Genomic DNA, 55,845 nt, shown 5'->3' with positions numbered 1-55,845 from the left:
ACCTCTACCGCTACTCCGCCGACCTCACCGTCGACGGCGTCGCGCACGCCATCCATCCCGGGTACGTGAGCCTGATCCCTCCGGGCGCGCTGGTGCGATTTCTCTACCGCGGCCGGTCGGAGCATCTGTACGCCCACCTCCGGCTGCCCGAGGTCGGCTCGACAAGCGGGGCCGGCCCGGCAAGCAGGGCTGGCTCGGCCGGCGGGGCCGGGCCGGTGGGCTCGTCTGGGCTGTCAACCGTGCGGATGATTCCCGTCGTCCAGGACGGCGGTGCGGACGTGCCGATCCTTTCCGACCTGCTGCTGCAGGCGCTCGCCGGCTGGCCGAGCACACCTGCCCAGGCGGCCGCCGAGGTGTGGGTCGTTCTCTGGCGCCTGGCGCAGCTGGCCGCGCCCACCGAGACGGAGCGTCCGCACGCGGCCGTGTCCGCGGCGATCTCCTACATCGAGTCCAACCTCGCCAGCCCGCTCACCGTGCCGGAAGTGGCTCGGGCCGTCGACATCTCCCACAACCACCTCACCCGGTTGTTCCGCGCCGAGACCGGCGGAACCGTGGTGGCCCACATCCGCCGCCGCCGGATGGACCGCGCCCGGCACCTCCTGCGGGATTCGACGCTGTCCATCGCGACGATCGCGACCTCGGTGGGGATCCCGGATCTGCAGGCGTTCAACAAAGCCTGCCGGCGCGAACTCGGCGCCTCACCTCGCGCCGTACGCGGCGGCCAGGGATCCGCACCGACCTAGACCGTGTTCCTGGCCTGGACACCCTGCGGTGAGCCGTCAGGAACTCTCGAGATGGGCCTGCGACAGGCTTGGCGGTGCGACCGCGAGCCAGCCGTCGAGGAGGGCTTCTCGCAGCGCCTTCTTCGACACTTTCGACATCTGGACGAGGACGGCGGCGTACCCGTCGAAGTGCGGGATGGTGAAGAACGCGTCAGGCTGCGCGGCGAGCACTGCTTCCTTCTCGCCGAGATCTTCGACCCGAACTGCCAGGATCGGACCGTCAGGCGGGGTCTTGTCACCGAAGCGTTTCAGATCCGCCTTACTGAACGGACGCTCCCACGCGAACGCCTTACCGCGGACCAGCCAGGTTCGCTGACCGTAACGAACTCCCTCTGTGGTCTCGGGCAGCGCCGTGGCGAGCCGAGCCACGTCGTCGTAGGTCGCCATCGCGCCATCGTAGTGCCCTATCAGCCGGGGGCCCGCTCTACTACCAACCGGGTTACCCGACTGGGTCGGAGCGGTCCAGGGCGTACAACGCGAACGGCGCGTCGTCGTGGACGCCCGCACGGCCTTCGACGAGACCGTGCCGGATGATCTCGCGGACGAACCTCATGCCCAGGCGTTCCATCACCGCTCGCGACCGGGCGTTGTGGCGTTCGGTGAACGCCACCACCGTCTTCGCCCCCAGGTCGCCGAACGCGAATGCCAGGCCGGCTTGGCCGATCTCGGTCGCGTAGCCCTGACCCCACCGCTCGCCCAGCAACGCCCACCCCAACTCGAGGTGGTCGGCTCCGTCGACCTGCGTACTCGACAGCCCGCCGCGACCGACCAACTCCCCGCTCACCCGGTCGTACGCGATCCACTTGTGTACGCCGTCGGCATCCCACGCTCGCGCCCACTCACGGGCAGTCCGGTGCGCTGCCTCGGCACTCCAGGTGCCGGCGTACCACTCCGCCACCGCGTTGTCCTGGTGAAGGCGCCAGAGGTCATCCGCGTGCTCGGGGTTGGTCGGCTCCAGCCGCAGGCGTTCGGTGAGCCGGATGCGGGCGGCCTTCGCGACGAGGTCCCGGAGCCGGCGGTCGCCGTCGGTCCGGTCTTTCATCATCAACTCGAGGTTGTCGGGGCCGACCCACGCGAACGCGTCGTGCTTGCCCTCCTCCAGCGTCGGCGCTGCCAGGTCGCCGTCGACCTCGACGAGGTAATCAAGCTCGCGGCGTACGACGCCGGCGTGCTCCCACTCCCAGTCGGCGATCATCGCCTCGACGTGCCGGAGGGGCCAGCCGGTCTCCTCGAGGATCTCGCGGGCCAGCGCCTCCTCGGGCGTCTCACCCGCCTCGATGTGGCCACCGACAACGTCCCAGATGCCCGGCAGGAGCCGCCGCGACTGGGTGCGGCGTTGGGCGTAGACGTGGTTGCGTTCGTTACGGATGAAGGCACCGACAACCGTGGGCTCGCGCACACAGCGAAGGGTAGCGGCCGATTCCAGAGGTTCGGTGCGACATGCACGAAATGGTCCGCGCCCTCAGGACGCGGACCATTTCACTGTGCGTAAACACCGGCTGCCTACATGTAGGCAGGACGGCGAATCTCAGACGGGACGGATGTTTTCCGCCTGGGGGCCCTTCTGGCCCTGTGCGACGTCGAACTCCACCTTCTGCCCCTCGACCAGCTCACGGAAGCCCTGAGCCTGGATGTTGGAGTAGTGGGCGAAGACGTCAGCGCCGCCACCGTCCTGCTCGATGAAGCCGAAGCCCTTTTCGGCGTTGAACCATTTGACCGTGCCAGTAGCCATATCCGAACTCCTTCTGGGGCACTCCCAGGGCCCGCACTGCACGAGCCCCGCGTCGCCGTGATGATTACCCCGCCCGGAGAAAACCCGGATAAACAGAGCGCGCCCGTCAGGTGACAACCCAACAGACGCACGCAAACGTTCATGGGAACCACAACTGCAACTTTCCCATGAGACTAGCACGACACGATCCGTTCGCGCCCCGCGCGTCGAACAGACCTGAGCTCACGGCGCGACCTGTGCCGCGAAGGTCCACCGGTGCTTCTCGAGTCCCCGCAGGACGTCGATCACGACGTCCTGGCTCGCCCGGTCGAGGTCCTCGAGTGGATCAAGAGCGTGCCGGGCCCGGGCGATGACCGCATCGATCTGGTCGACGATCGAGTTCACCACCTTGTCATCCTCGGCGAAGCCCTGCGCGACCTCGGGCAGGCTCGTCGTCGTCGCGACCGTGGACGGTCGCCCGTCCGCGGGAACCTCCAGCGCGACGAGTCGGGCGGCCACGACGTCCGAACAATGGCGTACGTCGTCCACGAGCAGGTCAAGCTGTTCGTGAACCTGTAGGAGATGGCGGCCCCGCACGTGCCAGTGCGCCTGTTTACCGTTCATGCCGAGGGCTACCAGGTCCACGAGCACAGGCTGGAGAAATCTGGCCACCTCCGCACCCGTAACGGCCGGCAGCGTTTCATGGACACTCACGAGTTACCTCCGGTCGCAACAATGAGATCCGGCGTGACTGTGTGATTTTCTGTACGCCGGCCTGCGCGGCTCCCGTGCTCCTGTGGCCGGCGGAATTTGTGTCGTACAGAGGGACGACGAGGGAACCCTACGAGCCGTCGTACCCCCCTCTGCGACGGCCGACACACCTCTTGTCAGTGGGTGATGCACGGCTCGACGCAGGGCGAGGTTGACAGGTGAGTCGTCGATGGAATCGCTTCAAATCAAGGGGTTCTGCGGTCGGCATGGAATTCATTCTACTGGCAAACTCGCACGTATGTTCGACGGCTGGGATGTTGATGTGTCTGCGTTGGTTGAGGCCGCGCCCGGTCCTGACCTTGCCGCCACACAGGCGGCGATTGATCTGAACGCGGTGAATGTCTACGCGCGGGTCGTCGTGATGCTGTTCTGAGTTCGCCTCGGTTGAGGTCGCCGCACGCCTCCCAGGGACCCGCGCGGCGTTCGAGGCGGGCCTGATCGATGTGGCCAAGGCGCGGGAGATCGCCTCTGAGACCAGTTGGCTGTCATGAGCTTGCCCGTGAGGCTGAGGAATGGATCCTGCCCAAAGCACCAGAGCTGACCAGGCAGCAGATCGAGCGCTGGTTGAAGGCGAAGGTGGTCAAGCTGGATCCGGTGGGTGCCGAAGAACGGCGGAAGGAAGCCAAACGAGAACGCAAGATCCAGTTCAGCGCCGGCGTCAACGGGACCGCCAACATCTTCGGCTCCGACCTACCGCTGGAGAAAGTCGCCGAAGCGAAAGGGTTCATCCAGAGGCTGTCCGAACACCTCAAAGCCCACTCGGACACACCTACGACGTGGACCCTGAAACCCCTATTCTGATCCGGACACCGCCCTCCCCGCCGGGTCATCGGAGAGCTAAGGCGTCACAGCATCCTCAGTCTCCGACGAGCGGCGTGGACGGATTTACCCGTGCTGATCGGCGAACTGGGTGTACCTGTTCAGGATTTTCGGCCACTCGGCGAACTTGTTCCGCGAGGCGGCGTTACCTGGCACCCAGCCGGCATGCTCGAAGTCGACGACCGTCCCGCCGTCATCGGCGGTGAACGTGACGGTCAGGCGGCTGGGGTAGTCCGGATCCTGCGCCAGCCAGAAGTCCTGGCCGTAGACCCGCGGCGGATCCCACACCGCGACCCGCCCCCAGGACTGATCGGGATACCCGTTGAAAGTGAACACCACGGCACCGCCGACCCGCGGCTCCAGCCGCACTCCCGTGTACGCCTCCGGATGGGCGTTGTAGCCCGGACCCCACCAGTCACCCATCCGAGCGGTGAAGATCTCGAAGGCAACCTCCGGCGAGCACGAGACATGCAGCCGATGGCGCCAGGGTGCGGCTGCGGTCTCGGCCCGGGCCGGTTGGTCGGCCGGCTGGTGGAAGACGAGCCGATTGTGAAACGGGTCGATGACGGCCAGCGTCAGGCCCCACTCTTCGGACGTGATTCCTGGGTTCAGCGGGTGGTCCCTGCTCTGCAGTTCGGCGTGCAGGGCACGGACGTCCGGGGTTGTGAGCAGCACGCCGATGCCGGGGCTGCCGTCGCCGTGATGCTCGCTCAGATGCAGTCGGACGTCACCGCGGGAGACCTGGGCGTACAGCGGCAGGTGATCCTCGAGGCGGTGCTCCCAGTCCTTTCCGAAGCCGAGGTAGTCGCAGTAAAAGGCGTAGGCCTGATCGGCGTCGAAGATGCGGATGATCGGCACCGCATCGACGGGATCGCCCGGCCGGCCGGCCGACCTCGCCACGCTGGACAGCGATGCGGCGAGTGTGTTCCAGTCCCGGGCTCCGAGCTGCCGGGCGGTGAGTTCCAGTGCTGCGCCGTGACTGATCGTCATGCCGTCGGCGGCCAGCGCAGTACGCAGCCGCCTGGCCATCGCCTTGACATCGTCGGCAGCAGGGAGATTGATCATCTCGAGTCCTCTCGCGGCACGAGATCAGGAGCCTGCACTGCTGATGGTCCGCAGAAGAGTTCGAGTGATCAGCGGTCCGATGCGAGATGACGGGCATTCACCAAACCTCAGGATCGAGGCGCAGGCGGCGGGCTGCCCTGGCCGCTGGCCAGCTTACCCCCGCGATCAGCGAAGTTGAAGCCCTTGTACGTGGCGCTGCCGCGCGGCGTCATTCCAACGTTGCTTGACGAGGCGCTAGAGCTCGCCCAAGGTGACTTTGACTGTCTTGCTCGTTCCCTGCCGCGTAAAGGTGACCTTGACAGTCTCGCCGGGGCGGTGTTTCACCACTACCTCACTCAACGCGGAGCTCGTCGGAGTCTTCGTACCATTGATGGCGGTGATGATGTCCCCCGGACGGATACCAGCCTTCGCGGCCCCGCTCCCCGCCCGTACCGCCACGACGCCGACCCCGACTGGTGCGCCCGCCGCATCAGTGACGGTCGACCCGGTGACCCCGAGAGCCGCACGGCCGGATTCCACGACCCGGCCGCTCTTGATGATCTGGCCAGCGATTCGGGTGACCGTGTTACTCGGAATGGCGAAACCAATTCCGGGTGCGGCCCCGCCACCCAGCTGCGGATCGGTCGCGGCAAGGGTCGGAATTCCGACCACCTTCCCAGTGAGGTCAACCAACGCACCGCCGCTGTTTCCCGGATTAATGGCCGCCGAGGTCTGGATCATCCGGGTGATCGTCGTACCCGGCGAGGTCTCTGATGCGGGCTCCGCGACGGTGCGGTCCACAGCCGACACGATGCCCTCGGTCACGCTGCCCGAAAGCCCGAGCGGGTTGCCCATGGCCAAGACGATCTGGCCGACCGCGAGCTGACTGGAGTCCGCGAATTTCGCCGGCGCCACCGCGAGTGGTTTCTCCACTCTGATCACGGCGAGATCATCCGGCGGATAGCTCGCCACCAGGCTCGCCCGCAGCGGAGCGCCGCCCGTTGCCAGGGTCACCTCGAACGTCTTGAAGCTCCCGACCACGTGCGCGTTGGTGACGATGTGGCCCTGCTTGTCGTAGACGATGCCCGAGCCCAGTCCGGCCCTGGTGTTGATCTGTACGACAGAGGTCCGGACCTGGCGTACGACCAGTTCATAGTCTTGCTGCAGGCTCGTCGCCGGGCCACCGAGCGGCGGCACAATCGACGCGCCCGGACTGGCGGCGTTCCGAGGAGCCTGACCGCCGCCAGTGCACCCCGCGAGTACGACACACACCACCGCACCCGACGCGGCCACGCGAACCAGGGTCCGCCGCAACCACCGCCGCCGACGTCTGATCACGATCGCGACTTACCCCGGGCCCGCTGGTCTTACTCGGTCCGGCGAACGCGAGCGCCCAGCCGCTCACCTATCCGGGCCAGCCCTCCCTCGAACTCGCCGCCGCGAATGGCGGCCAGACTGCCGTTGAGCCGGTACTGCAGGAGTACCAAGGGCACCATCCAGCGGTTGGTCCGCGCGATGTTGTAAACGCGGTAGGTGACCCGGGCGCCGTCCGGATGCGATTCGATCGATGTGACGCCCCGATACCACCAGCCACCCTGGACGATCACGATCCGGCGTTCCTCGTCACGGTGAAGGTGGCCGCCGGTCGGCGCCTCCTCGAAGTCCTCGAAGACGAGTCGGGCCACCTCGTCGACCGGAGCTTCGACGATGCCGACGGTGGTCCACAGGAGCCGGCCGGGCGTGGTGAACGCCGCGGGCAGCGGGCTGGCGTACGACATCAGCAACCCCCTAAGATATCCTCCGGATCGGACTTTCCGATCTATCGGATAATTCGATGTATCGAAATATGTGGGTTGGGAGATGGGGATGTCAAGCCGTACCGGACGGCGTGAGGAGCTCAAGACCGCGATCGCGGAGTTGGGCCGCGACAGCAGCGCGCTCGGCATCGTCATCCACCACGCCATTTCCCAGCGGTTCGGCCTCAACCCCACCGACCTGAAATGCCTCGACGTCGCCCGTCACGAGACCAACCTCACCGCGGGACGGCTGGCCGAGCTCACCGGGTTGAGCACGTCGGCCATCACCGCGGTCCTCGACCGGCTCGAGCGCGCGGAGTTCATCGAACGCCGCCGCGACCCATCCGACCGCCGTAAGGTCTTCGTGTCTTCCACCGGCCGACGCTCAGTCGAGCTCGCTTCGGCATACGCCCCACTCAGCAACGGGTTCGGTGACCTGCTCGACGAGTACGACGATGACCAGCTCGAGCTGATCGCCGACTATGCCCGCAAGCTCAACGTGCGCGCCCGCGAGATCGCCCGCCAGGTCACCGCGACGACACGCCCCACGTAAGCGCCGCCAGCAGTTCCACTTGACCAGCGACGACGAATCAAACTTGAATACTCCTCCTTCGGAGGAGTCACAACGTGATCACTGCACAAGGCTTGAAAAAGACGTTCCGCTCGCGGCGCGGCAGCGTCGAGGCCGTCCGCGGAGTCGACCTGTCGGTCGAGGCGGGCGGGATCGTCGGATTTCTCGGTCCCAACGGCGCCGGCAAGACCACGACGCTGCGGATGCTGACCACCTTGCTGGAGCCCACGGAGGGCACCGCGACGGTCGCCGGATTCGACCTGCGGGCCAACCCCGTGGGCGTACGCCGCAGCATCGGGTACGTCAGCCAGGCGGGCGGCTCGGCGCCCGAGGCCCTCGTCGGCGAGGAACTCGAATACCACGCGCGGTTCTACGGCCTGTCCCGCGGCGACGCCCGCCGCCGGTCCCAGGACCTGCTGCCCCAGCTGGATCTCGCCGGCCTGGACACACGCCAGGTCAAGACGCTCTCGGGCGGGCAGCGCCGGCGGCTCGACATCGCGATGGGCCTGGTCCACTCCCCCGGCCTGGTCTTCCTCGACGAACCCACCACCGGGCTCGACCCGCAGAGCCGCGCCAACATGTGGGAGCACATCCGACGGCTGCGCAACAACAACGGCACCACGGTCTTCCTCACCACCCACTACCTCGAAGAGGCGGACGCCCTGTGCGACCGGATCTTCGTCATCGACGCCGGACTCATCGTGGCCAGCGGCACCGCCGACGAACTCAAGCAGCAGGTCTCGGGCGATCTCGTCCAGGTGGAGGTCGCCAGCGGCACCGAGGGCGACATCGACAAGGCCCGCGGCATCGCGGCAGGTCGGCCCGGCGCGGAGCAGCTCACGGTGGACGGTGCCGTCGTGAGCTTCCGGGTCTCGCGCGGCGACGAGGCGGTCGTCGGCCTGCTCCGCGACCTCGACGCGGCCGGCATCGCCCTGTCGTCGCTGCAGGTCCAGCGGCCCACCCTCGACGACGTCTTCCTCGCCCTCACCGGCCACGCGCTGCGCGACGGCAGCGAATGATCCCGCCCGGCACCCCTCCCCTTGACGCCCGATCAACCGAAGGTTTCCTGTCATGAACGCTTTCCGTGACGCCGGGCTGGTGTTCAGCCGGGCGATGAAGATCAGCCTGCGCAACCCCGCCTGGGTGGTCATCGGCCTGCTCCAGCCGATCCTCTACCTCGCGTTGTTCGGGCCACTGCTGCAACGGGTGGCCAGCACCCCGGGCTTCCCACCAGGCGACGCCTGGCAGGTGTTCGTCCCCGGCCTGCTCGTGCAGCTTGGGCTGTTCGGCGCGGCGTTCGTCGGTTTCGGCCTGATCGCGGAGTACCGCTCGGGCGTCATCGAACGCATGCGGGTCACCCCGATGAGCCGGTTCGCGCTCCTGCTCGGCCGGGTGCTGCGCGACGTCGTGGTCCTGGTGGTCCAGGCACTCGTCCTCGTCATCACCGCCGTCGCCTTCGGGCTGCGGGCGCCGCTCGACGGGATCCTGATCGGACTCCTGCTCGTCGGTGTCCTCGGCATCACGATGGCTTCGGTGTCCTACGCCACCGCGCTGGTGCTCAAGAGCGAGGACGCGTTCGCGCCGCTGCTCAACACGTTCATGCTGCCGGTGATGCTGCTCTCGGGCATCATGCTGCCCATGTCGCTGGCCCCGGGCTGGCTCTATAACCTGTCTCGGGTCAACCCGTTCTCGTACGTCGTCGACGGCGCGCGGGCGGCGTTCCGCGGTGATTTCGCCGCGGGTGCGTTCCTGGCCGGCTCCGTCGTCGCGGCCGTGCTGGCAGTAGTCGGTGTCACGTTGGGGACCCGGGTCTTCCGGCGCGAGACGTCCTGATCGGCGGGCGCGCGAGCGGGTCGTACGAGAATCAGCGCAATGAACGCGCCATCACGAAGCTGAGAGTTATCGGTCCTAGACGAGACAGCACATTGAGGAGATTAGGCTGATGGTTCCGGCCGGGGGGACCACGCGCCACGCCACCTGCCAGGGATCGCCGATCGCTGGGAGCGGGACTTGTCTGGGCAGATGAGACCGCGCCCGTCAGCGCTCGCCGACGTGACCGGCCTGCTGATCAGGGCCCAGTCCGGAGAGGCACGCCTGGTTCTCGAGGAAGTCGACGTCCTCCTGGCCGAAGCGCAGGACCAGCACGCCCACGACCGGGCTCAGTGGTTGCGATTCGTGCGCTTCGCGTCGTTCCACGACCTGCGGCTCCTCGACGACGCCAGCGACGTCGCGGGCGAGATGATCCGCCTCGCGGAGCCGTTCGACGACCGGATCTGGGAGGCGTTCGGCCACGCGCTGCGCGGGATGGCGCTGCTGCTGCGCGGCAAGTTCGAGCCGGCGTACGACGAACTCGCCCGCTCCGTCGTCCTGCTCGAGGAGCTGGACACGCCGGGGTACGCCATCGGCCACGCCATCAACGCCGCCGTCCTGGCCCTGGTGCGACTCGACCTGTACGAGCTCGCCACCGCCTGGCTCGAACGGCTCTACCAGGTAGCCCACGCGCTGTCCGACGCCATGCTCCAGACGTTGTACGCCTACAACAGCGGCTGGGCCCACCTCAACTGGGCGTCCGAGCTCGACCTCATCGGCGAGATCGACCAGGCCAAGGAGCACTACCGCCTGACGCTCGAGGCGTTCCGGACCGCGCCGTCCGGCCACAACGCGATCGACGGGTCCTACTGGCCGCGCGAGGTGATCGTGCAGGCGTGCCTGGCCCGGGCCATGCTCGGCGAGGGCACCACCCTGATCCCTGAGCTGCGCGCTCACATCGGTGCGGTCGCCTCGACCGAACGCCACGAGGCGACCCTGGTCGGCTACCTCGCGATGGCGCGGGCGTACGCCAACGACGGCCAGACCGACCAGGCCCTCGAACACGCCGAGATGGCCTGCGCGATCGGCGACTCCCTTCCCCGGCTGCAGGTGATGGCGGGCCGGGCCTACTGGGAGTACGCCAGCCTGCTCCGGCAGCGGGACGGCTCAACCCCCACCGGCGAGGCGTTCGCCCAGCTGACCTGGCGCCTGGTGCGCGACCGGTGGGACGAGCGGCGGGCTCGGGTTCAGTCGTTCGAGGACCGCCTCGGCGCCGAACGCGTCCGCGACGAGCAGCGGCGGCGCGCGGCGGCCTACCTCACCGACCCACTCACCGGACTCGGCAACCGCCGACTGATCGAGATCCGGCTGCCCGAACTCCTCGTCGAGTCGGCGGCGACCGGACGGCCGCTCGCCGTGATGTTCGTCGACCTCGACGGGCTCAAGAAGGTCAACGACGAGTTGTCCCACCTCGTCGGCGACGATCTGATCAAGGAACTCGCCCAGGAGATCCGGTCCGTGCTCTCCGGCGACGACGTGATCGCGCGGTTCGGCGGCGACGAGTTCGTGATCGTGTTGCCTGACCGGACCTCTGGCCAGGCCTACCACGTGGCCGAGAAGCTGCGCCGGAAGGTCGAGAACCGCACCTGGCGATGCCTACCTGAGGGGCGGGTCGTCCGCATGTCCGCCGGCCTCGCCCAGTCGTGGTCGGGCGCGACCCGCACCCAGATGCTGGCCGCCGCCGACGAGGCGCTGCTGCGGGCCAAGCGGCTCGGCAAGAACCGCGTCGAGATCCGCGCCCATCCCCTCCCCGACGATCCCTAGGGCGTACGCCGCGGTGTCGTCAGTGCGAGCGTGGCAAGAGCTGCGGTGAGGATCGCCCCAACGAGCGCCACCGTGGTGACGCCGTCGGTGTAGGCGGCGTACGCCGCGTCGAGCAGGGTCGCCGCACTCTGAGGTGAGGACTGGTGCGCGGCGACGACAGCGTCGGCGACGGTTTCGAGGGCGGCCGGATCGGTGTCGACCGGTGCGGCGCTGGCCATGGTGGTGCGGTAGATGGCGCCCGCGAGGGTGCCGAGGACCGCGATGCCGAGCGCCGATCCGAGCTGCGTACTCGTTTCAGCGATTCCTGATGCCGTACCCACGCGTTCAGGTGGCGCGCTGTCGAGCACGAAGGAGTTGGCGATCGTCGCGGTGACCCCGACGCCGAAGGTGAGGATCGTGTAGCCACCAAGGAATCTCCACAGTCCGCCCGCCGGCTCGACCGTCGTGATGACGGCAAGGCCGATCGCCGCGGCCAGCAGCCCGCCGCCCAACAGCGGTGTGGCCGGGTGTCTGCGGGCAAGGGCAGCGGCGGCCGCGGCGCCGACAAACGAGCCGGCGAAGGTGGGCACCGCCCACAGGGCGGACTGGAGCGGGGTGAGCCCGTGCACGAGTTGCAGGAACGGGAACGCCAGAACGCCGAGACCCGCGGTCACCACCGCGACGACGGTGTTGGCCACCACACCAGTGGAGAAGGTGCGGACGCGGAACAACTCGAGGTCGATCAGTGGGTACGCCGCGCGGCGCTGCCGGGCGAGGAACACCACGGTGGCCGCGACACCGACCAGGACCGCGGCCGCACCCGTGACGCTGATGCCGTATCTCGCGACATCCTTCAGCGCGAACACGAAGCTCAGCACCGCCACCAGTGACGTGGCCGCACCGGCGACGTCGAACCCGCCTCGGGTCGCGCTCCGCGACTCGACGACGACGAACGGCGCCGCGATCAGCAGCAGGATCATGACGGGGACGTTGATCAGGAACACCGCTCCCCACCAGAAGTACTCCAGCAGCAGGCCTCCTGCGACCGGACCCGCCACCGCTCCACCCGCGAACGCGATTCCCCAGGCAGCCACCGCGGTCCGCCGCTCGCCTTCGTCCGCGAACATGCCGCGGATCAGGGAGAGCGTTGCGGGCGCGAGGGTCGCTCCACCGACGGCCAGCAGGGCACGGGCGAGGATGAGGAGTTCTGGGTTCGGCGCGTAGGCGACGACCGCCGACGCGGCACCGAACACCCCGGCCCCGATGAGGAGCACCCGCCGGCGCCCGAATCGATCTCCGAGGCAGCCCATCGTGATCAGCAGCCCCGCGGAGACGAAGGTGTAGATGTCCATCGCCCACAGCCATTCGGTGGCGGTGGGACGGAGCGTCGCGGCGATCGCCGGCCCGGCGACGAACAACACGGAGATGTCCATCGCGGCCAGCAGGGCCGGGAGGAGCAGGACGAGCAGGCCGCACCAGGTGCGGAAGGAGGCCCGAGGTGCCGGTTCGGCGCGCATGGGCGAGATCGTACGTACGTACAAATCAAGGCGTCAATACGTACGTGCGTACAAACCGTCGACTAACCTGTCCGCATGAGTCAACGCGACGATCTGCTGGCCGGAGCCAAGAAGCTTCTCGTCGAGAAGGGCTACCACCGCACCACCGCACGGGACCTCGCCGCGGCGTCGGGGGCACACCTGGCGTCGATCGGCTACCACTTCGGTTCGAAGGACGCCCTGATGACTACCGCGACCCTGCAGGCTCAGGGGGAATGGGGCGACACGATCGACACGACGATGGCGGCCAGCGGCGCGGAGATTCCCGCCGAACGCCTACGGATCTGTGTCGACGCACTCGTCGCGGCGATGGCGGGCCAACGCGAGGTTCTCGTGGCGAGCGTGCAGGCCTACGCACAGGCCGCTTTCGACAACGACATCCGTGAGGTGCTCACCACAGCCACAGCGGAAACCCGCGCGACCATGGCCGCGGCGAGCCTCGACATCGACCCACAGGAGCTCGACGCCGAGACCGTCCGCGGCCTGGGCTCCGTGCTGCACGCTCTGGTCGCCGGCCTGTCGCTTCAGGCGTTCCTCGACCCCGAATCGCTGCCAACCGGCGACCAAGTGGTGCGGGCCGTACGCATCCTCGCCGGCGATCAGCCGGACTGACGATTCGGTAGGTCAAAAGGCTTTACACCGCAACCCTCGCCGGAACGCCCGGCTCCGACGTACGGTCTACGTCGTGACTCGACCCGCGACTCTCGGCGCGCTCCGCGCCACCCGGCACCATCACCGCAGCGTCAAGGACGAGATCCGCGACAACCTCATCGCCGCTCTCAGCAGTGGTACGACCGCGTTCCCCGGCATTGTGGGGTTCGAAGACACGGTGCTGCCGCAGCTCGAGCGGGCCCTTCTCGCCGGGCACGACTTCGTGCTGCTCGGCGAGCGCGGCCAGGGCAAGACCCGCCTCATGCGTACCCTCGTCAGCCTGCTCGACGAGTGGACTCCCGTTGTCGACGGCTGCGAGATCAACGACCATCCCTTCGCACCTGCCTGCACCCGCTGCCGCCGCCTCCTCGCCGAGGCCGGCGACGACCTTCCCGTCACCTGGAAGCACCGCGACGAGAGGTACGGCGAGAAGCTCGCGACGCCCGACACGAGCGTCGGTGACCTCGTGGGAGACGTCGACCCCGTACGCGTCGCCGAGGGACGCACGCTCGGCGACCCGGAGACGATCCACTACGGCCTGGTCCCGCGTACCAACCGCGGCATCTTCGGCCTCAACGAGCTGCCCGACCTGGCCGAGCGGATCCAGGTCGCCCTCTTCAACGTCCTGGAGGAACGCGACATCCAGGTCAGGGGCTACACGCTCCGCCTTCCCCTCGATGTCCTCCTCGTCGCCTCCGCCAACCCCGAGGACTACACGAACCGCGGGCGGATCATCACGCCGCTGAAGGACAGGTTCGGCGCCGAGATCCGCACCCACTACCCGTCGGAGGTCGCGGAGGAGGTGGTGCTGATCCGCCAGGAGGCCAAGCTCGCCGCGGCGGTTCCCGATCACCTGCTGGAGGTGGTGGCCCGGCTCACCCGTGGACTGCGGGAGTCGTCGTCCATCGACCAACGCTCCGGTGTGTCGGCGCGGTTCGCGATCACCGCCGCGGAGACGGTCTCGGCGTCCGCGCTCCGGCGGGCGGCGCTGACCGGCGAGAACGAACCCGTCGCCCGGGTCTGTGACCTACCCGGCGTCCTGCCCACGCTGCACGGCAAGGTGGAGTTCGAGATGGGCGAGGAGGGCCGGGAGCTGGAGATCTTCGGTCACCAGCTGCGGGTGGCGACCGCGGAGACGTTCCGGGAGCGGCTGCGGGGCCTTGACCTTGCCGGGTTCACCACGAGGTTCGCCGAAGGCGCGACCATCGAGACAGGCGAGCTGACCCGCGGGTCCGATCTGCTCGACCAGATGGGCACGGTGCCCGGACTCGCGAAGGTCCTCGACCGGCTCGGCCTGGGCGATGCGGCCTCACCCGGCGAGGCCGCCTCCGCGGTGGAGTTCGTACTCGAGGGGCTCTACCTCACCCGCCGGCTCGCGAAGGAGTCTGTCGACGGCATCTCCTACTACGGAGGCTGACAAGCGTGAGCGTAGGGAAGTTTCGGTACGGGCCGTGGGACGACGGACCCGATCCGCTGGCGTCGCCGTACGACGTACGCGAGGCGCTGGACCAGCTTGGCCGGGAGGTCCTGGCTGGTGGCAGTCTTCGCGAGGCGCTGCGTGAGTTGCTCCGGCGAGGGCCCAATGGACGGCGCGGCCTCGACGACCTGCTGGCCCGGGCCCGTAAGCGGCGGGAGCAGGTACGCCGGCGCGGTGACCTGGCCGGCACGCTCGACCGGGCACGCCAGATGCTCGACCAGGCTCTGGCAGCCGAAAAGGACACGCTGGCCCGCGACCCGAGCGATGACGCCCGGATGCACGAGCTGGAGCTGGACACGCTGCCGGACGACACCGCGCGGGCGGTGCGGGAGCTGTCGTCGTACGACTGGCAGTCCCCCGAGGCCCGGCAGACGTACGAACAAATCCAGGCGATGCTGCGCCGGGAGGTCCTCGACGCGCAGTTCGCCGGGATGAAGCAGGCGCTGTCCGATCAGGACCCGGCGGCGAGCCAGGCCGTCCGCGACATGCTGGCCGACCTCAACGCGCTCCTCGCCGCGCACGCCCGGGGCGAGGACACCACCGACCCGTTCGCGGCGTTCATGGAGCAGCACGGGGAGTTCTTCCCGGAGAATCCCCGCACCACCGACGAGCTGATCGACCTGCTGGCCCGGCGCGCGGCGGCCGCCGAACGCCTGATGCGCTCGCTCTCTCCGGAGCAGCGCGACGAGCTGGCCCGGCTCATGCAGGAGGCGCTCGGCGACCCCAACCTGGCCTCACAGCTCGCCCAGCTCCGGGACAACCTGCGCGCCCTCCGGCCCGGGCTCGACTGGGACTCCCAGGCCCGGATGCGGGGCGAGCAGCCGCTCGGGTACGGCGAGGCGGTCGAGGCGGTGGCGGACCTCGCGGACCTGGAGGCGCTGACCGAGCAGCTTGCCCAGGAGCATCCGGGCGCGACGCTCGACGACGTGGACGTCGAGACCCTCGAACGCCAGCTCGGCCCCGGGGCCGGGGTTGACCTGCGTGCCCTCCGTGAGCTGGAACGCGAACTCGAACGCCAGGGCTACATCGCGCGCGGGTCAGAAGGGCTACGGCTCACCCCGAAGGCGCTCCGCCGGCTCGGTGAGACCGCATTGCGGCGGGTCTTCCAGCAGCTGGAGTCCAGCGGCCGCGGCGACCACGACGACCACCGGACCGGCGCCGCCGACGAGCCGACGGGCTCGAGCCGGGAGTGGAGGTTCGGGGACGAGCACCCGATCGACGCGACCCGTACCGTCCACAACGCCGTCCTGCGCTCGGCTGGCTCCGGCATCGCTCTCCCGGTGCGTCTCGACGTGGAGGACTTCGAGATCGCCGAGACCGAACGCCGGACCTCGGCCGCGGTCGCGCTGTGCGTCGACCTGTCGTACTCCATGGTCCAGGAGGGCCGCTGGGGTCCGATGAAACAAACCGCCCTGGCCCTCTCCCACCTGGTCGCGACCAGGTTCCGGCAGGACGCGCTGGAGATCATCGGCTTCGACCGGACAGCCCGCCGCCTCTCCCCCGTCCAGCTCGCCGAGATCGAACCCGACTGGATCCAGGGCACCAACCTCCAGCACGCCCTGATGCTCGCCGGCCGGCACGTCCGCCGGCACCCCGACGCGGAGCCCGTCATCCTGGTGGTTACGGACGGTGAGCCGACGGCCCACCTGCTGCCGGACGGATCGCCGTTCTTCTCCTGGCCGACGACCCACGAGACCCTGCGCGCGACGATCACGGAGGTGGACGCGCTCACGCGGTACGGCGCGACGCTCAACCTCTTCATGCTGGGTGAGGACGAGGGTCTGGCGAGGTTCGTCGATGCTGTCGCTCGGAGGAACGGCGGCCGCGTTTTCACCCCTGACCTGGAAAGACTGGGCGATTTCGTCGTCTCCGACTACCTCCGCGCCCGCCGAGGCTTCCGCCGGTCGGCGTGACGGTTCGGCGAGAGCATAGGCTTGATGGTCATGTACGACCGCTTGGTGTGGATCGACTGCGAGATGACAGGGCTGGACCTCGAGGCCGACGCGCTCGTCGAGGTGGCCGCGCTGGTCACCGACGGCAACCTCAACGTCCTCGGCGAGGGCATCGACCTGGTGATCAAGCCGCCGCAGCAGGCGCTTGACCAGATGCGAGATGTCGTACGCGATATGCATACCGCCTCGGGGCTCCTCGACCAGCTGGCCGAGGGCGTGTCGCTGGCGGAGGCCGAGGAGCGGGTTCTGGCCTATATCCGGACCCATGCACCCGAGGCCAGCAAAGCTCCGCTCGCGGGCAATACGGTCGCCACCGACCGGGCATTCCTCGCTCGTGACATGCCGACGCTCGAGCAGCACCTGCACTACCGCATCGTCGACGTGTCCTCGATCAAGGAACTCGTCCGCCGCTGGTATCCCCGGGTCTACTTCGCAAGCCCCGCCAAGGTCGGCAATCACCGGGCGTTGGCCGACATCCAGGAGTCGATCGACGAGCTGCGCTACTACCGCGCGGCCGTGTTCGTCCCCCAACCAGGACCGGACTCGACCGCCGCCAAGGCAATCGCCGAGCAGATCCAGGGCGAGCCGACGGGTTCCCAACGGGGTTCCCAACAGGGGTCCCAACCCCCCGCCACGCCGGAGACCTGATCTCGGTGTCGGGGCCGAGAAGGTCCCGGCTACACTTGGTGCGCCGCGGGGCGATCCCGCGGCAATCGTTCGTGCGGCCGTCGGTCCGTACGACATGGTGGGTGTAGCTCAGCTGGTAGAGCACTGGGTTGTGGTCCCAGGTGTCGCGGGTTCAAGTCCCGTCACTCACCCCATGCGAAGGGGCCGTTGACCTGCGGAAACGCGGTCAGCGGCCCCTTAAGTTGATATGGGGCGTCTCCCGGGTCAACACCTTTCACCCACTGCCGGAGAACCTTCGCATCCCAGGTAATGAATCCGTTGAGGCGGTAGCGGATCGCGATATGCCGTTGACCGAAAGGGCGAGCGGGGACGGGACTGCGTGGGTCAGCGCTATCCCCCGGACTGGCCCGCGTAGTGATCACTCAAGGCGTAGCCGAGCTTCCGGCGCCCTGGCACTATGTGTAGCCATGCTGAGCGAACGCCTGCTGGTGGCGATACAGCGCGCGCTGACGCTGCTGGTCGTCCTCCTGTTTGCGGTGGCGACCGTTCTTGGCCTGCTGGCTTTGGCCCGTGCGCGGCTTTCGTCTCCAGGGCCGTGGCTGGCCGTCGTTCTGGCATCTGCCGCCGCCGGGCTAGGCGTATTACGGCGAGTGCAGCCAGCTCAGGACTGGTACGAGTACGAGGCCAACCGCGCCCTACTGGAGTTTCGTCGGCGAGTGGAGAGCCGCCACTGGATTCGTGGGGGCGGCCTGTTCTGGGAATGGCTGTATGTCTTGTGCCTGTTCCTGCTCGCCGGGAGCGTCTATATCGTCTGTTACTACGCGAGCGCGAGTGTGGTCGCCGAGGTACAGCACAACAATTTCGACCCATCCGACACCGCCCAAGTAATCACAGCGGCCAGTGCACTGGTGACAGCAACCGGCATGAGCATCGCCGGGATCCTCAAGGCCCTCGCGCTCCTCCTCCAAGCCCGCGCCGAATACGAAAGGGCACGAGCGGGGCTTCCTTCACCGGAAGAAGACTGGAAGCAGCAGAGGCGGGCGGGCCGATAGCTAGCATCCGCCGCCCTGCTAGGGCCTCATAGCCAGCTACTTGTCACGTTGCGATGGTGCCGGCCAGTTCCGTGGACGGGTGGAGCAGCGGCTAGAAGACGGCTTCCAGCGGTAGGTCGCTGCCGCGCCAGGTGGCTGCCAACTCCTGCATCGGCAGGTTGAGCGCCTCGCCGAGGCAGACGATCGTGCCGAATCCGGGAGAGGGTAGTCGTCCGGTCTCGATCTTGCGAAGGGTTTCCGGCGAGATGCCGGCCGCGTGCGCGACTTCCGCTAGGTCGCGTCCCGCTCGCGCGTGGCGCAGCAGGGCGCCGAGACGCCTGCCGGCTTCGATCTGCTCAGGTGTGAGCGGGTGGCGGACCATGCCCCCAGAATAGGGCTGGTATTACTATACCGGCAAGCGTTAAGGTGCCGGTATAACTATACCGACCCCTGTGACGCGAGGTATTCGTGATTGAACTGAAGACGCCAGCGGAGATCCAACGCATGCACGTGGCCGGGCGTTTTGTCGCCGAGGTGCTCTCCGAGGTCGGCCGGCTCGCTGACGTGGGCGTCAACCTCTTGGACCTGGAACACCACGTGCGCGACATGATCAAACGGCGCGGGGCGGAGTCGTGCTACTGGGACTACGCTCCGCCCTTCGGCAAGGGCCCGTTCCGCAACGTCATCTGCCTCTCGGTCAACGACGCCGTCCTGCACGGCTTGCCCCACGACTACACACTGCGCGACGGGGACGTGCTCAGCGCGGATCTCGCAGTCAGCATCGATGGCTGGGTGGCCGACTCGGCGCGCACGGTCGTCGTTGGCACTGCTGCCGAGGAGGACCTGCGGATCATCCGTGCCACCGAGGAAGCGTTGGAGGCGGCGATCGAGGTGGCACGTCCGGGCAACCGCCTGGGTGACATCTCGGCGGCGATCTGGGCGGTGGCCTGCGACTACGGCTATCCGGTCAACACCGAGTTCGGCGGTCACGGCATTGGCCGCACCATGCACGAGGAGCTCCACGTTTCCAACAAGGGCCGGGCAGGGCGCGGCCTGAAGCTCCGGCCGGGGCTGACCCTCGCGCTCGAACCCTGGTTCGCCCGCACGACCGACCGGATCGTCTATGACGCCGACGGCTGGACCATCCGGTCGGCCGACGGCTCACGCACTGCCCACTCCGAGCACACAGTCGCCATCACTGAGGATGCCCCCTTGGTGCTCACCCGGCGTGAATCGGAGGACCCCGTAACGAGGGGCGATTCCGCCAATCGTCTATCCACAAAAGACGCCTAGCACGTCAACGACAGCTCCAAAACTTGTCGCCCTCGCCGCCCCTGCCGGCCCACAGGCCCAGCACGTCCTTGCAGCCGTCCACCGTGACACCGATCGCGGCGTAGAACGGCCGGTTGGCCACCTGCCCGTCTCGCACCTTGACCACCACCGCGTCGGTGAACACCGCCGCGTACACCAGCTCCAGCGGGCGGCTGGCCCTCCACACAATGTTCCGAAGCCACCGGCTCTACGAATCCCGGCTACTCCGCCGCGGCGGGACGGCGCCGCGCCGCAGCGGATGCGGGTGCGCCCTTGACGACACCCATCGGGCCGCTTGGGTTAGCGGATACGGGTGCTGGCGAGGTCGAGGTAGCAGTCGATCTCGGTTTGTGTGCCGTGGCGGATCGCCCAGTCGATGAGTGCCAGACTCCAGTGCGCCCAGTAGACGTCGTAGGTGGCGGGTTCCAGCAGTTGATCGAGGAGCTCGTCCAAGCGACCGATCGCCGTGGCGGTCACGGTTGGGTAGCCGGGCGATGGAGTGACGGCAGCGAGCCGTTGAAGGTAGAAGCGCGGTTTCAGCAGTCCAAAATGGCGGTCGCCGCGTGCGATGGTGAACCAGTCGACGACGCCTGTTACGGCTCCCGTCGGGTCGAACAAGACGTTGCCTGGTACGAAGTCCCAGTGCACAAGGTCATTACCTGTCAGCTGGTTCGGGCCTGTGGTTGCGACGTCCTGGATCCAGCCGAGCAGTCTTCTGCTGCGATCGTCGTAGCGCTGCAGTGTTTCGTGCAGGCACCAGCCCTCGCCGCTCTGGCGTAGGTGCAGCTGTGGAACTTCCACCTGTGGCCAGTCGGCGAGTAGTCCGGCGAAGGACTCGTTGACAGCGACCATCGCGTCGACGATCGATGGATCGATGTGCCGTGGTGGTGAACCAGGCAGGCGTTGCTGAACGATGGCTGCGCCTTGGGAAAGCGGAGTGATCAGCTCATACCGCGGTACCGGCACACCGTGGGCAGACGCCACGGCCAGGACCTCGGCGATGGAATGCAACGCGTCGGGACTGAGGATCGATCGGGTGAGTACGCCAGCGCGCCCGTCCGGCCAGCGTACGTAGGCGGCATCACTCACCATGCCCTGGTCCGGTAGCCCGATCAGCCGCAGGTCACCGCCGGTCTGCGCGTTGACCTCTCGAACAAACTCCTCCGCCGCAGAACGACGAGCCGAGAGAGGCGTTTGTTCGTCAGACATGACCGTCATCGTCCCATAGCGGCGCCGCTGCAACTCAGGCTCCCGCGGTGAGGTCCGAGAGTGCAACGCGATCGCTGCGATGCTCCGCCTCCAGATGATGACACTCATTGGAGACTGACCGATTCCCCCTGTGGGCAATGCGAGCCGGCGTACGCCGCCGGACCGACATGATCTACGGCAATCTGTCGGAAGTGCATGGTTCTGGTGTAAGTACGATGGGGCGTCAACAAGCCGCTTTAGGCGAGGAGTTGCCCCGAATGACCGACGTGGTGCGAATCGGTTCCCGAGCCAGCAAACTTGCTCGGACGCAGGTCACGGAGTGGCTCACGCCGATCGCCGAGCAATTCCCCGGGGTGACGTTCAAGCGGGAGATCATCCTCGAAGGCGGTGACCAGGACCGCGTGACCCCGACTCTCGCTGAGGTTGCCAAGACGGCCGGCGGGAGCGCCTTCTCCACGAACCAGGAGGCGGCGCTCGTCACTGGGCGAGTCGACGTGATCGTGCACTCGCTCAAGGACCTGCCTACCTCAGTCTGTGAAGGCACGACTCTGCTCACCACCCCTGGGCCTCGTGAGGACGTGCGAGACGTCCTGTGCGGATCGACGCTGGCGGGACTCCCGCAAGGTGCTCGTGTCGGAACGGGCGCCCCGCGCCGAGTGGCTCAGCTTCTTGCCCTGCGACCGGACCTGGACGTGGTCCCGATCCGCGGAAACGTTCCCGGGCGGCTTGCCCGGACCACCAAAGGCGCCCTCGACGCGGTGGTGCTTGCGGCAGCGGGCCTGAACCGGCTAGACCTGACCCCGGACGTGCACGAGGTGCTCGACCCGGCCGTCTTCCCTCCGTCCCCCGGGCAGGGCGCGCTTGGCATCCAGGTCCGCGTCGACTCCCTGGCCGCCAGGCTCCTGGCGCAGACCGGAGACCCGCAGGTCGACGCGTGCGTGCGTGCCGAGCGCGCCCTCTTGGCCGAGCTTCACGGAGGCTGTTCCGTCCCGGTCGGCGCCTGGGGCAGGATCGGTCCTGACGGGCTCCTGCACCTCTCCGCCGCCGTAACCTCCCTGGATGGTGGGGACCAGGTCACGGCGGCTGGAGAGGGGCCGGCCGACGACCCGGAGAAGCTCAGCGCCTCCGTGGCGGCCGATCTCCTCGCACAGGGTGCGGCCGGCATTCTGGCAGCGATCAGGAACCCTTGAACTCGCGGGCGATCTCCAGAGCGCCGTAGGTAATGACCCGGGCGGCAGCTGCGAGCATCTGCGCCGCGGACTCGCCGCCTCGGCCGGGTCGCGTTAAGCGCTTGCGCGACGGCTGACGCAAGGCGAGGCTTTGCCGCCATGCCGATGACTGATGACGAGCTACGCGAACGTTTGACGCTGGCCCGCTACCCACGCTCGTCGGCGTACCCGCACAGGTGGGTCTACGAGCACGCGATGGGGCCCAATCCCCTGTGGCTGGCCGAAGCGCTCGCCGAAGTCATGGCGCTCGAGCCCGGCATGCGGGTCCTCGACATGGGATGCGGCAAGGCGATCACATCGATCTTCCTGGCGAAGGAGTTCGGCGTGAAAGCGTGGGCGACTGACCTGTGGATCAAGCCCACTGACAACTGGCAACGCATCCGAGAGCAGGGCCTGCACGACCAGGTGTTTCCGATCTACGCCGAGGCGCATGACCTGCCGTTCGCCGAAGGCTTCTTCGACGCGCTGGTGAGCATCGACTCCTACCACTACTTCGGGACCGACGAGCTCTACCTTTCGTACTACGCGCGGTTCGTACGGCCGGGCGGTCAGATCGGCATCGTGGTGCCCGGCCACCGGGTGGAACCGGAGTCGGATCCAGCGGGGTTCCACGGTCCGGAGTGGTGGCGGCGGCACTGGGAGACCTCGGGAGCGGTGACCGTCGAGACCGCCGATCTGCTGCCGCACGGCTGGGACGACTGGCTGCTGTGGAACACCGTGGGCAACCAGGCGTACGACCAACCCGACGACAGCGGCGACATCCCCATGCTGAGGGCCGACGGAGGCCGGTCTCTCGGCTTTACGCGGCTGGTGGCCCGCTCGAGCGCTGAGTAGTCCAAGCTGTCGTTCCTGTGACCTGCGCGCCGGGTATGTCCTGAGTGAACACTCGGTCCTCGCCCGGGCAGGAGGCGCTCTGTGCAGGTCACCATCCTTGGAGCGGGCAACATGGCCCGCGGCATCGCCACCCGACTCCTCGCCGGCGGCAACGACGTCCAGATCCTCGACCGCGACGCGGGGCACGCCGCGACGCTCGTTGACGAACTCCGTGCCGCGAGCGACGGCCGCGTCTCTCCGGGCACGATCGGCGACGACATACGGGGCGAGGTCGTCGTCTTCGCCATACCGTACGTCGCGGTGGCCGGGTTGATCGACAGTTACGGCGAGCAGCTAGCCGACAAGACCATCGTCGACATCACCAACCCGATCAACGCGACGTACGACGGACTCAGTACGCCCGCCGACAGCTCCGCCGCGGAGGAGATCGCGCGGCGGGTGCCGGCGTCGGCGCGCGTCGTCAAGGCGTTCAACACGACGTTCGCCGGAACCCTCACGGTCGGTACGGTCGCGGGACAGCCGCTGGACGTGTTCCTCGCCGGTGACGACGCCGACGCCAAGGCGAGGGTCGCCGGCCTGGTCGAGGCGGGTGGTTTGCGTCCGCTGGACGCCGGACCGCTCGCCCGCTCCCGCTACCTGGAGGGCCTGGGCCTGCTCCACATCACCTTGCAGTTCACGCTGGGGACGGCGTTCGGCAGCGCGGTCAAGATCCTCCCCTGACCTGGACGCGTAGCCCCCGCCGTCCTCCTCGCGTCAGGACGTGGCCTCTTCGCGCTCGCCCTCGGCGGCGATCTGCGCGCGTACGTCGTCCATGTCGAGCCCGCGCACCGCGTCGATCACCTGGTCCAGCGCCGGCGCCGGCAGCGCACCCGGCTGGGCGAACACCAGGATGCCGTCACGGAACGCCATCAGCGTCGGGATGGACGTGATGTTGGCGGCCGTAGCAAGCTCCTGCTCCGCCTCGGTGTCCACCTTCGCGAACACGATGTCGGGGTTCTTCTCCGATGCCTGCTCGAAGATCGGCCCGAACATCCGGCATGGCCCGCACCATGATGCCCAGAAATCGACCAGAACGATGCCGTTGTCCTGAACGGTCTCGTTGAAGGTGGCCGCGGTGACGTTGGTGGTGGCCATGGATTGCCTCCTCGAAAGTTCGGATACCCCGGCGGGTATAACCGCCGACTCTGCCCCGGCCATTCCCCGGCGACGCCGCGGGTGTGGCCGCTCGCCCCGCTCGGCCGTAGGCTGCTCCGGTGGAACGCTGCGATGTGGTCGTGGTCGGCGGTGGACACAACGCCCTGGTCGGGGCGGCGTATCTCGCTCAGGCCGGCCTCTCCGTACTTGTACTCGAGCGGCTCGACGTGACGGGCGGCGCGGCCGTGAGCGAGCGGGTGTTTCCGGGCGTCGACGCCCGGCTCTCGCGCTACTCCTACCTCGTGAGCCTGCTCCCCGACCAGATCATCCGGGACCTCGGTCTGACCCTTGACCTGCGTTCCCGCGCGGTCGCGTCGTACACCCCCGTCGTCCGCGACGGCACCCACCGCGGCCTGCTCGTGGAACGCGACCCCGGCCCGGCGACGGCGGAGTCGTTCCGGGCACTCACCGGGTCGGATCGGGAGTACGCCGCCTGGCAGAGCTTCTACGCCGACCTCGCGGAACTCGCCCGGGTCGTCGCGCCCACCATGATGGAGCCGCTGCGGCCGGCAAGCCAGCTCCGGTCGCAGCTGGAGCGGACGGGGGTGCGCACCTGGGACGGGTTCGTGGACCGCCCACTCGGGGAGATCGTCGAGCGGACGTTCGCCGACGATATGGTCCGCGGCGTGGCGCTGACCGACGCTGTGATCGGCACCTTCAGCCACGCGCAGGACCCGTCGTTGCGGCAGAACCGCTGCTTCCTCTACCACCTCATCGGCAACGGCACCGGCGAGTGGCGGGTACCCGTGGGCGGCATGGGCGCCGTGACGGCCGAGTTCTCCCGGGCCGCGCGGGCGGCCGGCGCGCGCCTCCTCACCGGCGCGGAGGTGGTCAAGGTCGCCGCCGACGGTCGGGACGCCGAGGTGACGTACGTCGCGGACGGCGAGGAACGCACTGTGTCGGCGGCGTACGTCCTCTCCGGCGTCGCGCCGGTGACCCTGTCCCGGCTGCGGGGCGGGAGCCCTCATGGGGTCGAGGCGCCCGAGGGCGCGCAGGTCAAGGTCAACCTGCTGCTGACCCGGCTGCCACGGCTGCGGTCCGGCGCTGACCCGCGGCAGGCGTTCGCGGGGACGTTCCATGTCGACGAGGGGTACGCCGATCTCCAGAAGGCGTACGACGAGGCCGAGTCAGGCACCCTGCCCACCAGGCTGCCGGGCGAGCTCTACTGCCATACCCTGACCGACCCGACAATCCTCTCCCCCGACCTGGTCCGGGCCGGCTGGCACACCCTCACGTTGTTCGGTCTGCACACGCCGGCGCGGTTGTTCGAGCAGGACAACACGGCGGTACGCGACAAGGCGGCGCAGGGCTACCTTGCGGGCCTCAACGCCTACCTCGACGAACCGATCGAGGACTGCCTGGCCCTTGATCAGAACGGCCGCCTCTGCCTGGAGGTGAAGAGCCCGCTCGACGTCGAGGCGTCCGTCGGGATGCCGGGCGGGCACATCTTCCACGGCGACCTGGCCTGGCCCTGGGCCGAGTCCCCTGAGGACGTCGGCAGATGGGGCGTCGAGACCGACATACCCAACCTGTTCATCTGCGGCAGCGGCGCCCGCCGCGGCGGTGCGGTGAGCGGGATCGGCGGGCACAACGCGGCGCAGGCAGTCCTTGCCCGGTGGCGGTGACCCTGGATTTCACCGGCGGAGGCGGGCACTGCTAACATCTCCGAGTCCCAAGCGGGGCGCGCGCCGTTAGCTCAACTGGCAGAGCAGCTGACTCTTAATCAGCGGGTTCGGGGTTCGAGTCCCTGACGGCGCACAGAAGCCCAGGTCAGAGCGCCGACCTGGGCTTTCGTGTATCCGGTTCCCATGGGTTATCCCATGGTTTTGGTCTCCCGGTCCCTGTTCAGGGCGGCCTCCAGAGCCGCTGCTGAATCCGGGTTCTTGGCCCGCCGTCCCATGTACACGTCCTGAGTGAGCGAGGGTCGGGCATGCCCGAGCTGGTCGGCGATCTGCCGTGCGCTCTGCCCCGCGTCGTCCAGGATCGTCGCAGTCGTCTTGCGGAAAGCGTGCGACGTGATCCAGGCCAGTGCGTCGGACTGGCTGCCCTCGGCCGCCCGCCCAGCCAGGTCCAGCCGGTCCGCCCGAGCGGCTCCCGACACGTTGTACAGATCCAGGAGCAGTGCGGCGTCCGTCAGGTCAAGCCGCACTCGGGCTGTCTCGAGCAGGCTGACCCTCGACTGTGGCCAGCCAAGCCGCTTCGCAGTGTCGGCCTGAGTGAGTCGAGTCGACCGCCGCACCTTCGGGAGCCTGCGTCCAAGCTCTTGGCGCGACTCCGCTCCCACAGGTGAGCGCGCCTCTCGCAGGTCGCGACGGACGTGGTGAGCGTCCGTTGGGGTCGCACCGACGAACTTGGGCAGGGAAGATCGGGCGACCCTCAACGGCTAGCTCTCTGGACCCTCTGACAGAAATGACAGAAATTCGGGACGGGTGGTTGGGGTGGGGTATCCAGGCGGTGGTGGGCTGCCGGCGGGGCCTCTGGTGGCGGGTCCGGAGCCGGTTCTGGGTGGTCGGGCGCGTGACGGAAATCCTCGGCATGTTGATACCCGGCTGCTTGTTGCACGCGGGTTGCACGGCCCGCCAGTCCTCTCATGTGGACGCCGTGCCTCACTGCACCCAACGAGTAAGACTGACAACTTCGGATGCCACATCTTGGACAGAGCGGTTATCGCTGTGCACGCGCGTTACCCAAGTGGGCGTGAGTTGATCCTGATCTCGCTCGTTGACCGGAGTCTGCCTGAGGTTTTCCAGATGCCATTGGAGGTCGTAGCCGGTCTCGCGGCTCCCGAGTCGCTGTATTGCCGTCTCGTCCGAGCAAAGCAGCAGGACGCCGATGACGCGAGGCTGTCCGCCTATCAGCCCGACAATCCGTTTCATGTTCTTGATGCTGGCCCAGTTGGAGTAGATCAGGCGAGTGCAACCAAAAGCCTGGTAGTTCTGCCACAGCGATCGGAAGTTCCTGTCGAAAAGCTCACTCGGCGCCTGCGGGAAGGCGAGGTCGAGCCAGTCGCCGTCGATACGGGCGTGACCTACGTTTGAGCGCTTGAGCTGGGACGACACCTCGACGCTGACGGTAGTCTTGCCGACTCCCGAACGGCCGGCGATGAGCAAGAGATCAGTGTCGGAGCGGCTTGCATCTTGAACGGCCATGGGCAGACATCGTTTCGTGCTGGAGTCGGGTCCCGCACGTGAGTTTCTGTGCCGCCAAACATCCATCTGGCGCTTCTGCTGGCCGCCTCTCCCCGAGACCTCCAGGGACGAAGCATCAAGGGGAGCGGCGGAGGGATTGTGCACCCCAGCCCCTGCCTTGCAAAGGACCGTTGGGTCTCAGACTGCCGTGAGCGTAGATCGTCCCGCGTCCGAGCCCATTCGACCTGACCGCCATTGACCGCTGCGGACTCTGATCGGCCCTGGCTTGGGGCACGCGGGGGGCACGGCCGGCCTAGCCGCACGCCGCTGCGGCAACGCCACCGACCCGCCGAGTTAGGGCGTTCCGACCGCCGAAGTAGGACGCACACATCCGACGAAAGCCGGCTAGTCTGCCGGGATGCTCCGGGTACTCATCACCGGGATGTCGGGCACCGGTAAGTCGACGTTGCTCAACAGGTTGGCTTCGCACGGTTACAAGACCGTGGATAGCGACAGCCACCCGAGCCTGCAACGGTTCGTGCCCCGGTCCAGTGACGCCAGGCAAGCCAGCCAGAATGACTCGCCCGAGTCCGCCGACTCCCATACGACCAACGCAGCCGATGGGGCCGACACGGCTGGTCAGGACGGAGAGTGGATGTGGCACGAGGAGTTCCAGCAGCTCCTGTCGACCGAGGACGCCGAGGTGCTGTTCGTCAGTGGCACGGTGCGGAACCAGGGGAAGTTCTACCGCCAGTTCGACCACATCATCCTCCTCAGTGCTCCGGTACCGGTGATCGTCGAACGGTTGGCCACCCGAACCAACAATCCCTACGGCAAACACCCTGACGAGCTTGCCGACGTCCTGACCTATGTCGAGACTGTCGAGCCCTTGCTGCGTGACGGTTGCACGCTGGAGATCGACACGAGCGTGCCGATCGAGGCGGTCGTCCAGACGGTCCTCGACACCGTACGTCGCTGACCGGCTTACAGGTCGCTATTGACCAGGGGCGGCTGCCGTGCGAACGAACGACACACGGATTAGGCACCCATCCTCGCTCATCCGGGACCGTCCGCCGGTGGCCCGTTTACGCTGCCAGGACGGCTCGCCCGCCCGCTGAAGGCCCAAGATCTTCCAGCGCGGTCTCGCTGCTAGTGCTGTGGCAGGCAACGTTTGCACGGTTGGGAGAACGAGGCCGGGGCGATGCCGACCGCGATGGGTGACCTCGGCGGTCGGGCGGGTAACAGGAGTCATTTTGCACAACAGTTCTCGCACCAGGCCCAGGTGATCTCGTGTTCCCACAGTAGGGCGGCTCCCGCCGCCTCTAGCTCGCATTCATCCGCTTCGGACGGCTCGTAGCAGCGGATCTCGGCGCCCGGAAACGCCGCGGCCAGCAGGTCGATCGCCTCCTGCTTGCCGTCCTCGCTGACGAAGGGACAGCCACAGTTCTCCACGAGTAGATCGATATCCTGGAGCCCGGCCAACGGACGCTGCGCATCAGCTTCGATGAACCGCCGCCCGTCGGCTGTCCGTCCCCACACCGAGAGCGTGAGTCCCATCGTCTCGTCCGCCCCCCACTGTCCCTGGCAGAACTCGATCAGGACACCGTCAAATCTCGTCATGCCGCCATCATTCCAGCGCCGTGCCTGTCCGGCGCGGCCATGAAGGTGGGGCGAGCCCTGGCCCGCGTCCCTGGGCCGCGAGGGGGCAAACGTTGCCTGATACGGCACTAGTTGCACGTGGGTTGCACGTTGGCTGGTGCTTCACCGGAAGGCAATCGTGTAGCAGCGACAAGCTCCGATCTGTAGTGTCGGTGCTGCCTTCGGGCCGACACCCGAAGTCACACGCCAGATTCAGGTTCGCCGGATCTCGCGACGTGACTCGCTGTGTCCGGGGGTCACATCGCCGGTCCGGCCATAGCCAGGAGAAGTGAGCGATGTTGACCAACGAGCAGATTTCAGAGTTTGAGCTGCACGGCCTGCTCTCACTGCCCCAGACGGTGCCGGCGGCCAAGGCCTTGGCGATGCGCGACCGCCTGTGGGCCTTCCTGTCAATCATGCACGGCCGGAAGCAAGACGACCCCACGACCTGGAAGACCGTCGACGGACGCGTCCACTTCAAGATGCTGACGCGCACAGGCGCCTTCGACGAACTGAGAGAACACCTACCTGAGCCCATCACCGACTTGCTAGGACCGGCGAGGAACCCCCCTGAGCACTGGGGCGGCCCGCTCGTGACCTTCCCAAACCCAGAGCACGAGTGGGCGATACCGGCGACCCGATGGCACGTCGACTCCACCGCGTGGTCCACCGAAGAAGTCCTGCCCGGACTCGTCGCCTTCACCTTCCTCGACGACGTTCGACCGCGCGGCGGCGGAACACTGGTCATAGCCGGCTCACACCGCATCACCTGGCAACTCTGCCAACGAGCCGGCGGGCACATGAAGACCAGCAAGATGAAAGACAAGCTCGCCCGCGACTACCCATGGTTCGCCGACCTTTGGCGCGAACCCGTCACCAACAGCGGTCAGCTCCGCCGATACCTCGATGACGGAGCCACCATCGACGACACGCACGTTCGAGTGGTCGAACTCTGCGGCCAACCCGGCGACGTCATACTGATGAACCAACGCATCCTCCACGTCGCGGCACCGAACGCACTCGACTCACCCCGGATGATGCTCACCGACTTCATCTCCCGATGCCCGGACCAAGAGCCCTAGCAGCGGACTGCGCTGAAGAGGCGTAGCAGCAACCTCAGCTTCGAGGCTTCTCTGCCGTCGGTCGGACAGCTTGCCCCGCACCCGGGTTCTGTACAGGGCTGCAAGGCTCGACGTGTCGACCGTCAGGCTTGGCCTTGCAGCCCTGTACAGGTTCCGGGTACGCCGCCTGCGGAGCTCGGCCGGAACTGGTCGGGAGCGTCAGGCGGGTGTCCAGCCGGCGCTCGCCTCGCCGCGGGCGAGATGGCGCCATGATCGACCAGGCACCTTGAGAGTGAGGTGATATCGTGATATCACCTCGCCCTGGACAGGAGCTCAACGCCGCATCGGAGGTACCGGGATGACCGGTCCAGCAGCACCCGAAAGCTACGTCGCCGAGGCAGAGGCACTTGCGAACCAAGCCCGCGACCACCTCAGTCCATCGGCTCAGCGGTGCCTTTCGCAGGCCTTGCATGAGGCCCGCGTCATGGACGACAACCACGTCGGTACCGAGCACATCGTGCTCGGCTTGATGGCCGCCGAGCCCGCGATCGCCGACGTGCTCGCGACCCACGGGATCACACGCGACCTCTTTCTCGCCCAGCTCCAGGAGGAGCCCGGTCCAAGCCCAGATGGCCCGATCCCCTTCACTCCTCGCTCATGCATGATCGCCGGACTTGGCCTGCAAGCTGCGCAACGTGAACGAGGCGGTGACATAGCACCTCGCCATCTCCTTCTCGGCGTTATCGAGGAGTCACGCGACTGGGCACGCCGCGGCTATGTGGGGCCCCACCACCTAGCCTCAGCAGCGAACGCGGCCGGCACCGACATGGCACGACTCGAAGCCGCGCTCGCCTCTGACGCTCCCTGAGCTTGAATGCGGATCGGCTCGTGTCGGAACTACCCGCTGGGCGCGAACACAGCGAAGAGCGCCGCCAGAAGACTGACGACCATCACTGTTCCGCGGCACTGTCGTCCGCCACCGGTCTGTGGCTAGGGCGGGCCGGCGGCTTTACCCACCTCGCTTGGTCCGGGTCCCGAAGCCCGGGGGCCCGCGGCGGACGGTTGGCGGCAGGCTGCAAGCTGCCCGCCGAGCCGGGACAGGCTACGGGCCCCCACTCTCCCGGACCAAGCCAGGCCACCTGCCAAACCCGCGAACCCTCCGAGCCTTCGGTGCCGCTTCCCGACTGCCCGACCAGGTGTCATCATCAGCGCGTGAACCCCACTCGACAGGTACCGCCATGGGCCATAGCTGGTGTCGCCGCCGTCGTAATCGCCGCCGGTAGCGTCATCTCGAACATCGGTCGGCCAGGCCCGCCCGACATGAGCGATCGCGAAGTTGTCCGGGAAGAACTGAACCGGGTCAGTGGGATGAGACCAGTTCTTCCGGTAAGCCTTCCGGCCGGGTACGACTTCGCCCGCGAGTACGACTACGGCACCTTTGACGACGACCCCGACCCGATGTCGCTCGACGACGAGACCACCACCAAGCGGGCCTCGTCCTGGAGCGTGCACTTCCTCCCCAAGGAAGGCGCATACGAGGACGGTCTCCCTGTCATCGTGCTCTGCGTGCAGGACCCCACCAGCAGGGGCGAGCTGTGCTCTACGAGGAGCGACGCGACCCACCTGCAACGGCAGTTTGGGCAGACCCAAGTCGTCATCTATCGAGCAAGTGATGGCAGCCCCGACATGACGGCATGGAGCACCCTCGAACTCACCACCGACCTCGACAAGGTGACCTGGCTACACTAAGCCGCCGGACCAAGCCAAGCCACCGGCCAGACCCGCGAACCCTCCGAGCTGCCGATTCGGCCTCCACGTCGGCCGGCGACCTGGCATGATCGCGCAATGAACGCAGGCAACAACTTGGTATCTCCTCCAGGCCGATCCCTCCAGGTCACTCTCGCGGCACCGGCAATGTCGTACGACTCGTCGACGGGCGACGCATAGTCATCTACCAGTCCGACTACAGCGCCGACACACGAACCGCATGGCAGACCGCCGAGTTCACCACCAACCTCGACGACGCTGCCTGGCTGGACTGACATCCTGACCCGGCTGGCAGCGGGGACACCCACACCTAACCCCCACTTTTGGACGCGAGTCGACCCAGACAGATGGCGAACGACGAGCAGCACCAGGCCGACGATCAGCCAACCACCGCGACCCGATGCAGGACACCGAGCAAACCCTGCCGCTCCTTCAACCAAGGCCTCCTGCAGCCGACGGCGGCGGCGATGCTGGCCTTGCACTGCCTGCGCTCGCTCTGCCGTTGTTGATTGGGTGAAACGGGCCAACGACCAAGGACGCCGCGCACTGCCAGCAACGTCGCCGCGATGCCGGCAGGCCGCAGGCCGGCCCTCTGCACGGACCCCTACTCTCATCCACTATTGGTGCGGCAGGAGGGCGTGCAGAGTGACTGACATCTTCGACTTCTCAACGTTTCCGAGGCTGACGAGCGAGCGGGTAGTGCTACGGGAGCTGGAGCCCGACGACGCTGCCGATCTGTTCGTCTGGCGCAGCGATCCGGAGGTCCAGAAGTACAACTCCGAGCCGATGCAGGATGTAACGGAAGCCGCCGCCCTGATCGACAGATTGCGTCGCGAGTACTCGACACAGACCGCGATCCACTGGGCAGTCACGTTCTCGGGCAGTACCCAGGCCATCGGACTCTTTGGGTTCAACTCCTGGGAGAGATTCCACCATCGAGCAGAAATCGGTTACGACCTCCGTCGCGACTACTGGGGCCGCGGGATCGCAACAGAGGCGCTCGACGCGATGCTCCGGTTCGGGTTCACAAGGATGCGGCTCAATCGCGTCGAGGCGCAGACGATCGCCGACAACCACGGGTCGGTACGGCTCCTACAAGGACTCGGATTCCAGCGAGAAGGCCTACGTCGGGCGCACTCCCTGGAGGACGACGGCACCTACCACGACGGCGCCATCTACGGCCTACTCCAGCGTGACTACAGATCGTCCAGGTATCCGTAGCCAGTTCTGCGCCTCAGTCGAGGTGGCCGCCGAACCCGGTCCATGTGGGTCAAGGTCCAGTAGCAGTGCCGCGTCTGTCAGGTCAGGCCGCACTCGGGCTGTCTCGAGCAGGCTGACCCGCGATTGTGGCCAGCCCAGCCGATTCGCGGTGTCGGCCTGAGTGAGTCGGGTCGACCGCCGCACCTTCGGGAGCCTGCGTCCAAGCTCCTGGCGCGTCTCCCCTCCTACAGGTGAGCGCGCCTCTCGTAGGTCGCGGCAGACGTTGGCCGGGTCGCGATATCCCCCGCGCGAGTCAGCAAAGATCGGTTCGTCCAACTGAGCGCCATTCATAAGGCTTGCGCGCAGCATCGCGATGCACCAGTTCGGTACCTTCAGGATGCGCCTGCGCCGATAAGCAGTTGCTACCTAGCGAGGCTCCTCGGCACGATCGTTCCCGTGACCACAGATGACTTGCCAGGATGCGTGATCGTGTCCGGGATGCCAGCGGCGGGGAAGTCGACGGTGACTGGGCTGGCCGCCCGGCTGCTGCCTCGAGCGGCTCGGATCAAAGCCGACGATGTGAACGAGATGATCCTCAGCGGTCGCGTCTGGCGACTGGGCGAGCCCGTGAACGAGGCGAGGCGGCAGGCGGAGCTCTGTGACCGGAATCTGTGCGGCTTGGCCAACAACTTCATCGATTCCGGCTTCACAGTGCTGATCGACCAGCTCGTGACAGACCTTGCGGAGCTGGAATTCCTGGTCGGCCTGCTGGCTCCGCGACCAGTCCGGTTGGTCACCCTTGCACCGACGGTGGAGGTCTGTCAGCAGCGCAACGCGACGCGTGAAGTCAGCGAGCGTTGGGAGTTCGACGGCTACCACAAGCTCGAGGCCGACTTGCGACGGGACTTCAGCGATGTCGGCTGGTGGTTCGACACATCCGCGCTCACACCCGAAGCGACCGCACAACAGCTTGTCACGGAAGCAGCACATCGCGCTCTGCTGAAGTGACGCGCTGAAACGGGCACCCGCGAAGGCGACCGGTGAGCCATTGAGAGACCCCGGGCATCCCGTCGAGTCGCCGAGTCAACGCCCGCCCATGGCGCGATCCACGCTTTCCACTGTCGCAGATCCGTTGGCGGACGAGTGTCGCGCATCACCCGACGGAGGACATCGCCCACAGCCCTGCGTTGCTGAACGGTCCCATGCCCCGGTCGTCGACCGGGCCGGGGCATGGGCGGCTTTGTCGAACTCGTCCTCGGCTCCACATCCCAGGTGGGTACAGCACTCGCCACGAACGTCCCACTGTCTCCTAGTGGCGTAGCCCGTAAGGAGACACAGTGCCTTAGGCGGTCAGCCCTTCAGGCCGCTGTTGGCGACGCCCTCGATCACGTAGCGCTGCACCACGACGTACAAGATCAACACTGGGACGGCGGCCACGGTCGCCCCGGCCATCACCACGGGATAGTCGGTGGTGTATGCGCCCTGCAGCGTCGCCAGGCCGGGTGCCAGCGTCATCTTGTCCGGGCTGAACAGCACGAACACCGGCCAGACGAAGTCGTTCCACGAGCCGAGAAAGCTCAGCACCGCGAGCGTCACCAACGCGGGCTTCGAGAGCGGCAGCACGATCCGGGTGAAGATCGTCCACGAGTTCGCGCCGTCGATCAGGGCGCTCTCCTCCAGCTCGCGCGGGATCGACAGGAAGAACTGGCGGAGGAAGAAGACGCCGAACGCGCCCGCCGCACCCGGCACCACCAGTGCCCAATAGCTGTCCAGCCAGCCGAGCGTGCTCATCGTGAGGTAGTTCGGCATGAAGAAGATGAAGCCGGGGACGAAGAGCGTGGCGATCAGTACGCCGAAGAGCAGATTCCGGCCGGCGAAGCGCATCCGGGACAACGCGTAGGCCGCCATCGCCGCTACCACCAGGTTGAGCAGCATGTGCAGCACTGCGACTACCAGCGAGTTGAACAACCAGGTGTAGACCGGGTTCGCGGGGTCGTCGAAGATCACCGTGTACGCCCGTAGCGTCCATTCGCTGGGCATGACCCGGATCGGGATCGAGCGGGCGTCGGACTCGGTCTTGAACGTGGTGAGCAGCATCCACAGCAGCGGCAGCACAAAGATCAACGAGATCGCTGTCATTGCGACGTAGGTCAGCGGCCCCACACTGGTCCGGGAGTGGGCCCGCCGGCGGCGAGCTCGCCCGCCGGGCTCGGCGGACGAGTCGGCGCCGGATCGACTGCTGGTGATCGACTTGGTCGTCGTCATGACGGTTTGCGCTCCCGCATGATCAGGAAGTTGGCGATGGAGATGATCGCCAGGGCCAGCGCCAGCATGTAGCTCATCGCCGCGGCGGTGCCCATCCGGAAGCCGCGCAGGCCCTCGTTGGTCATCGCCATGATCGCCGTCGTGGTGCTGTCGCCCGGGCCCCCCTTGGTCAAGATGTACGGCTGTCCGAACAGGTTCGCGCTGGCAAGAATGGTTGTCGTCACCACGAACAGGAAGACATTGCGGAGGCCCGGCACGGTGACGAAGCGGAACCTCGCCCACCGGCCGGCACCATCCAGCTCCGCCGCCTCGTACAGCTCTCCGGGCAGGCCCTGCAACCCGGCCAGGAAAATCACCGCATTGAAGCCGATCGTCCACCAGATTGTCATGATCACGATCGTGATCCAGGCCTGCGGCTGGGTGGTCAGCCAGTCGACCTTCGGCAGCCCGACCCCGTTCAGGATGCCGTTGATCAGCCCGACCGCGGGGTCGAAGAGGTAGCCGAAGAGCAGGCCGACCACCGCGACCCCGAGCACGAACGGAGTGAACACGACCGCACGGAAGAAGGTGCGCCCGGCGAACTTCTGGTTGAGCAGCAGCGACAACAGCAGCGGGATCACGACCAGGAACGGCACGCTGATCAGCACAAACACGAAGGTGTTCTTCATGCCGTTCCAGAACGGATGGAAGATCACCGAGCCGGAGTCGAGCAGATCGCGATAGTTCTGCAACCCCACCCATGGCTTACCCGGCAGCATGAAGTCCCAGTTGTGCAGGCTCATCCAGATACCGAAGACCGCGGGCCCCACCAGGAAGGTCACCAGCAGCACCACGTAGGGCGCAACGAACAGGTACGGCGTCACGGGATGGTGGTGTCGCAACGCAGTCCGGCTCACGACTGGCGCTCCCGGTCGCTTCCGCCGCTCATCCGCCGTACTTCTTCTTGTTCGCCGTGAGGATCTGATCACCCTTCTGCGCCGCACCCTGCAGCGCCTGCGCGATCGGCTTCTTTCCGGTCACCGCGAGGCTGACGGCCTTGGACCACTCGGGGTCGGTGTCACCGGAGCCCGGCACGTTGGGCGGGAAGTGCGCCCACTCGATCATCTTCTCGAACTGCTTCACCTCGGCGTACTGGGCGAACTCGGGCGACTCGCGGACCGATCGGCGCGCCGGCACCATCCCAGCCTCGGCCCAGCCGACGGAGTTCTGGCTCATCCAGTTGACGAAGACGCGGGCCGCCGTCGCCTTGTTCTTGTCCTGGTTGGTCTGCCGCGGCAGCGTGAAGCAGTGCGAACCCGCCCACGTCTGCTGCTGCGATCCGAGCACCGGGATCGGTGCACAGCCCCAGTCCAGACCCTTGGCCTCCTTGCACGGGGTGACCATCCACGGGCCGCTGATCATGAAGGCCGCCTTGCTGTTGCTGAAGGAGACCCAGTCGCCGTCGCCGGCAGCGTTCTTCGGCGAGTAGCCGTCGTCGATCAGGCTCTTGAAGTACGTGATCGCGTCGATCGCCGGCTGGTCGGCGAAGCCGGTCTTGGTGCCGTCCTCGCTGATCATGTAGCCGCCGTTCTGGAAGATCATCGACTGCGCGACCAGGCCGCCGATGCTCAGCGCGCTCACCCAGTAGCCCTTGACGCCCTTGGACTTGCACTTGTCAAGGACAGCCATGAACTCGTCCTTGGTGGTTGGCGGCTTGGTCGGATCGGCGCCGACCTGGGTCAGCACCTTCTTGTTGTAGTAGAGGCCCGCAGGGTGGATGTCCAGCGGGATGGCGTACTGCTTGTCCTTGTAGAAGGTCGCCTTCCAGACGAGGTCTGCGTAGTCGGCGGCAGCGAGCCCGAGACCCTTGACCACGTCGTCGATCGGCTGAACCACCTGGCGGGCCGCGTTGGTGGCGATGTCGGCGGTGTGCATCAGGCAGATGTCAGGCGCGCGGCCGCTCTGCACCGCGGCCGGCAGCTTCTGGAACAGGTCGGCCCACGCGATCGACGTGGTGGTGACCTTGATCTTCGGATGGGCGTCCATGAACTTGGCGGCCAACTTCTTCATCACCGGGCCATCGCCGCCGGTGAGGCCGTTCCAGTACTTCAGCTCGACGGGAGGGCCGTCGTAGCCCTCGGCGCCGCCCTTGCCGGTCGCCGTCGCCTGGCCCGGGCCCGGACCCGGGCCGTGGCTGCCGCCACAGGCGGACAAGGCGAGCCCACCGCCGACAGCCGCAGCGGCGCCGAGCAGGGCGCGGCGGCCGAAACGCACGGGATCAGAAGTGGTCATCGTTGGTCCTTTCGAACATCAGCGGCTGGCGAGCCGAATGCAGTGCCACGAAGCCGGCGGCAACGTGACGGTCAAGCGGTCGCCGGCGAGGGCGGAGACGCCGGCCTGGGGGACGACCCGGTCAGGGGCATCCTCGGAGTTGACGGCGTTGTGGTCCTCGTCGCCGACGACGAGGTGCTCGACCAGGCGGAGCTCGCCGAGGGAGCCCAGCCGTACGGCCCACGAGGCGGGGTCGGTCAGCGACCGGTTGGTGACGAAGATCGCCAGCTCACCGGACTGCGCATCGTGCGTTGCGACCGCCCACACCTGCTCGACGGGGCCGTAGGCAGGAGTGTCGACCTGCCCGTGATCACCGGCGAGCATCAGAACAGTGCCTCGGGCGTGCCTGGCGGTCAGTGCGAACGGGTGGAAGATCGTCTGCCGCCACGCGGCACCGCCCGCGGTGGTCAGGATCGGCGCGATCGCGTTCACCAGCTGCGCCTGGCACGCCACGCCGACCCGATCGGTGTGGCGCAGCAGGGTGATCAACAACGACCCGACCACGACCGCGTCGAGCGCGGTGTAGACGTCCTGGATCAGGGCGGGTGCCTCCGACGCCTCGTTGCGTTCCACCTCGTTCTCGGCGTGCCGGGCGGCGAACCAGACGTTCCACTCGTCGAAGGAGACGTTGATCCGCTTCGACGAGTGCCGCTTGGCGGCCACGTGGTCGGCGGTCGCGACCACGTCACGGATGTAGCGATCCATGTGCTCCGAGGCCGCCAAGAAGGACACCTCGTCACCGCCGGTCGGCTCGTAGTAGGCGTGCGCGGAGATCAGGTCGACTTCGTCGAAGCAGTGTTCGAGGACGATGCGCTCCCAGTCGCCGAAGGTTGGCATCGTCGTGTTCGAGGAGCCGCAGGCGACCAGTTGGAGCTCCGCGTCGAAAGTCTTGTACGCGTGGGCGACCTCCTGCGCGATCCGGGCGTACTCCACCGGCGTCTTGTGGCCGATCTGCCACGGACCGTCCATCTCGTTGCCGAGGCACCACAGCCGTACGCCCCAGGGCTTGGCATGCCCGTTGCTCACGCGCTGATCGGCGTACCGGGTGCCGGGGGCGCCGTTGACGTACTCGAGATAGTCGACCGCCTCGGCGAGGCCGCGGTTGCCGAGGTTGACCGCGAGCATCGGTTCCAGACCGACGCGGGCACACCAAGCGAGGAAGTCGTCAGTGCCGACCTGGTTGGTCTCGATGGAACGCCAGGCGAGGTCGAGCACCCGCGGTCGCGACGCGCGCGGCCCGACGCCGTCCTCCCAGCGGTAGTTGGACACGAAGTTGCCGCCCGGGTAGCGGACGACGGTCGCACCGAGTTCACGGACCAGGGCGGCGACATCGCCGCGGAAGCCGTCCTCGTCGGCTGAAGGGTGCGTGGGCTCGTAGATGCCGGTGTAGACACACCGGCCGAGGTGCTCCACGAAGGTACCGAACAGCCAGGGATTGACCGGTCCGACAGAGAAGGCCGGATCGATCGTCGAGGTCACAGTCACCGATGACTCCAGAAAAACTTCAACGATGTAATCGAGGTGCCGGAAGTTTGCTACGGGCGTAATCCCGCTGTCAACGAATCGGGGGCAGGAATATCCAGTCGTCACGCAGCAAGGCATGACAGTCACGTTGCGCGGTGGGCCGAGCGTGCCAGTGTCTCCGTGCGGACGGTCTCGAACGGTACGGCGACCGTCTGCCCTGCCACGCGGGCGCGGGTCGAAGAGGCACTGGCCGCACTCGACTACGTCCCGAACCTGTCCGCCCACGCCTCCGCGGTGTGACATGATCCCGCGGTGCAGGCGGACTGCACCCTGGTACCTCCCAGGAGTCGGACCGTCCGGCCAACTCTCGCCGACAGCATCGGCTGGTGCGGCCTCCTGCTTGGCGTCCTGCTCATCGTCGGCGGCGTGGCACCCTGGCTGTTTGGCGATGAGACACGCCGCCAGCTTGGTGTCGACCGCGGCGCGCCGATAGCGGTCCCGCTCCCTCCAGCGCGATCAGTTCGTCGACACGACTCACGGCTCAGGAGGCTAGGGAGCGAAGATAGCGCCGCCTGTAGAAGGTTTGCGCCACCGGCAACAGCGGATAAGTTGCTCGCCAGATCCCGAGTGAGGGTTGGGTCATGGAGCGGACAGTTAGCCAGACCGAGCCATCTGGTCTCCGATCGAGCAGAAACGCTTCTTCCCCGCTGACTGGATGCCCTGTCAGCGTGCCGTATGCAAAGCCTTTCCGGTCCGGTTCATCTACCACCGCGATCACTTGAACAGGCTCGCGGATGCGCAGTAGCCCCAGATGAGCGATGAGCCAATACCTGGCACCAGCTACCACCGTGGCATCGGGGATCGGACCGATCGGAAGCCCACCCTCGCGCTCTACGGCGAAGCCACTGCGAGTCTTGACCCCCCATCGCAGGACCTCATTTGAGGTGAACGTCCAGACCGATGAGCTCCCGAGGCGCGCTCTGCGCTCAAATCCACGAAAGCCACCAGGCAGGCCAGCCCGCCAGTCGCCGGTGGCCAACGTCATGCCGACCGGCTCGTAGCTCAACGTACGTTCCGACAAGCTCGGTCCAGCTTTTCGCATCATTGAGCCATTATGCGCGGACACCCTTGAGCCGAGCTTTCACCCTGCCCACGAAGAACGGACCAGAGACGGAACGGCTCCTTGACTAATACCGTACTTGCACTGCAGCCGTAGATCGTGATCTTGGGTGGTTCTCTTGCAAGTAAGGGTCTTGGGACATGTCGCCGGGGTGGCCGCTGCGCTCAGCGCAGGTTGGCGGGCGGGAGCGGGAATGATACGCGCCGCTGCGCCGGATAGGTCGCTGGTCCGCGCGACCGCAGAAGCGGCGGAGCCGACCTCAGCTGCGGTCTATTCAATGACACCGCGGATCATTCAGTAAACCTTCAAGAGGGTTACAGAAAGCAATTCCAAGCTACCCAAAATTACATTCCGGGAAGCCTTGGAATGGGCTCTTTCGGGTGGGGTGTTGTCGGTGGTCGCCGATAGTGTTCCGGTCATGGATCTCACGACTGGTTCCCCGCCCACGCACCCGCTGCTGGGCTTGGTGGGCGCGGTCGATTCAGTGCTTGATGACATTCTGGAGTTCCCCACCTGGTCTTGTACGGACGCTGATCTGACCGAGGCTGTGGAGTTGGCGCATAAGCTTGCCTCGAAGTTCGAGGCGGTACGGCTCCGGTCCATTCATGACGTGGATACTCGTGAGCTTGCCTCCCAGGCTGGTGCCACACCTGGGGATGTCCATGGGTACCCGGTTCGGCCTCCCCTTGGCGGCCGCCATGGGCGGTCGACTTCGTTGCGTGGTCTTCGGCAAGTTCGGTCTTCGGCAGGGGCCGGGACTGCACAGGGGTTTGGGCAATCCCCAGAGACGGCCAACTGGCTCTCTTCGACGTACTCGGATCGCAGGACAAGCAACTAACCGGCCACACCGGCAGGCATGCTGAGACCAAGCCCACGGCGATCACCGTCTGGCGCGACTTCATCTGTCGCCAGCTGGCTCGCCGTGAAACTGGTTGACGTCGCTTTCGGGTACGTCCTATTGTGCCGGTGGCAGCCGCACCTATGACACCGCCCGGCGAGATTTGGTGGATCAGCTCTGCGCTCCGCGCGCATTGACGCTGCCCGGTCCGAACCACCATCGAATCTCGAAAGCGGTGCTTACACGTGACGTCCGTTCACGCTTGCGTCGATCAGCCTCCTGTCATCGCGGTTGCTGGGCTCACCAAGACCTACACGTTCCACAAGCAGGGCGCCGGACTGGTCGGCGCCGTCAAAAGCCTTCTGCGCCGCACCTACGAGACGCGCCTTGCGGTCGACCGCATCGAGTTCACGATCGGCCGCGGCGAGGTCGTCGGCCTGCTCGGCCCGAACGGCGCTGGCAAGACCACAACCCTGAAGATGCTGTCCGGTCTGCTCTACCCGACTTCCGGCGACTTGGAGGTCCTCGGGCACACGCCGTCGAGGCGCAGACCCGACTACCTACGCCGCATCGCACTTGTCATGGGCCAGAAGTCCATGCTCTGGTGGGATGTTCCGGCCATGGAGAGCCTGCTCCTACACAAGGAGATGTACGACCTGACGACTGCGGAGTTCGATCGCAGCGTCACCGACTTGGCAGAGTTACTCGAGGTCCAAGACCTGTTGAACGTGCAGGTGCGTAAGGTCTCCCTCGGCGAGCGGATGAAGCTCGAGCTGATGGCAGCGCTTGTCCACAGCCCGGAGATCCTCTTCCTGGACGAGCCGACGATCGGTCTCGACGTTGTCGCGAAGGCCCGCGTACGCACGTTCCTCAACGAGGTCAACCGACGTCACGGCACCACGATCCTCGTCACGAGCCACGACATGGACGACATCGAGGCACTCTGCTCGCGGGTGATGGTCGTCGACCATGGGCGACTGCAGTACGACGGCAGCCTGAGCGGACTCGTCCGGACAGCGAGGCCGCGCAAGCTCGTCCGGGCCACCTACGCGCAAGCCGTCGACGGCAGCCATCTCGCCGGCCTCGAGGGCGTCATTGTCGAGAGCGGCGACTCCGACCAGATCATCAAGCTCGAGGTCGAACGGGAACGTACTGGCGACGCGCTTGAGCAGCTGACACGGCTAGGTCCGCTGGTCGACCTCGACGTCGCAGACGTCGAAATAGAGGAGATCATGCGTGACCTGTTCCTTCGGCGCGGCACGCTGGACATGGAGGACGCGCGATGAGGACGGTACCGCGTAACCTCCGCGTCCTTCGTCGGATGACCGCTGCCCATATCGCCATGTCGTTGACGTACCGTGGTGTGTGGCTCATCTTCATGGCGGCCAACATCAGCGTGCCGATCATCTCGCTCCTCATCTGGCGAACGGCACTGGCGCACGGTGCGCAACTCCCGATTGACGAGCAGTACATCACGACCTACTTCGTGTTGCTGAGCATCGTCACGATGGCCACCTCGTCGTGGCTGACGACCTTCCTGGCAAGCGACATCAGGCTCGGCAAGCTGTCCAGCTGGATGGTGCGACCGGCTTCGCTGCTGCTGAACTTCGTCGCCAACAACCTGTCCGAGAAGGTCATGAAGCTGTTTGCTCTAGTGCCCATGATTGGCGTGCTGTGGTGGGCCTTCCACGACTCGATGAACGTCCCGGCCGGACCCAGTCGCGTGGTGCTGTTCGTGATCAGCATTCTGCTCGCAGGCATCCTGGTCTTCACGATCGACATTCTGATCGCTTCGCTCGCCTTCTGGATGGACGACGTCTCCGCACTGCACCAAGCACGCTTGGTCATCGCGAATGTGTTGTCCGGCTCGATTGTTCCGCTCGCGCTGATGCCGAGCTGGTCGCGGGGTTTCATTGACAACCAGCCGTTCCGGTACACGGTGTCGTTCCCAGTTGAGATCGTCGCCGGCGACCTGTCGAGTGCTGAGCTCCTTACCGGCATAGGCTTTCAACTCGGCTACGTCCTCGTGTTCGGCGTACTCGCTCGCCTCGTTTGGTCGTCGGGCATTCGGGCCTACTCGGCGGTGGGCGCATGACGACGCGGACACAGACGTACGCCGAGCCGCGACGACCGCTCGACCGCACCTGGTTTCACCGGCAGGAGCGGCATCTCCGGCTGTGGCGCCGATTCCTGTCACAGGCGATCGTGCGCGAGACCCACTACCGCGCGCATTTCGTGACAACGCTGATCGTCGGGCTGGTGCGACTCGGGCTCGCGCTCGTTCCGATCCTCTTGCTGTACGGCTACACCGATGACGTGCGGGGCTGGTCGCAGGCCGAGGTGATCACGCTCGTCGGCCTGTTTCAGGTCGTAACGGGCGTTCTGGCGACGTTCGTCGCGCCCAACCTGATGCGGATGACGACCTACATCACCGAAGGCGAGCTCGACGGCGTTCTCGTTCGTCCGGTGTCAAGCCAGTTCTACTTGACTCTACGGTGGATCAACGTCGCGGAGCTCAGCAATGTTGCGAGCGGGCTGCTCATGGTCATCTTCGGGCTTGTCCGGTCGGGTATTAGCCCGAACGCATTGGAGATTCTGCAGGCGGTGATGCTGGTCGCCTGTGGAACGGTGCTACTCGCCACCGTGTGGTGCGCGATGTCGTTCACCGCGTTCTGGCTGCAATCCGTAAACCCCATTGCCTTTCTGTACAACAACCTGCTGGAGTCGGGTCGGTATCCGCTGGTGTTCTTCCCGGCTGGCGTACGCGCATTCCTCACGTTCGCGTTCCCTGTCGCGTTCGCATCGACCTTCCCGGCGCAGGCACTGCGCGGCGACCTCGGCTGGTTGCAGGTCGCCGAAGGTGTCGGCCTCACCGTGGTCGCGATAGTGCTCGTACGTGCACAGTGGCGGTATGGCCTACGGTCCTACGCGAGTGCCAGCAGCTGAGCGAAGCCGCTCTTGCTCCCACTCCCCCGGACCAAGCCAGGCCACCGGCAAACCTGCGAACCCTGCAAGCTTTCGATGCCGCTTCCCGGACATGCACGGGAGCTGTCATGATCGCGCTGTGAATACACATCGGTCGATCGTCTCGGGGATGCTGATCGGACTTGGCGCCTTGGTCGTGGTCGGTGGCATCATCTGGAACCTCATGGACAGCCGCGACCTGCCAGATCGAGCACGCCGCGAGTACGTCGAAGCTGAGCTGGCCAAGGCTGAAGGTGTGCTGATGGCGCTGCCGGTCGACTTGCCGCCCGGCTACGGGCCGGCCAACTTCTGGGGATCTGCCACCGGCCCTGATGGCACAGCCGTCAGTCGGGACGTCACCTTCTTCCCGAGCGAGGCCGGAGGCGCGGATGGCCGGATCGTCGGTGTGCAGATGTGCGTGGAGTCTGCCAGCGACCACCAGGAGAACTGCGTCATCGACTCGGACAACAACAGTGTCGTACGCCGGGTAGAGGACATCAGAGTAGTAATCGACCTGTCCGACCACGACCCGACCAACCGGGCTGCCTGGCAAAGCGTTCCGTTCACCACGGACCTCAACAAAGTGCGCTGGCTGCACTAATTCGTTCCCCGGCATCGCCCTCAGGTGACCTTGAAGCCCTACGACCGCGCGAATTCGTCGACGATCCGAAGACCTAGGGGCGATTTATCCACGTCGAGGTCGGTGGCGGCGGTGACGGATCATCCCAAGGGTGATGCAGCCGGTAGAGGCGGCCACGGAAGCCCGGCACCGAGGCGTCGAGCCAGAACAGCAACGCCCGCAGGCCCGTGCGTGAGATGAACAGCCACCAGTACCACTGCCAGCGCGTGACGTAAACCGGTCGGGCTGGCCTCTCCCGAGGTTCCACGCCTCCAGCCTCCACCGCCCAGACGAAGATCGCAACACGCTGCCAGCTGCCTTACCCAACCCCACTTTTGGACGCGAATCGTCCAAAAGAGGCGCAAGAGTTGAAGATCACCACGGACCTTCTCTGACCTGGCTGCGGTCCTCAGTGGCGACCAGGACGTCAAGCAGAAACTCCTGCAGGTCTGTACGGATGTCCCGGTGGGCTGGGTCGTCCCACAAGTTCCGCAGCTCGTCCGGATCAGTCGCCAGGTCGTACAGCTCGCCGGTCCGATCCCGGGCGGTGGCCGGCGAACCATGCTGGACGACGAGCTTCCACCGATCGCGTCGCACCATCGTGAGGTGGACGGCTGAGTCGTACGGCTGGCCGCTGTTGCGGTACTCACTCAGCGCCCAGCCGCGGCCACTTCCCTCGCCAAGTGCCAACGGCAACAGGCTCTCGCCCTGCGCTCGCGGCTGCGGAGAAAGACCAGTCGCCGCGAGGATCGTCGCCGCCACGTCGATCCACTGCACCAGCTCTGGGCAGCGCCGCCCGGCCGGAAGCCCGCCACCCGGCCACCTCAGCAGCAAAGGAACCCGGACCGCCTGTTCGTACATCATCGGCCCCTTGAGCATCAGCTGGTGGTCCCCCAGCATCTCGCCGTGGTCGCTGGTGAAGATCACCAGCGTGTTCTCGGCGAGCCCCTGCCGGTCGAGCGCGTCGAGGATCCGCCCGACCTCGTCGTCCACCAGCGACACCATCGCGTAGTAGGCGGCCTTGACATCCTGCAACTCCTCGGCGGAGTACGACGTGTAGCCGCGCGCCTTGCCGGCGTACGACTCATGCGACGCCTCGGTCTGGATCGGCGGCTTACCGGTCAGCTCGCCGGCGGTGGTGACGGGGCGGCTGAGTCGCTCCGCCTGGTAGCGCTTGAGGTACTCCTCCGGTGCCCCGAAGCCATGGTGCGGGTCGAAGAAGTTCGCGACGAAGAAGAACGGCTTGTCGCGCTGGCGCGAGCGGGTGAGGAAGTCGATCGTCTGGTCGCCGATCCACCGGCTGTAGTGCACCTCGGTCGGCAGTGAGTCGTAGTCGACCTCACCATCGAGAAGGTCGGGACGGACGGCCCGCAGCCAGCGGTGGTATTCGTTCTCGGACGAGCCAGGGTACGGATCGTGCGCCCAGCGGAACACCCGGAAGCCGTCGTCGTGCCGTTTCTCCAGCCGCCCGCCGAAACACGCGCTGAGGTGGAACTTCCCGACCAGGCCACAGTCGTACCCCGCGTCGGCCAGATCCCGACTGAACAACCGCTCCGAGGATGGCAGGCCGACGCCGTTGGCCCACAGGCCGTGCGAGTGGACGTAGCGCCCGGTCATCAGGCTGGCCCGGGACGGGGCGCACACGGGGTTCTGCACATAGCAGTTCTCGAAGAGCACGCCCTGCGCCGCGAGCCGGTCCAGGTTCGGTGTCTCGATCTCGTCGTTGCCGTACGCGCCGAGTGCGGAGAATCGCTGCTGGTCGGTGCAGATCAACAGCACGTTCGGGCGCTGGTCCGGAGTCATGAACGCCAGTGTCGGCACCCGCGCACGATTACGTCAAGAGGTCAAAATAATGGCGAGCGGATTAATTCCGACCTCTTGACAGAAGTCGCGGGCAACACCCAGAGTCCTGCCGTGGCCAAGGAAACCGCCGGACCCCTACGCCTGCTTCGCGAGACCCACGAGGAACGGGTGCTGACGGCTCTGCGCACCCAGGGAGCGCTGACCCGCGCCCAGCTCGCCGAGCAGACCGGCCTGTCGAGAGCGACGCTGTCCTCGATCGTGCAACACCTGTTGGCAAAGCACGCGGTCTCCGAAACCGCGAGCGGTGGCGAGTCAGGACGCTGTCGCGGCCGGCCGGTCACCCTGCTGACCCTCAACGCCGCCGGTGGGCTCGCGCTTGGCATGGACCTCGGTCATCGCAGCATCCACGTCACGGTCGCCAACGTCGCGCACGAGGTCGTTGCCTCCGAAGGCACCGCCTGCTCGGGGCGGACCCCGTGGGCGAAGCGGCTCGAACTCGCCCTACGCCTGGTCGATGAGCTGGCCGGCCGCCACGAGATCTCGCTCGACGCACTGGCCGGCGTGGGAGTCGGCGTCGTCGGTCCGGTCTCCGACACCGGCGGGCATCGGCAACCGAGCCGCGCCGCGCGGATCGCACTCGTCCGCGACGGACTCACCGAGCGGTTCGGCGTTCCCGTGTACGTCGACAACAACACCCGGCTCGCCGCCCTCGCCGAAGCGATCTGGGGAGCGGGCGCCGGACTGCAGGACGTGTTGTACCTGCGGCTGTCGCACGGCGTCGGTGGCGGGCTCGTCCTCGGCGGTCATCTGTTCTCCGGTGCGGGCGGCGCGGCCGGCGAGCTCGGCCACATCAGCGTCGACCGGAACGGTCCGCGCTGTGCCTGCGGTGGCCGCGGTTGCCTCGAGCGTTACGTGTCCCTTGCGGCCGTGCTCGAGCGGTGCGGGGTGCGCGGCTTCGACGAGGTGCTCCGCCGGCTGGAAGCCGACGATTCCGCGGTTCGCCAGGTGATCGAGGACGCCGGCACTCGGATCGGTGAGGTCCTGGCCGCCGCCTGCAACACCGTCAACCCGGAAAGCGTGGTGATCGGGGGCGAGCTGACGGCCGCCGGTGACCACCTGCTGCGTCCGCTGCGCGCCGCTGTCCGGAAGTACGCGCACAACCAGGTACGGCAACGCCTGCACATCGCGCCTGCCGTACTCGGGCACGACGACGCGGCCCGCGGCGGCATCGCCCTGGTGCTGCGTCGCTCCGCCCTGCTCGCCGGCTATCCGGCGACCACCCCTGGCCTCCCAGACGGAGACCAGCTCCAGGACATCGGTTGAGGAGGCAGCTCGTCATGAGCACGTCGAACATCCTGCTGCTGATGACCGACCAGCACCGGCTGGACACCTTGGGGTGCTACGGCAACCAGTTGTGCGAGACGCCCGCGCTGGACGCGCTCGCCACCGATGGGACGCGCTTCACGAACGGGTTCACCCCGACCGCGATCTGCACGCCGGCCAGGGCAACACTGCAGACCGGCGTCCTCCCCTATCGGCACACGCTGCTGGCCAACTACGAGCGCAATGTTGGTTATCGCGAGGAGCTCGACGACACTTTCCCGCCGTTCTCGCACTACCTCGGCGAGGTTGGCTACCAGCTGGGCCACATCGGGAAATGGCACGTCGGCAAGATCAAGGGACCAAAGGACTTCGGGTACGACGGTGAGCACTACGCGGGTTGGGGAAACGCGGTCCAGCACCCCGACTACCAGCGATATCTTGCCGAGCGGGGCTATCCCCCGTTCGCGGTGCACTCGCCGGTGCGCGGGACCTTCGCGAACGGCGAGCCCGGCAACCTGCTGGCCGGCATCCTCGACCAGCCGGTGGAAGCGACATTCGAGTACTTCCTCGCCGAGCGGACGATCGAGCACCTTCGCCGGTACGCCGAGATCTACCGCAACGAGGGTCGACCGTTCTTCCTTGCCTGTAACTGGTTCGGGCCGCATCTCCCCTATCTGCTGCCGGAGGGTTACTACCATCGCTACGACGCCGACCAGGTCGAGCTGCCCGCCTCGATCGCGGAGACGTTCGCGAAGAAACCCCGCGTACAACAGCATTACTCCTCGCACTGGACCTTCGACAGCATCAGCCCTGACACGTGGCGCGAGCTGATCGCGGCGTACTGGGGTTATGTGACACTGATCGACGAGCAGGTCGGGCGGATCCTTTCCGTGCTTGACGAACTCCGCCTCGCCAGCGACACCGCCGTCCTGTTCACCGCCGATCATGGCGAGTTCACCGGCGCTCATCGCCTGCACGACAAGGGTCCGGCGATGTACGACGACATCTACCGCGTGCCCTTGCTGGCAAGGGTTCCTGGGCTACCGGCCGGGCGGGTCGAGGATGGCTTCGCGACTCTGACCGACCTGACTCCGACGTTCCTGGACCTCGCCGGGGTCGACCTTCCCGAGCACTATCAGGGACGCTCGCTCCTGCCACTGATCGCCGGGGAGGAGCCGGCAGACTGGCCGACCGAGGTGGTCGCTGAATTCCACGGGCACCACTTCCCATATCCCCAGCGGATGATCCGCACCGAGCGCTACAAGCTCATCGTCAACCCGGCCGACGAGAACGAGTTGTACGACCTGCAGGCGGATCCGCACGAGCTGCAGAACCGTTACGACCATCCCGAGTTGGCCGTCGTACGTCGAGAACTCATGGGCCGGCTGTACGAGTTGCTGCGGGAGCGCGGGGACAACTTCTACCACTGGATGACGTCGATGTTCGAAGTCGGCGCGAAGACCTACGACACCGCCCTGAGTGCCCTGGACGAGGAGGCATCCCGACCGTGAGCTCCGACCCTGCCATCGCGGTGATCGACGTACGCCGGGACCGGCGCAGTGTCATCGATCCCTTCATCTACGGGCATTTCCTGGAGTCGGCCTTCTTCGGCAACATCGACGGCGGCGTCTTCGACGAGGGTTCGCCGCTGGCGTACGCCGGCGACGGTGTTCGCAACGGGCTGCGGGCCGACGTGATCGAGCTCTGCCGCCAACTCGGCCTGCCGATCGTCCGCTGGCCCGGCGGCAACTTCACCTCGCCGTACCACTGGGAAGACGGGATCGGGCCGCGTGCCGGCCGGCCACGCCGGCTCGAGCTCGCCTGGGGCGAGGAGGAGACCAACCGCTTCGGCACCGACGAATTCCTTGCGTGGTGTGCCGAGGTCGGCACCGAGCCTTACCTGGCGCACAGCTGCCGGAACGTCGACGAGGCGGTCCGGTGGGTCGAGTACACGAACTACCACGGCGACACGGATTACACGAGGCAGCGCGCCCGCAACGGACACCCCGAGCCGTACGGCGTGACGTACTGGGGGCTCGGCAACGAGGTCTACGGCAACTGGCAGATGGGTCACCGGAGTGCCGTCGCATATGCTGCCGATGCGGCCGAGCACGCGCGGTTCATGCGGGCTGTGGACCCGTCGTTGAAGTTCATCGCCGTGGGGCTGATCGACGACCGGCAGGGCTGGACCCGGACCGTGATGGAGGCCGTCGGCAACGCGGTCGACTACATGTCGTTCCATCTGTACGGCGCGACCACGCAACTGGTGGACGGAGCCGCCGACTACGACGCGATCGTGGCGCAGCCGCTCTACTTCGAGCAGGAGATCCAGGCGTATTCGGACCTGGTGGGCGAGCTCGCGGCCCGCAATGGGCGTGAGCGTCCGCTGGGCCTGGCGCTGGACGAGTGGAACATCCGGCACGTCGAGCCTTCGGAGTGGCCCGCGCCGTTGCCGTCCGACGACGGTGGCACCGTGGAACGCGACATCGACGGGCTGGTCGCCGGTCGTCCGCGCCGGGTCAACCGCTGGAGTCCCCGGACGCTGGCGGACGCGCTCTTCTATGCGGGCGTCTTCCACGCGTTGCACCGGGCCAGTGGGCTGGAGGTGCCGGTCACGATGGCCAACACCGTCAACCTGCTCAACGCGAACGGCGTGGTCGTCGCTCGACCCGGCGGCGCGGTCCGGGCTGCGACGTACCACGTGTGGGACCTTTACCAGAACCACCTGGGTCGCGTCGCGCTCGCGGCCGAGGTGCGCTCGCCCGGGCGGCTGGCTGGCGTACGGCAGGGCGACGAGCGTGACCACCGCGGCGACTTCCGCGTGCGTACGGCTACCGTGCCGGACCTCGACGTCTCCGCGACGCAGACCGAAGACGGTAAATCGCTCCGGCTGGCGGTGATCAACCGTCATCAGTCCGCCCCGATTCGTGCTGAGCTGGCCCTCGACGGCCGCGTCGGTGTCCTGCCGTCCCGGGTCGCAGTGAGGGATCTCGGCGCGGACGTGGACGACGTCCTGGCGTCGAACTCCCTCAGCGCTCCGGACCGCGTGGGGTTGCGAGATCGCGGCGTGCTCGAGTGGTCCGGCACGAGCTACGACTTCCCGCCGCACAGCGTCACGCTGCTGTCGTTCGAGCTGAGCTGACGCCCGGCATCCTGGGGGCCGGAGCCAACTTGTTCAAAACCCCTCACGCCGACAGGTCGCGGCCTCGTGAAGGGATCGGGAGGCGACTTGGCGGAGGTGTCTCGGTTTCTATGCCGAAACTCCTCCGCCAAGTCACCGCAACCTCGGTGGGCGACCTCGCATAGTGAGTAACCCTCGACCCAGATCCAGCAACCCTGTCCGGCGCCAGAGGTTTTGAATAACCTGACATGATCAGGCAATGACCGCTCAGCCGCTGGTACGAAGCAAGCCTCAGGCGCGATTCGCGCTCGCGGCCCTGATGGTTGCCCTGGCTCTTGCCCTCGGCGTGGTCTTCCTCGACCGGGCCGGGCAGTCGGTGCACGTTCAGGGCAATGAGTACTGCCCGCGGAACGTGCTCGGGGAGATGTTCAACCTGAACGAGCACGTCTTCCTCGAGGGTGAACCCCGCTCGAAGGCCGAGATTGACGCCGACAAGGCGAAGTGCCGGTCGGCGGCAGCACCAGCGATGATCGTGGGCGGCGGGTCGCTCGCCGGCGCCCTTGCGTTCCTCCTCGGCGCGGCGTCCATCGTGGCGCGCCCGAGCAGGCGGGCGCGACGGACCGTACTCGCGGTCCTGGGTGTCGCCCTGGTGCTCTCCTTCATCGTTGTCTCAGCGAGCTAGGTGCCAAGCGGGATCGAAGAGCAAACCTCGGTGATCAGCTGACGTACTCGGGCAGGTCAGCGTCGGTTGCCAGGGTCTTGGTGCTGCTGATCAGCAACCGCTGGGCGAGGCGGGTGCCGAGAAGGGAATTACGAAACCACAGGCCGAGGGCGCTGGCGGGGGCCAGGAACTTGCCTGGGCTGGCGCCGCGCTGCCAGCGGGCGGCGTAGGGCCGCATCCGGTTCTCGTATGCGCTGAAGCCCGCACGGTGGTCGCCACCGGCGGCAGCGAGTTCGCCGGCCAGCACGTAAGCGCCCACGATGGCAGTACCCACCCCCATGCCGCCGAGTGTCACACCCCAGGCGGCGTCGCCCAGCAGAGCGGCGCGGCCGGATGACCAGGCCGGGACACTGGCCCGGCTGATCGAGTCGAAGTACAACTCGGGCGCGTCGCGTAGTCCGGCAAGCAGGTGCGGTACGTGCCAGCGCAGGCCGGTGAACGTGTCGGCGATCAGCTTCTTCTGCTGGTCGATGTCGCGCCAGTCGTAGTCGAGCCGTGGCGAGACGAACACCACGAACGCACCGACCCGGTCCGGGTTGCGCTGGTCGGCGGCGACGCTGGCCATCCGGCCGGGGACGTTGTACTGCAGCGGCGTGGCGTCCACCCCCAGTGAGTTGGGCAGATCCCAGCCAGCCAGGTAGTAGCCAAGGTGTCGTACATAGCGCTCCTCACGCCCGAACATGATGCGGCGCACACCGGAGTGCAGCCCGTCGGCGCCGATTACCAGGTCGAACGTGCGCGCGACGTGATGGCCGAACTCCACGTGGATGCCGTCGGCGGTCTCGGTCGCGGCGGCGATGACGTCACCGAAGAGGTACTCGGTGCGCTCGGCGCTGCGCTCATAAAAGACCCGGGAGAGATCGCGACGGTGTACCTCAAGGTCGCCGCCGGCGAAGGCAGCGGGCAGTTCGAAGATCTGGCGGCCGTTCTCGTCCACACCCCGCATCGCGCCGGCATGGGTCTGTAGCGCGCGCAAGTCGTCGAGGACGCCCATCTTCGACAGCACACCCAGGTGGGTGGGGCCCCGGAAGTCGACCGCGAAACCGGAAGTCCGCAGCGCCGGCGCGACCTCGACGACCGTGGTGTCAGCCCCGTACCGGGACAGCCAGTACGCCACGGCGGGGCCGGCCACGCCAGCGCCGGAGATCAGGACCCGCAGGCCGCGTAACTCGGAACTGACCATGTCGCTCTCCCCAGAACAGAGACAGGAATAATAGTGTCCGACAGACACAGTGTACTCTAGACACAGTTCTGCGTCGAGGGCAAGGAGTACCAATGGCAGTTGAGGCAACGGCGATGGCGCTGCTCTGGGAACAGCAGACCGCGTCGAAGCGCGGGCCGAAACCAACGCTGAGCCTGGACATGATCGCGACCACGGGTATTGAGATCGCCGATGCCGATGGGCTCGCCGCGCTCACGATGCAACGCGTAGCCGAGCGGCTGGGGGTCACGAAGATGGCCTTGTACCGGTACGTGCCGGGCAAGGTGGAGCTGGTGGCGCTGATGATCGACCGTGGGATCGGTGAACCGCCCCGACTGGAGAGGATGACCGGCGGCTGGCGACGAAAGCTCGACACCTGGGCGCGGCAGATGTTCGATCGATTCGCAGGCCATCCGTGGGCGCTGGAGGCTACCGTCGGGGCGCGTGCGATCGGGCCCAACGAACTCGGCTGGTTAGAAGAGGCGACCGCTGCGCTGACCGGCACCCCGCTGACCGGCGGTGAGATTCTCGACGTGGCGGTGACCCTGATCGGGCAGGTGCGGATGATCGCGCAGCAGGCCGCCGCGATGGGTACTCGCGACCCCGAGCAGGCGATGGATGAGGCGATGAACGCGGTGCTGAGTGGCCGTGAGGATCGGTTCCCCGCCCTCGCGGCGGTGCTGGCCGACTCGGCCGGTAAGAACCAAGCGCTCGACTTCGGCCTGCGGTGCATCCTCGACGGTGTTCAGCTGCTGATCGACCGGCGGAACTAACGCAGTTCGTTTTCGACTGGCCTATTGGATCGGATATGACCTGGCCGATTGGTTCGGTGCCACGGCTTGCCTGAGGGCTAGCGTTGTGAGCGTTGTGGCCCCAGATCGCACCAGGCCCGGACCCCGCCGGCGATCGGGCCGAAGATCTTCTCTTGGGTATGGGAGCACTCGTGCGCCAGATTTTCTTGGGAGATGCCCACGGCCGAATTTCCGTCAGCGAATTCTGTCTCGGCACGATCCCATTTGGCACCGGCACCGACGAAGAAACCGCGTTCGCGATTCTCGACCGTTTCTTCGAAGCTGGCGGGACCTTCATCGACACGGCCGACAACTACGACCAGTGGGTCGGTAAGGGCGGCGAGAGCGAAGAGGTTATCGGCCGGTGGATTCGTTCCCGTGGCGTGCGAGACCAGGTTGTCATCGCCACCAAGGTGGGAGCGCGTACGACGGTGCCCGGTGATCCGTCGGAGCCCAATTTCATCGGCCTGGCGGGCAATGATATTCGGGCCGGTGTCGAGGAGAGTCTGCACCGGTTGGGTGTCGAACGCATAGACCTCTACTACGCGCACTGGGACCATCGCGCCTCCGCGTTGGAGGAGCGGGTCGAGGTCTTCGGCGAGTTGGTACGGACAGGCAAAGTCGGCGTGATCGGCTGTAGCAACACCGCGGTGTGGCGCATCGAGGAGGCGCGTGCCCTGGCGCGGACCGCCGGTCTACCCGGGTACACCTGCGTCCAGCAGTTGCACACCTACCTCTGGCCGCGCCCGGACCTGGCCCACAGTAGCGTGGTGACAGGAGAGCTGATCGACTACGCGCGAACCCAGTCTGACTTCGCGATTCTCGGCTACAAGCCGCTGCTACGCGGTGGCTACACCCGGCCGGATCGCCGGCCATTTGAGCTGGGGTACGAGCATCCGAGTAATGCTTCGCGGCTGGCGACATTACGCGACGTCGCGAAGGAGCTAGGCGCCACAGCCAACCAGGTTGTCCTTGCCTGGATGCTGCACAGTGACCCGCCGATCATTCCTGTAAGTGCGGCTGGGTCAGTGGCTCAGCTCGACGAGCAACTCGCGGCCGTCGACCTACAGCTGGACGAGTCGACAATGCGCCGCCTCGACGCAGCCGGCACCGAGTCGACTCAGATGCTGGCATAACGTCGAAGGAGAGCGTCCCTTCGGGCAGCCTTCTCATCGGCGTACGCCGACTGCCAACTCACGTTGCCGAAGTGGATCACCTTCTGGCTCGACCTCGCAAAGGAGCGGTCGTGTGTTTTCATCACCTGGGTGAGTAGGCCAAAGGTGTCGAAGAACAACGCGCCGCGCACGCATTGCGTCATCGCCGATGAGAGGCCCAGCAGCTCAACCGTGGAACGAAACGGCGCGTCGTTGCGTACCAGCGCGCAGAAGGGATGGAGGCGGTCGCCGTACCCCACCTCAAATTCATACGGCTCGCACCACTCGCCACCAGCGAAGCGGACCGACTCTCGAATCCGGCTGTTGCTGGGTGGCGAGCCGGCGGCATGGTCGTACACGCTTCCGTCCTCGCTGCCCCAGCTTGCCTCCACCGCAAAGAGCCTGGGGTCGGCCGCGAGTTCCGCGGCCATCGCATCGATCGTGTTGTCGGTGGTGAAGCACACATCAGAGTCGACGAAAAGGTACGCGTCGCAGTGGGGCGCGGCGAGGACCGCATCGCGCACGATTTCGCCGTGCGTGTTGACGGGAACGCTCAGGGTAGCCCGAAGGACGAATTCGTACGCCGAACTCCTTAGCCCACTCCAACCGATCCACGTCGCCGGATTCGTTGTCGAGCACCAGGACCGACACGTCGGCAGCAGTGTCTCGATGATGCGTGAGCAGCGACGGCAGGAGCAGATCGGCGTAGGCGGTGGTCCCATGATTGACGGTCACGACCTGAACGCGCATGTCGGGAACGCTACGACGGCGCCAGCGGCGATTGCCAACGGATTTACTCAGGCCGACGCCCACCGGTGCGCCGCCTCGATACGACGTACCCAGTTGACCGCATCCTCCGAACCCGCGGGCGTGTCCGCCAGCGACAGGATCGCCTGTGACGCCACTGCTGGAAGAGCGTCACGGAGTCCGGCCGCCTTCCCGTAGGCTGTGACGGTCTCGCCCCATTGCGCGGGTTCGATGGATGAGATGAGAAGCCAGGCCAGATCGGTGACACCTGGTGCGGCTCCAACGTCTTCCCAGTCGAGAAGCGCGACCTCGCCGGCAGGGCTGGTGCGGATGTTCAGCATGGATGCGTCTCCATGCACCAAGGTCGAAGGGCCTGACGCCCCCGCAAGACGTTCGTACGAAGGGACGTGACCGTAGAGCCGCTCTCCCACTG

The 55,845-nt window shown here is 66.8% G+C and carries 58 protein-coding genes, 2 tRNA genes and 1 pseudogene (2 of these 61 cut by a window edge); 36 read left to right on the top strand and 25 right to left on the bottom strand.

The features are described from left to right. A protein-coding gene (locus tag B141_RS0105065) for a helix-turn-helix domain-containing protein (RefSeq protein ID WP_051113966.1) crosses the window boundary here: on the top strand, positions 1 to 743 show its 3' portion. It extends 142 nt beyond the left edge of the window; only the last 743 of its 885 coding nucleotides appear in the window; its start codon lies off the left edge, out of view; its stop codon occupies positions 741 to 743. Between the two features lie 36 nt (positions 744 to 779). Here B141_RS0105065 and B141_RS0105060 read toward each other — a convergent pair whose 3' ends face one another. From B141_RS0105060 to B141_RS0105045, 4 genes are all read right to left on the bottom strand, one after another. After that, positions 780 to 1,169, bottom strand: coding sequence for an MmcQ/YjbR family DNA-binding protein (locus tag B141_RS0105060; RefSeq protein ID WP_020574087.1), 390 nt, complete (start codon positions 1,167 to 1,169; stop codon positions 780 to 782). Between the two features lie 52 nt (positions 1,170 to 1,221). Then, positions 1,222 to 2,181 (bottom strand): GNAT family N-acetyltransferase, encoded by a 960-nt coding sequence (locus B141_RS0105055; protein ID WP_020574086.1) that lies wholly within the window; start codon positions 2,179 to 2,181, stop codon positions 1,222 to 1,224. A 129-nt stretch (positions 2,182 to 2,310) separates the two neighbouring features. Beyond that, complete coding sequence (locus B141_RS0105050; protein ID WP_020574085.1) at positions 2,311 to 2,514, bottom strand: cold-shock protein; 204 nt, start codon at positions 2,512 to 2,514, stop codon at positions 2,311 to 2,313. A 222-nt stretch (positions 2,515 to 2,736) separates the two neighbouring features. Then, positions 2,737 to 3,207, bottom strand: a complete 471-nt coding sequence (locus B141_RS0105045) for a Dps family protein (protein WP_051113964.1) — start codon at positions 3,205 to 3,207, stop codon at positions 2,737 to 2,739. 295 nt (positions 3,208 to 3,502) lie between these two features. Between B141_RS0105045 and B141_RS52140 the strand changes: the two genes are divergently transcribed. Both B141_RS52140 and B141_RS51230 read left to right on the top strand, forming a co-directional pair. Next, positions 3,503 to 3,637, top strand: coding sequence for a hypothetical protein (locus tag B141_RS52140; protein ID WP_020574083.1), 135 nt, complete (start codon positions 3,503 to 3,505; stop codon positions 3,635 to 3,637). Positions 3,638 to 3,828: 191 nt separating this feature from the next. Next, complete coding sequence (locus tag B141_RS51230) at positions 3,829 to 4,065, top strand: hypothetical protein (protein WP_020574082.1); 237 nt, start codon at positions 3,829 to 3,831, stop codon at positions 4,063 to 4,065. Between the two features lie 84 nt (positions 4,066 to 4,149). On the opposite strand, the gene B141_RS46735 is transcribed toward B141_RS51230, so the two are convergent. The 3 genes from B141_RS46735 to B141_RS38940 all read right to left on the bottom strand — a co-directional run bounded on the left by B141_RS46735 (position 4,150) and on the right by B141_RS38940 (position 6,905). Beyond that, entirely contained in the window at positions 4,150 to 5,148 is a 999-nt protein-coding gene (locus tag B141_RS46735; protein ID WP_020574081.1) for a glyoxalase superfamily protein, read from the bottom strand. Between the two features lie 234 nt (positions 5,149 to 5,382). Continuing rightward, positions 5,383 to 6,420: a S1C family serine protease gene (locus tag B141_RS0105025; protein ID WP_020574080.1), complete on the bottom strand. Its 1,038-nt coding sequence runs from the start codon at positions 6,418 to 6,420 to the stop codon at positions 5,383 to 5,385. A 74-nt stretch (positions 6,421 to 6,494) separates the two neighbouring features. Beyond that, positions 6,495 to 6,905: a hypothetical protein gene (locus B141_RS38940; protein ID WP_020574079.1), complete on the bottom strand. Its 411-nt coding sequence runs from the start codon at positions 6,903 to 6,905 to the stop codon at positions 6,495 to 6,497. A gap of 88 nt (positions 6,906 to 6,993) precedes the next feature. On the opposite strand from B141_RS38940, the gene B141_RS45280 reads away from it, so the two are divergent. The 4 genes from B141_RS45280 (at position 6,994) to B141_RS0105000 (ending at position 11,127) form a co-directional block, all read left to right on the top strand. Continuing rightward, on the top strand, positions 6,994 to 7,476 hold the full coding sequence (locus tag B141_RS45280) for a MarR family transcriptional regulator (protein ID WP_157180802.1): 483 nt from the start codon (positions 6,994 to 6,996) through the stop codon (positions 7,474 to 7,476). Between the two features lie 74 nt (positions 7,477 to 7,550). Next, positions 7,551 to 8,513 carry a daunorubicin resistance protein DrrA family ABC transporter ATP-binding protein gene (locus tag B141_RS0105010; RefSeq protein WP_020574077.1) on the top strand — a complete coding sequence of 321 codons (963 nt, stop codon included), beginning with the start codon at positions 7,551 to 7,553 and terminating at the stop codon, positions 8,511 to 8,513. Positions 8,514 to 8,565: 52 nt separating this feature from the next. Beyond that, positions 8,566 to 9,327, top strand: coding sequence for an ABC transporter permease (locus B141_RS0105005; protein WP_020574076.1), 762 nt, complete (start codon positions 8,566 to 8,568; stop codon positions 9,325 to 9,327). Between the two features lie 189 nt (positions 9,328 to 9,516). Beyond that, complete coding sequence (locus B141_RS0105000) at positions 9,517 to 11,127, top strand: GGDEF domain-containing protein (RefSeq protein WP_020574075.1); 1,611 nt, start codon at positions 9,517 to 9,519, stop codon at positions 11,125 to 11,127. Here B141_RS0105000 and B141_RS38930 read toward each other — a convergent pair. After that, positions 11,124 to 12,623: an MFS transporter gene (locus tag B141_RS38930; protein WP_020574074.1), complete on the bottom strand. Its 1,500-nt coding sequence runs from the start codon at positions 12,621 to 12,623 to the stop codon at positions 11,124 to 11,126. The two genes, B141_RS0105000 and B141_RS38930, sit on opposite strands and share 4 nt — an antisense overlap. Before the next feature lie 75 nt (positions 12,624 to 12,698). Between B141_RS38930 and B141_RS0104990 the strand changes: the two genes are divergently transcribed. The 6 genes from B141_RS0104990 (at position 12,699) to B141_RS0104965 (ending at position 18,421) form a co-directional block, all read left to right on the top strand. Continuing rightward, positions 12,699 to 13,274, top strand: a complete 576-nt coding sequence (locus B141_RS0104990) for a TetR/AcrR family transcriptional regulator (protein WP_020574073.1) — start codon at positions 12,699 to 12,701, stop codon at positions 13,272 to 13,274. Between the two features lie 73 nt (positions 13,275 to 13,347). Then, entirely contained in the window at positions 13,348 to 14,730 is a 1,383-nt protein-coding gene (locus B141_RS0104985; RefSeq protein ID WP_020574072.1) for a sigma 54-interacting transcriptional regulator, read from the top strand. A gap of 5 nt (positions 14,731 to 14,735) precedes the next feature. Beyond that, on the top strand, positions 14,736 to 16,703 hold the full coding sequence (locus B141_RS0104980; protein ID WP_020574071.1) for a vWA domain-containing protein: 1,968 nt from the start codon (positions 14,736 to 14,738) through the stop codon (positions 16,701 to 16,703). Positions 16,704 to 16,733: 30 nt separating this feature from the next. After that, positions 16,734 to 17,390: an oligoribonuclease gene (gene orn, locus B141_RS0104975; protein WP_051113970.1), complete on the top strand. Its 657-nt coding sequence runs from the start codon at positions 16,734 to 16,736 to the stop codon at positions 17,388 to 17,390. A gap of 97 nt (positions 17,391 to 17,487) precedes the next feature. Beyond that, positions 17,488 to 17,563 (top strand) — tRNA-His (locus B141_RS0104970). Between the two features lie 273 nt (positions 17,564 to 17,836). Beyond that, on the top strand, positions 17,837 to 18,421 hold the full coding sequence (locus B141_RS0104965; RefSeq protein ID WP_020574069.1) for a hypothetical protein: 585 nt from the start codon (positions 17,837 to 17,839) through the stop codon (positions 18,419 to 18,421). A gap of 91 nt (positions 18,422 to 18,512) precedes the next feature. Here B141_RS0104965 and B141_RS0104960 read toward each other — a convergent pair whose 3' ends face one another. Beyond that, positions 18,513 to 18,782, bottom strand: a complete 270-nt coding sequence (locus tag B141_RS0104960) for a helix-turn-helix domain-containing protein (RefSeq protein WP_020574068.1) — start codon at positions 18,780 to 18,782, stop codon at positions 18,513 to 18,515. A gap of 86 nt (positions 18,783 to 18,868) precedes the next feature. Between B141_RS0104960 and map the strand changes: the two genes are divergently transcribed. Beyond that, positions 18,869 to 19,693, top strand: coding sequence for a type I methionyl aminopeptidase (gene map / locus B141_RS0104955; protein ID WP_020574067.1), 825 nt, complete (start codon positions 18,869 to 18,871; stop codon positions 19,691 to 19,693). A gap of 16 nt (positions 19,694 to 19,709) precedes the next feature. Here map and B141_RS0104950 read toward each other — a convergent pair. Both B141_RS0104950 and B141_RS0104945 read right to left on the bottom strand, forming a co-directional pair. Continuing rightward, positions 19,710 to 19,886, bottom strand: a pseudogene (locus B141_RS0104950) (transposase); the annotation flags it as partial. Between the two features lie 125 nt (positions 19,887 to 20,011). Next, the gene (locus B141_RS0104945; RefSeq protein WP_084678104.1) at positions 20,012 to 20,920 is read right to left on the bottom strand and encodes an aminoglycoside phosphotransferase family protein; all 909 of its coding nucleotides are present in this window, start codon (positions 20,918 to 20,920) and stop codon (positions 20,012 to 20,014) included. Positions 20,921 to 21,177: 257 nt separating this feature from the next. Between B141_RS0104945 and hemC the strand changes: the two genes are divergently transcribed. The 3 genes from hemC to B141_RS0104930 all read left to right on the top strand — a co-directional run bounded on the left by hemC (position 21,178) and on the right by B141_RS0104930 (position 23,703). Further along, positions 21,178 to 22,110, top strand: a complete 933-nt coding sequence (gene hemC / locus B141_RS0104940) for a hydroxymethylbilane synthase (protein WP_020574064.1) — start codon at positions 21,178 to 21,180, stop codon at positions 22,108 to 22,110. 138 nt (positions 22,111 to 22,248) lie between these two features. Then, positions 22,249 to 22,983 (top strand): SAM-dependent methyltransferase, encoded by a 735-nt coding sequence (locus tag B141_RS0104935; protein WP_020574063.1) that lies wholly within the window; start codon positions 22,249 to 22,251, stop codon positions 22,981 to 22,983. A gap of 81 nt (positions 22,984 to 23,064) precedes the next feature. Further along, complete coding sequence (locus B141_RS0104930; RefSeq protein WP_020574062.1) at positions 23,065 to 23,703, top strand: NADPH-dependent F420 reductase; 639 nt, start codon at positions 23,065 to 23,067, stop codon at positions 23,701 to 23,703. 33 nt (positions 23,704 to 23,736) lie between these two features. On the opposite strand, the gene trxA is transcribed toward B141_RS0104930, so the two are convergent. Next, complete coding sequence (trxA, locus tag B141_RS0104925; RefSeq protein WP_020574061.1) at positions 23,737 to 24,117, bottom strand: thioredoxin; 381 nt, start codon at positions 24,115 to 24,117, stop codon at positions 23,737 to 23,739. A gap of 119 nt (positions 24,118 to 24,236) precedes the next feature. On the opposite strand from trxA, the gene B141_RS0104920 reads away from it, so the two are divergent. Together B141_RS0104920 and B141_RS0104915 are read left to right on the top strand one after the other, a co-directional pair. Then, positions 24,237 to 25,802: a phytoene desaturase family protein gene (locus B141_RS0104920; RefSeq protein WP_026256920.1), complete on the top strand. Its 1,566-nt coding sequence runs from the start codon at positions 24,237 to 24,239 to the stop codon at positions 25,800 to 25,802. 60 nt (positions 25,803 to 25,862) lie between these two features. Then, positions 25,863 to 25,935, top strand: a tRNA-Lys gene (locus tag B141_RS0104915). Between the two features lie 55 nt (positions 25,936 to 25,990). Here the strand turns inward: B141_RS0104915 and B141_RS47045 are convergent. Continuing rightward, positions 25,991 to 26,461, bottom strand: a complete 471-nt coding sequence (locus tag B141_RS47045) for a helix-turn-helix domain-containing protein (protein ID WP_272944061.1) — start codon at positions 26,459 to 26,461, stop codon at positions 25,991 to 25,993. A gap of 322 nt (positions 26,462 to 26,783) precedes the next feature. After that, positions 26,784 to 27,326, bottom strand: a complete 543-nt coding sequence (locus B141_RS38925) for a DEAD/DEAH box helicase family protein (protein ID WP_020574058.1) — start codon at positions 27,324 to 27,326, stop codon at positions 26,784 to 26,786. 397 nt (positions 27,327 to 27,723) lie between these two features. Between B141_RS38925 and B141_RS45275 the strand changes: the two genes are divergently transcribed. After that, a complete protein-coding gene (locus B141_RS45275) occupies positions 27,724 to 28,284 on the top strand; it encodes an AAA family ATPase (protein ID WP_020574057.1) in 561 nt (186 codons plus the stop codon). Positions 28,285 to 28,553: 269 nt separating this feature from the next. On the opposite strand, the gene B141_RS0104895 is transcribed toward B141_RS45275, so the two are convergent. After that, the gene (locus B141_RS0104895; RefSeq protein ID WP_020574056.1) at positions 28,554 to 28,925 is read right to left on the bottom strand and encodes a hypothetical protein; all 372 of its coding nucleotides are present in this window, start codon (positions 28,923 to 28,925) and stop codon (positions 28,554 to 28,556) included. Positions 28,926 to 29,239: 314 nt separating this feature from the next. On the opposite strand from B141_RS0104895, the gene B141_RS0104890 reads away from it, so the two are divergent. From B141_RS0104890 to B141_RS0104870, 4 genes are all read left to right on the top strand, one after another. Beyond that, positions 29,240 to 30,025 (top strand): phytanoyl-CoA dioxygenase family protein, encoded by a 786-nt coding sequence (locus B141_RS0104890; RefSeq protein WP_020574055.1) that lies wholly within the window; start codon positions 29,240 to 29,242, stop codon positions 30,023 to 30,025. A 337-nt stretch (positions 30,026 to 30,362) separates the two neighbouring features. After that, positions 30,363 to 30,872, top strand: a complete 510-nt coding sequence (locus B141_RS0104885) for a Clp protease N-terminal domain-containing protein (protein ID WP_020574054.1) — start codon at positions 30,363 to 30,365, stop codon at positions 30,870 to 30,872. 500 nt (positions 30,873 to 31,372) lie between these two features. Then, positions 31,373 to 31,753 (top strand): hypothetical protein, encoded by a 381-nt coding sequence (locus tag B141_RS0104880; RefSeq protein ID WP_157180801.1) that lies wholly within the window; start codon positions 31,373 to 31,375, stop codon positions 31,751 to 31,753. 663 nt (positions 31,754 to 32,416) lie between these two features. Beyond that, positions 32,417 to 32,992: a GNAT family N-acetyltransferase gene (locus tag B141_RS0104870; RefSeq protein WP_020574051.1), complete on the top strand. Its 576-nt coding sequence runs from the start codon at positions 32,417 to 32,419 to the stop codon at positions 32,990 to 32,992. Here the strand turns inward: B141_RS0104870 and B141_RS52685 are convergent. Continuing rightward, positions 32,954 to 33,322: a helix-turn-helix domain-containing protein gene (locus B141_RS52685; protein ID WP_420313573.1), complete on the bottom strand. Its 369-nt coding sequence runs from the start codon at positions 33,320 to 33,322 to the stop codon at positions 32,954 to 32,956. The genes B141_RS0104870 and B141_RS52685 overlap by 39 nt on opposite strands. 105 nt (positions 33,323 to 33,427) lie before the next feature. Here B141_RS52685 and B141_RS0104865 point away from each other — a divergent pair, with 105 nt between their 5' ends. Further along, positions 33,428 to 33,979, top strand: a complete 552-nt coding sequence (locus tag B141_RS0104865) for an AAA family ATPase (RefSeq protein WP_040420473.1) — start codon at positions 33,428 to 33,430, stop codon at positions 33,977 to 33,979. 342 nt (positions 33,980 to 34,321) lie between these two features. Here B141_RS0104865 and B141_RS0104860 read toward each other — a convergent pair whose 3' ends face one another. The 4 genes from B141_RS0104860 to arfA are packed head-to-tail and all read right to left on the bottom strand — an operon-like array spanning position 34,322 to position 39,031. Further along, positions 34,322 to 35,236 (bottom strand): carbohydrate ABC transporter permease, encoded by a 915-nt coding sequence (locus tag B141_RS0104860; protein WP_020574049.1) that lies wholly within the window; start codon positions 35,234 to 35,236, stop codon positions 34,322 to 34,324. Continuing rightward, the gene (locus B141_RS0104855) at positions 35,233 to 36,132 is read right to left on the bottom strand and encodes a carbohydrate ABC transporter permease (RefSeq protein WP_237742616.1); all 900 of its coding nucleotides are present in this window, start codon (positions 36,130 to 36,132) and stop codon (positions 35,233 to 35,235) included. Before B141_RS0104855 ends, B141_RS0104860 begins: the two co-directional genes overlap by 4 nt. Positions 36,133 to 36,160: 28 nt before the next feature. Then, on the bottom strand, positions 36,161 to 37,507 hold the full coding sequence (locus B141_RS0104850) for an ABC transporter substrate-binding protein (protein ID WP_020574047.1): 1,347 nt from the start codon (positions 37,505 to 37,507) through the stop codon (positions 36,161 to 36,163). Positions 37,508 to 37,525: 18 nt separating this feature from the next. Continuing rightward, positions 37,526 to 39,031, bottom strand: a complete 1,506-nt coding sequence (arfA, locus tag B141_RS0104845) for an arabinosylfuranosidase ArfA (protein ID WP_020574046.1) — start codon at positions 39,029 to 39,031, stop codon at positions 37,526 to 37,528. A gap of 36 nt (positions 39,032 to 39,067) precedes the next feature. Between arfA and B141_RS47040 the strand changes: the two genes are divergently transcribed. Continuing rightward, positions 39,068 to 39,310, top strand: coding sequence for a LacI family DNA-binding transcriptional regulator (locus B141_RS47040; RefSeq protein WP_337587598.1), 243 nt, complete (start codon positions 39,068 to 39,070; stop codon positions 39,308 to 39,310). 241 nt (positions 39,311 to 39,551) lie between these two features. Here the strand turns inward: B141_RS47040 and B141_RS52680 are convergent, their stop codons facing one another. Beyond that, positions 39,552 to 40,112, bottom strand: coding sequence for a DUF1990 family protein (locus B141_RS52680; protein WP_420313572.1), 561 nt, complete (start codon positions 40,110 to 40,112; stop codon positions 39,552 to 39,554). A gap of 1,101 nt (positions 40,113 to 41,213) precedes the next feature. On the opposite strand from B141_RS52680, the gene B141_RS0104830 reads away from it, so the two are divergent. The 4 genes from B141_RS0104830 (at position 41,214) to B141_RS0104815 (ending at position 44,533) form a co-directional block, all read left to right on the top strand. Next, positions 41,214 to 42,254 carry an ABC transporter ATP-binding protein gene (locus B141_RS0104830; protein WP_020574043.1) on the top strand — a complete coding sequence of 347 codons (1,041 nt, stop codon included), beginning with the start codon at positions 41,214 to 41,216 and terminating at the stop codon, positions 42,252 to 42,254. Next, positions 42,251 to 43,063 carry an ABC-2 family transporter protein gene (locus tag B141_RS0104825; protein WP_020574042.1) on the top strand — a complete coding sequence of 271 codons (813 nt, stop codon included), beginning with the start codon at positions 42,251 to 42,253 and terminating at the stop codon, positions 43,061 to 43,063. The genes B141_RS0104830 and B141_RS0104825 overlap by 4 nt, the downstream gene beginning before the upstream one ends. After that, positions 43,060 to 43,914 carry an ABC transporter permease gene (locus B141_RS0104820; RefSeq protein ID WP_020574041.1) on the top strand — a complete coding sequence of 285 codons (855 nt, stop codon included), beginning with the start codon at positions 43,060 to 43,062 and terminating at the stop codon, positions 43,912 to 43,914. The genes B141_RS0104825 and B141_RS0104820 overlap by 4 nt, the downstream gene beginning before the upstream one ends. Positions 43,915 to 44,062: 148 nt before the next feature. Continuing rightward, entirely contained in the window at positions 44,063 to 44,533 is a 471-nt protein-coding gene (locus tag B141_RS0104815; protein WP_020574040.1) for a hypothetical protein, read from the top strand. Positions 44,534 to 44,926: 393 nt separating this feature from the next. Here B141_RS0104815 and B141_RS0104810 read toward each other — a convergent pair whose 3' ends face one another. Then, positions 44,927 to 46,354 (bottom strand): sulfatase family protein, encoded by a 1,428-nt coding sequence (locus tag B141_RS0104810; RefSeq protein ID WP_040420489.1) that lies wholly within the window; start codon positions 46,352 to 46,354, stop codon positions 44,927 to 44,929. Positions 46,355 to 46,465: 111 nt separating this feature from the next. On the opposite strand from B141_RS0104810, the gene B141_RS38915 reads away from it, so the two are divergent. The 4 genes from B141_RS38915 (at position 46,466) to B141_RS0104780 (ending at position 51,480) form a co-directional block, all read left to right on the top strand. Then, on the top strand, positions 46,466 to 47,677 hold the full coding sequence (locus B141_RS38915; RefSeq protein ID WP_020574038.1) for an ROK family protein: 1,212 nt from the start codon (positions 46,466 to 46,468) through the stop codon (positions 47,675 to 47,677). Positions 47,678 to 47,691: 14 nt separating this feature from the next. After that, entirely contained in the window at positions 47,692 to 49,188 is a 1,497-nt protein-coding gene (locus tag B141_RS0104790; RefSeq protein ID WP_020574037.1) for a sulfatase family protein, read from the top strand. Beyond that, positions 49,185 to 50,819, top strand: coding sequence for an alpha-L-arabinofuranosidase C-terminal domain-containing protein (locus tag B141_RS0104785; RefSeq protein ID WP_020574036.1), 1,635 nt, complete (start codon positions 49,185 to 49,187; stop codon positions 50,817 to 50,819). Before B141_RS0104790 ends, B141_RS0104785 begins: the two co-directional genes overlap by 4 nt. Positions 50,820 to 51,057: 238 nt before the next feature. After that, entirely contained in the window at positions 51,058 to 51,480 is a 423-nt protein-coding gene (locus B141_RS0104780) for a hypothetical protein (protein WP_020574035.1), read from the top strand. A gap of 34 nt (positions 51,481 to 51,514) precedes the next feature. Here B141_RS0104780 and B141_RS0104775 read toward each other — a convergent pair whose 3' ends face one another. Then, positions 51,515 to 52,702 (bottom strand): FAD-dependent monooxygenase, encoded by a 1,188-nt coding sequence (locus tag B141_RS0104775; protein ID WP_020574034.1) that lies wholly within the window; start codon positions 52,700 to 52,702, stop codon positions 51,515 to 51,517. 113 nt (positions 52,703 to 52,815) lie between these two features. Here B141_RS0104775 and B141_RS0104770 point away from each other — a divergent pair, with 113 nt between their 5' ends. Continuing rightward, the gene (locus tag B141_RS0104770; RefSeq protein WP_202805665.1) at positions 52,816 to 53,493 is read left to right on the top strand and encodes a TetR/AcrR family transcriptional regulator; all 678 of its coding nucleotides are present in this window, start codon (positions 52,816 to 52,818) and stop codon (positions 53,491 to 53,493) included. 170 nt (positions 53,494 to 53,663) lie between these two features. Next, a complete protein-coding gene (locus B141_RS0104765) occupies positions 53,664 to 54,647 on the top strand; it encodes an aldo/keto reductase (RefSeq protein WP_026256914.1) in 984 nt (327 codons plus the stop codon). On the opposite strand, the gene B141_RS0104760 is transcribed toward B141_RS0104765, so the two are convergent. Next, positions 54,632 to 55,189: a hypothetical protein gene (locus tag B141_RS0104760; protein WP_020574031.1), complete on the bottom strand. Its 558-nt coding sequence runs from the start codon at positions 55,187 to 55,189 to the stop codon at positions 54,632 to 54,634. The two genes, B141_RS0104765 and B141_RS0104760, sit on opposite strands and share 16 nt — an antisense overlap. 273 nt (positions 55,190 to 55,462) lie before the next feature. Then, on the bottom strand, positions 55,463 to 55,845 hold the 3' portion of the coding sequence (locus B141_RS0104755) for a phosphotransferase family protein (protein WP_157180798.1). 385 nt of this gene lie beyond the right edge of the window; the window shows 383 of its 768 coding nt (coding positions 386-768); the start codon falls outside the window, past its right edge; the stop codon is at positions 55,463 to 55,465.

Origin of the sequence: Actinopolymorpha alba DSM 45243 (assembly GCF_000373925.1) — a bacterium.
GTDB classification, from domain to species: Bacteria; Actinomycetota; Actinomycetes; order Propionibacteriales; family Actinopolymorphaceae; genus Actinopolymorpha; species Actinopolymorpha alba.
Note: the sequence above shows the minus strand (reverse complement) of the source record. Positions and strands in the feature narration are given on the sequence as shown.

Bases quoted from the DNA above. Each gene is read 5' to 3' on its own strand.
- B141_RS0105060 (WP_020574087.1), bottom strand. From the start codon at position 1,169: ATGGCGACCTACGACGACGTGGCTCGGCTCGCCACGGCGCTGCCCGAG.
- B141_RS0105050 (WP_020574085.1), bottom strand. From the start codon at position 2,514: ATGGCTACTGGCACGGTCAAATGGTTCAACGCCGAAAAGGGCTTCGGC.
- B141_RS52140 (WP_020574083.1), top strand. From the start codon at position 3,503: ATGTTCGACGGCTGGGATGTTGATGTGTCTGCGTTGGTTGAGGCCGCG.
- B141_RS46735 (WP_020574081.1), bottom strand. From the start codon at position 5,148: ATGATCAATCTCCCTGCTGCCGACGATGTCAAGGCGATGGCCAGGCGG.
- B141_RS38940 (WP_020574079.1), bottom strand. From the start codon at position 6,905: ATGTCGTACGCCAGCCCGCTGCCCGCGGCGTTCACCACGCCCGGCCGG.
- B141_RS45280 (WP_157180802.1), top strand. From the start codon at position 6,994: ATGTCAAGCCGTACCGGACGGCGTGAGGAGCTCAAGACCGCGATCGCG.
- B141_RS0105005 (WP_020574076.1), top strand. From the start codon at position 8,566: ATGAACGCTTTCCGTGACGCCGGGCTGGTGTTCAGCCGGGCGATGAAG.
- B141_RS0105000 (WP_020574075.1), top strand. From the start codon at position 9,517: ATGAGACCGCGCCCGTCAGCGCTCGCCGACGTGACCGGCCTGCTGATC.
- B141_RS38930 (WP_020574074.1), bottom strand. From the start codon at position 12,623: ATGCGCGCCGAACCGGCACCTCGGGCCTCCTTCCGCACCTGGTGCGGC.
- B141_RS0104990 (WP_020574073.1), top strand. From the start codon at position 12,699: ATGAGTCAACGCGACGATCTGCTGGCCGGAGCCAAGAAGCTTCTCGTC.
- orn (WP_051113970.1), top strand. From the start codon at position 16,734: ATGTACGACCGCTTGGTGTGGATCGACTGCGAGATGACAGGGCTGGAC.
- B141_RS0104965 (WP_020574069.1), top strand. From the start codon at position 17,837: ATGCTGAGCGAACGCCTGCTGGTGGCGATACAGCGCGCGCTGACGCTG.
- B141_RS0104960 (WP_020574068.1), bottom strand. From the start codon at position 18,782: ATGGTCCGCCACCCGCTCACACCTGAGCAGATCGAAGCCGGCAGGCGT.
- B141_RS0104945 (WP_084678104.1), bottom strand. From the start codon at position 20,920: ATGTCTGACGAACAAACGCCTCTCTCGGCTCGTCGTTCTGCGGCGGAG.
- hemC (WP_020574064.1), top strand. From the start codon at position 21,178: ATGACCGACGTGGTGCGAATCGGTTCCCGAGCCAGCAAACTTGCTCGG.
- B141_RS0104935 (WP_020574063.1), top strand. From the start codon at position 22,249: ATGCCGATGACTGATGACGAGCTACGCGAACGTTTGACGCTGGCCCGC.
- trxA (WP_020574061.1), bottom strand. From the start codon at position 24,117: ATGGCCACCACCAACGTCACCGCGGCCACCTTCAACGAGACCGTTCAG.
- B141_RS38925 (WP_020574058.1), bottom strand. From the start codon at position 27,326: ATGGCCGTTCAAGATGCAAGCCGCTCCGACACTGATCTCTTGCTCATC.
- B141_RS45275 (WP_020574057.1), top strand. From the start codon at position 27,724: ATGCTCCGGGTACTCATCACCGGGATGTCGGGCACCGGTAAGTCGACG.
- B141_RS0104895 (WP_020574056.1), bottom strand. From the start codon at position 28,925: ATGACGAGATTTGACGGTGTCCTGATCGAGTTCTGCCAGGGACAGTGG.
- B141_RS0104890 (WP_020574055.1), top strand. From the start codon at position 29,240: ATGTTGACCAACGAGCAGATTTCAGAGTTTGAGCTGCACGGCCTGCTC.
- B141_RS0104885 (WP_020574054.1), top strand. From the start codon at position 30,363: ATGACCGGTCCAGCAGCACCCGAAAGCTACGTCGCCGAGGCAGAGGCA.
- B141_RS0104880 (WP_157180801.1), top strand. From the start codon at position 31,373: ATGAGACCAGTTCTTCCGGTAAGCCTTCCGGCCGGGTACGACTTCGCC.
- B141_RS52685 (WP_420313573.1), bottom strand. From the start codon at position 33,322: ATGAATGGCGCTCAGTTGGACGAACCGATCTTTGCTGACTCGCGCGGG.
- B141_RS0104860 (WP_020574049.1), bottom strand. From the start codon at position 35,236: ATGACGACGACCAAGTCGATCACCAGCAGTCGATCCGGCGCCGACTCG.
- B141_RS0104850 (WP_020574047.1), bottom strand. From the start codon at position 37,507: ATGACCACTTCTGATCCCGTGCGTTTCGGCCGCCGCGCCCTGCTCGGC.
- B141_RS52680 (WP_420313572.1), bottom strand. From the start codon at position 40,112: ATGCGAAAAGCTGGACCGAGCTTGTCGGAACGTACGTTGAGCTACGAG.
- B141_RS0104825 (WP_020574042.1), top strand. From the start codon at position 42,251: ATGAGGACGGTACCGCGTAACCTCCGCGTCCTTCGTCGGATGACCGCT.
- B141_RS0104820 (WP_020574041.1), top strand. From the start codon at position 43,060: ATGACGACGCGGACACAGACGTACGCCGAGCCGCGACGACCGCTCGAC.
- B141_RS0104815 (WP_020574040.1), top strand. From the start codon at position 44,063: ATGCTGATCGGACTTGGCGCCTTGGTCGTGGTCGGTGGCATCATCTGG.
- B141_RS0104810 (WP_040420489.1), bottom strand. From the start codon at position 46,354: ATGACTCCGGACCAGCGCCCGAACGTGCTGTTGATCTGCACCGACCAG.
- B141_RS0104790 (WP_020574037.1), top strand. From the start codon at position 47,692: ATGAGCACGTCGAACATCCTGCTGCTGATGACCGACCAGCACCGGCTG.
- B141_RS0104780 (WP_020574035.1), top strand. From the start codon at position 51,058: ATGACCGCTCAGCCGCTGGTACGAAGCAAGCCTCAGGCGCGATTCGCG.
- B141_RS0104775 (WP_020574034.1), bottom strand. From the start codon at position 52,702: ATGGTCAGTTCCGAGTTACGCGGCCTGCGGGTCCTGATCTCCGGCGCT.
- B141_RS0104770 (WP_202805665.1), top strand. From the start codon at position 52,816: ATGGCGCTGCTCTGGGAACAGCAGACCGCGTCGAAGCGCGGGCCGAAA.